The sequence below is a fragment of the Nisaea sp. genome, assembly GCF_040217065.1.
GTDB lineage: Bacteria > Pseudomonadota > Alphaproteobacteria > Thalassobaculales > Thalassobaculaceae > Nisaea.
The window spans coordinates 401,518-458,286 of the sequence record NZ_JAVJNX010000011.1; the positions used below are offsets into that span (position 1 = coordinate 401,518).

53 protein-coding genes and 1 pseudogene (2 of these 54 cut by a window edge) are annotated in these 56,769 nt (G+C 63.8%); 9 read left to right on the top strand and 45 right to left on the bottom strand.

Annotated features, from left to right (window positions below; translation table 11 throughout):
- The 3 genes in view from RH950_RS20115 to RH950_RS20125 are tightly spaced (at most 2 nt apart) and all read right to left on the bottom strand, a layout consistent with a single transcriptional unit that may run on beyond the window.
- Positions 1–967 carry the 5' portion of a CaiB/BaiF CoA transferase family protein gene (locus tag RH950_RS20115; protein WP_350059537.1) on the bottom strand. Its footprint begins 263 nt before the window's first position, so 967 of the gene's 1,230 nt are visible here — the first part of the coding sequence; it begins with the start codon at positions 965–967; its stop codon lies beyond the left edge, outside the window.
- The gene (locus RH950_RS20120) at positions 964–2,046 is read right to left on the bottom strand and encodes a threonine aldolase family protein (protein WP_350059538.1); all 1,083 of its coding nucleotides are present in this window, start codon (positions 2,044–2,046) and stop codon (positions 964–966) included. The genes RH950_RS20115 and RH950_RS20120 overlap by 4 nt, the downstream gene beginning before the upstream one ends.
- 2 nt (positions 2,047–2,048) lie before the next feature.
- Positions 2,049–2,450, bottom strand: coding sequence for a hypothetical protein (locus RH950_RS20125; protein ID WP_350059539.1), 402 nt, complete (start codon positions 2,448–2,450; stop codon positions 2,049–2,051).
- A gap of 34 nt (positions 2,451–2,484) precedes the next feature.
- Here RH950_RS20125 and RH950_RS20130 point away from each other — a divergent pair, with 34 nt between their 5' ends.
- Together RH950_RS20130 and rpoH are read left to right on the top strand one after the other, a co-directional pair.
- Entirely contained in the window at positions 2,485–3,441 is a 957-nt protein-coding gene (locus RH950_RS20130) for an RluA family pseudouridine synthase (protein WP_350059540.1), read from the top strand.
- A 162-nt stretch (positions 3,442–3,603) separates the two neighbouring features.
- Positions 3,604–4,491: an RNA polymerase sigma factor RpoH gene (gene rpoH / locus RH950_RS20135; RefSeq protein ID WP_350059541.1), complete on the top strand. Its 888-nt coding sequence runs from the start codon at positions 3,604–3,606 to the stop codon at positions 4,489–4,491.
- Positions 4,492–4,506: 15 nt separating this feature from the next.
- Here rpoH and RH950_RS20140 read toward each other — a convergent pair whose 3' ends face one another.
- The 18 genes from RH950_RS20140 to RH950_RS20225 all read right to left on the bottom strand — a co-directional run bounded on the left by RH950_RS20140 (position 4,507) and on the right by RH950_RS20225 (position 25,387).
- Complete coding sequence (locus RH950_RS20140; RefSeq protein ID WP_350059542.1) at positions 4,507–5,001, bottom strand: hypothetical protein; 495 nt, start codon at positions 4,999–5,001, stop codon at positions 4,507–4,509.
- A 64-nt stretch (positions 5,002–5,065) separates the two neighbouring features.
- The gene (locus tag RH950_RS20145) at positions 5,066–7,066 is read right to left on the bottom strand and encodes a protein kinase family protein (RefSeq protein ID WP_350059543.1); all 2,001 of its coding nucleotides are present in this window, start codon (positions 7,064–7,066) and stop codon (positions 5,066–5,068) included.
- Between the two features lie 229 nt (positions 7,067–7,295).
- A complete protein-coding gene (locus tag RH950_RS20150) occupies positions 7,296–8,588 on the bottom strand; it encodes an adenylosuccinate synthase (protein ID WP_350059544.1) in 1,293 nt (430 codons plus the stop codon).
- Between the two features lie 52 nt (positions 8,589–8,640).
- Positions 8,641–9,798, bottom strand: a complete 1,158-nt coding sequence (locus RH950_RS20155) for an ATP phosphoribosyltransferase regulatory subunit (protein ID WP_350059545.1) — start codon at positions 9,796–9,798, stop codon at positions 8,641–8,643.
- A 183-nt stretch (positions 9,799–9,981) separates the two neighbouring features.
- Positions 9,982–11,169, bottom strand: coding sequence for an MFS transporter (locus RH950_RS20160; RefSeq protein ID WP_350059546.1), 1,188 nt, complete (start codon positions 11,167–11,169; stop codon positions 9,982–9,984).
- A 221-nt stretch (positions 11,170–11,390) separates the two neighbouring features.
- Positions 11,391–12,767, bottom strand: a complete 1,377-nt coding sequence (locus tag RH950_RS20165) for an FAD-dependent oxidoreductase (RefSeq protein WP_350059547.1) — start codon at positions 12,765–12,767, stop codon at positions 11,391–11,393.
- Positions 12,764–13,372, bottom strand: a complete 609-nt coding sequence (locus RH950_RS20170) for a cysteine hydrolase family protein (protein ID WP_350059548.1) — start codon at positions 13,370–13,372, stop codon at positions 12,764–12,766. The genes RH950_RS20165 and RH950_RS20170 overlap by 4 nt, the downstream gene beginning before the upstream one ends.
- Entirely contained in the window at positions 13,372–15,441 is a 2,070-nt protein-coding gene (locus RH950_RS20175) for a hydantoinase/oxoprolinase family protein (protein WP_350059549.1), read from the bottom strand. Before RH950_RS20175 ends, RH950_RS20170 begins: the two co-directional genes overlap by 1 nt.
- Positions 15,438–17,174 (bottom strand): hydantoinase B/oxoprolinase family protein, encoded by a 1,737-nt coding sequence (locus RH950_RS20180; protein ID WP_350059550.1) that lies wholly within the window; start codon positions 17,172–17,174, stop codon positions 15,438–15,440. The genes RH950_RS20175 and RH950_RS20180 overlap by 4 nt, the downstream gene beginning before the upstream one ends.
- Complete coding sequence (locus RH950_RS20185; protein WP_350059551.1) at positions 17,174–18,052, bottom strand: isocitrate lyase/PEP mutase family protein; 879 nt, start codon at positions 18,050–18,052, stop codon at positions 17,174–17,176. The genes RH950_RS20180 and RH950_RS20185 overlap by 1 nt, the downstream gene beginning before the upstream one ends.
- Positions 18,049–18,537 carry a LeuD/DmdB family oxidoreductase small subunit gene (locus RH950_RS20190; RefSeq protein ID WP_350059552.1) on the bottom strand — a complete coding sequence of 163 codons (489 nt, stop codon included), beginning with the start codon at positions 18,535–18,537 and terminating at the stop codon, positions 18,049–18,051. The genes RH950_RS20185 and RH950_RS20190 overlap by 4 nt, the downstream gene beginning before the upstream one ends.
- Positions 18,534–19,811: a 3-isopropylmalate dehydratase large subunit gene (locus tag RH950_RS20195; protein ID WP_350059553.1), complete on the bottom strand. Its 1,278-nt coding sequence runs from the start codon at positions 19,809–19,811 to the stop codon at positions 18,534–18,536. Before RH950_RS20195 ends, RH950_RS20190 begins: the two co-directional genes overlap by 4 nt.
- A gap of 2 nt (positions 19,812–19,813) precedes the next feature.
- Positions 19,814–20,515, bottom strand: a complete 702-nt coding sequence (locus RH950_RS20200) for an ABC transporter ATP-binding protein (RefSeq protein WP_350059554.1) — start codon at positions 20,513–20,515, stop codon at positions 19,814–19,816.
- The gene (locus RH950_RS20205) at positions 20,508–21,254 is read right to left on the bottom strand and encodes an ABC transporter ATP-binding protein (RefSeq protein ID WP_350059555.1); all 747 of its coding nucleotides are present in this window, start codon (positions 21,252–21,254) and stop codon (positions 20,508–20,510) included. Before RH950_RS20205 ends, RH950_RS20200 begins: the two co-directional genes overlap by 8 nt.
- Complete coding sequence (locus RH950_RS20210; protein WP_350059556.1) at positions 21,247–22,290, bottom strand: branched-chain amino acid ABC transporter permease; 1,044 nt, start codon at positions 22,288–22,290, stop codon at positions 21,247–21,249. The genes RH950_RS20205 and RH950_RS20210 overlap by 8 nt, the downstream gene beginning before the upstream one ends.
- Positions 22,287–23,186: a branched-chain amino acid ABC transporter permease gene (locus tag RH950_RS20215; RefSeq protein ID WP_350059557.1), complete on the bottom strand. Its 900-nt coding sequence runs from the start codon at positions 23,184–23,186 to the stop codon at positions 22,287–22,289. The genes RH950_RS20210 and RH950_RS20215 overlap by 4 nt, the downstream gene beginning before the upstream one ends.
- Before the next feature lie 79 nt (positions 23,187–23,265).
- Entirely contained in the window at positions 23,266–24,507 is a 1,242-nt protein-coding gene (locus RH950_RS20220; RefSeq protein WP_350059558.1) for an ABC transporter substrate-binding protein, read from the bottom strand.
- Positions 24,508–24,565: 58 nt separating this feature from the next.
- The gene (locus tag RH950_RS20225; protein ID WP_350059559.1) at positions 24,566–25,387 is read right to left on the bottom strand and encodes a GntR family transcriptional regulator; all 822 of its coding nucleotides are present in this window, start codon (positions 25,385–25,387) and stop codon (positions 24,566–24,568) included.
- A gap of 270 nt (positions 25,388–25,657) precedes the next feature.
- On the opposite strand from RH950_RS20225, the gene RH950_RS20230 reads away from it, so the two are divergent.
- The 3 genes from RH950_RS20230 (at position 25,658) to RH950_RS20240 (ending at position 28,015) form a co-directional block, all read left to right on the top strand.
- Positions 25,658–26,068, top strand: a complete 411-nt coding sequence (locus RH950_RS20230; RefSeq protein WP_350059560.1) for a glycosyltransferase family 92 protein — start codon at positions 25,658–25,660, stop codon at positions 26,066–26,068.
- Between the two features lie 26 nt (positions 26,069–26,094).
- Positions 26,095–26,628, top strand: coding sequence for a hypothetical protein (locus RH950_RS20235; RefSeq protein ID WP_350059561.1), 534 nt, complete (start codon positions 26,095–26,097; stop codon positions 26,626–26,628).
- 166 nt (positions 26,629–26,794) lie between these two features.
- Positions 26,795–28,015 (top strand): aminopeptidase P family protein, encoded by a 1,221-nt coding sequence (locus RH950_RS20240; RefSeq protein ID WP_350059562.1) that lies wholly within the window; start codon positions 26,795–26,797, stop codon positions 28,013–28,015.
- Positions 28,016–28,033: 18 nt separating this feature from the next.
- Here RH950_RS20240 and RH950_RS20245 read toward each other — a convergent pair whose 3' ends face one another.
- The 5 genes and pseudogenes from RH950_RS20245 to RH950_RS20265 form a co-directional block, all read right to left on the bottom strand.
- Entirely contained in the window at positions 28,034–29,629 is a 1,596-nt protein-coding gene (locus tag RH950_RS20245; protein WP_350059563.1) for an ATP-binding protein, read from the bottom strand.
- Positions 29,626–30,210 carry a YfiR family protein gene (locus RH950_RS20250; protein ID WP_350059564.1) on the bottom strand — a complete coding sequence of 195 codons (585 nt, stop codon included), beginning with the start codon at positions 30,208–30,210 and terminating at the stop codon, positions 29,626–29,628. The genes RH950_RS20245 and RH950_RS20250 overlap by 4 nt, the downstream gene beginning before the upstream one ends.
- Positions 30,210–31,025, bottom strand: a pseudogene (locus RH950_RS20255) (TonB-dependent receptor plug domain-containing protein); the annotation flags it as partial. The gene RH950_RS20250 and the pseudogene RH950_RS20255, both read right to left, overlap by 1 nt.
- 18 nt (positions 31,026–31,043) lie before the next feature.
- Positions 31,044–32,192, bottom strand: coding sequence for a TonB-dependent receptor plug domain-containing protein (locus tag RH950_RS20260; RefSeq protein WP_350059565.1), 1,149 nt, complete (start codon positions 32,190–32,192; stop codon positions 31,044–31,046).
- A gap of 453 nt (positions 32,193–32,645) precedes the next feature.
- Positions 32,646–34,031: a diguanylate cyclase gene (locus RH950_RS20265; protein ID WP_350059566.1), complete on the bottom strand. Its 1,386-nt coding sequence runs from the start codon at positions 34,029–34,031 to the stop codon at positions 32,646–32,648.
- A gap of 188 nt (positions 34,032–34,219) precedes the next feature.
- On the opposite strand from RH950_RS20265, the gene RH950_RS20270 reads away from it, so the two are divergent.
- On the top strand, positions 34,220–35,503 hold the full coding sequence (locus tag RH950_RS20270; RefSeq protein WP_350059567.1) for an MFS transporter: 1,284 nt from the start codon (positions 34,220–34,222) through the stop codon (positions 35,501–35,503).
- 18 nt (positions 35,504–35,521) lie between these two features.
- On the opposite strand, the gene RH950_RS20275 is transcribed toward RH950_RS20270, so the two are convergent.
- Positions 35,522–36,136 (bottom strand): LysE family translocator, encoded by a 615-nt coding sequence (locus RH950_RS20275; protein ID WP_350059568.1) that lies wholly within the window; start codon positions 36,134–36,136, stop codon positions 35,522–35,524.
- Positions 36,137–36,395: 259 nt separating this feature from the next.
- Between RH950_RS20275 and RH950_RS20280 the strand changes: the two genes are divergently transcribed.
- Positions 36,396–37,526, top strand: a complete 1,131-nt coding sequence (locus tag RH950_RS20280) for a GNAT family N-acetyltransferase/peptidase C39 family protein (RefSeq protein WP_350059569.1) — start codon at positions 36,396–36,398, stop codon at positions 37,524–37,526.
- Positions 37,523–38,986 carry a RimK family ATP-grasp domain-containing protein gene (locus RH950_RS20285; RefSeq protein WP_350059570.1) on the top strand — a complete coding sequence of 488 codons (1,464 nt, stop codon included), beginning with the start codon at positions 37,523–37,525 and terminating at the stop codon, positions 38,984–38,986. Before RH950_RS20280 ends, RH950_RS20285 begins: the two co-directional genes overlap by 4 nt.
- Positions 38,987–39,012: 26 nt before the next feature.
- On the opposite strand, the gene RH950_RS20290 is transcribed toward RH950_RS20285, so the two are convergent.
- From RH950_RS20290 to RH950_RS20370, 16 genes are all read right to left on the bottom strand, one after another.
- Positions 39,013–41,157 (bottom strand): methyl-accepting chemotaxis protein, encoded by a 2,145-nt coding sequence (locus RH950_RS20290; RefSeq protein WP_350059571.1) that lies wholly within the window; start codon positions 41,155–41,157, stop codon positions 39,013–39,015.
- Positions 41,158–41,653: 496 nt separating this feature from the next.
- Positions 41,654–41,968: a heme-degrading protein HmuQ gene (hmuQ, locus tag RH950_RS20300; RefSeq protein WP_350059572.1), complete on the bottom strand. Its 315-nt coding sequence runs from the start codon at positions 41,966–41,968 to the stop codon at positions 41,654–41,656.
- Between the two features lie 34 nt (positions 41,969–42,002).
- A complete protein-coding gene (locus RH950_RS20305; RefSeq protein WP_350059573.1) occupies positions 42,003–42,803 on the bottom strand; it encodes a heme ABC transporter ATP-binding protein in 801 nt (266 codons plus the stop codon).
- The gene (locus RH950_RS20310) at positions 42,796–43,860 is read right to left on the bottom strand and encodes a FecCD family ABC transporter permease (RefSeq protein ID WP_350059574.1); all 1,065 of its coding nucleotides are present in this window, start codon (positions 43,858–43,860) and stop codon (positions 42,796–42,798) included. Before RH950_RS20310 ends, RH950_RS20305 begins: the two co-directional genes overlap by 8 nt.
- A 3-nt stretch (positions 43,861–43,863) precedes the next feature.
- On the bottom strand, positions 43,864–44,712 hold the full coding sequence (locus RH950_RS20315; protein WP_350059575.1) for a heme/hemin ABC transporter substrate-binding protein: 849 nt from the start codon (positions 44,710–44,712) through the stop codon (positions 43,864–43,866).
- The gene (locus tag RH950_RS20320; protein WP_350059576.1) at positions 44,709–45,776 is read right to left on the bottom strand and encodes a hemin-degrading factor; all 1,068 of its coding nucleotides are present in this window, start codon (positions 45,774–45,776) and stop codon (positions 44,709–44,711) included. The genes RH950_RS20315 and RH950_RS20320 overlap by 4 nt, the downstream gene beginning before the upstream one ends.
- 10 nt (positions 45,777–45,786) lie before the next feature.
- Positions 45,787–47,802, bottom strand: coding sequence for a TonB-dependent receptor domain-containing protein (locus tag RH950_RS20325; protein ID WP_350059577.1), 2,016 nt, complete (start codon positions 47,800–47,802; stop codon positions 45,787–45,789).
- A 102-nt stretch (positions 47,803–47,904) separates the two neighbouring features.
- Positions 47,905–48,096, bottom strand: coding sequence for a hemin uptake protein HemP (gene hemP, locus RH950_RS20330; RefSeq protein ID WP_350059578.1), 192 nt, complete (start codon positions 48,094–48,096; stop codon positions 47,905–47,907).
- 158 nt (positions 48,097–48,254) lie between these two features.
- Complete coding sequence (locus tag RH950_RS20335) at positions 48,255–49,283, bottom strand: energy transducer TonB (protein WP_350059579.1); 1,029 nt, start codon at positions 49,281–49,283, stop codon at positions 48,255–48,257.
- On the bottom strand, positions 49,280–49,681 hold the full coding sequence (locus RH950_RS20340; RefSeq protein WP_350059580.1) for an ExbD/TolR family protein: 402 nt from the start codon (positions 49,679–49,681) through the stop codon (positions 49,280–49,282). Before RH950_RS20340 ends, RH950_RS20335 begins: the two co-directional genes overlap by 4 nt.
- A 4-nt stretch (positions 49,682–49,685) precedes the next feature.
- Positions 49,686–50,093 (bottom strand): ExbD/TolR family protein, encoded by a 408-nt coding sequence (locus RH950_RS20345; protein ID WP_350059581.1) that lies wholly within the window; start codon positions 50,091–50,093, stop codon positions 49,686–49,688.
- A 7-nt stretch (positions 50,094–50,100) separates the two neighbouring features.
- Positions 50,101–50,793 carry a MotA/TolQ/ExbB proton channel family protein gene (locus RH950_RS20350; protein ID WP_350059582.1) on the bottom strand — a complete coding sequence of 231 codons (693 nt, stop codon included), beginning with the start codon at positions 50,791–50,793 and terminating at the stop codon, positions 50,101–50,103.
- A 33-nt stretch (positions 50,794–50,826) separates the two neighbouring features.
- Positions 50,827–51,270 carry a hypothetical protein gene (locus RH950_RS20355; RefSeq protein WP_350059583.1) on the bottom strand — a complete coding sequence of 148 codons (444 nt, stop codon included), beginning with the start codon at positions 51,268–51,270 and terminating at the stop codon, positions 50,827–50,829.
- A 127-nt stretch (positions 51,271–51,397) separates the two neighbouring features.
- Entirely contained in the window at positions 51,398–51,985 is a 588-nt protein-coding gene (locus RH950_RS20360) for a maleylpyruvate isomerase N-terminal domain-containing protein (RefSeq protein WP_350059584.1), read from the bottom strand.
- A gap of 26 nt (positions 51,986–52,011) precedes the next feature.
- Positions 52,012–53,118 carry a cupin domain-containing protein gene (locus RH950_RS20365; RefSeq protein ID WP_350059585.1) on the bottom strand — a complete coding sequence of 369 codons (1,107 nt, stop codon included), beginning with the start codon at positions 53,116–53,118 and terminating at the stop codon, positions 52,012–52,014.
- A gap of 38 nt (positions 53,119–53,156) precedes the next feature.
- Positions 53,157–54,341 (bottom strand): 3-hydroxybenzoate 6-monooxygenase, encoded by a 1,185-nt coding sequence (locus RH950_RS20370; protein ID WP_350059586.1) that lies wholly within the window; start codon positions 54,339–54,341, stop codon positions 53,157–53,159.
- A 150-nt stretch (positions 54,342–54,491) separates the two neighbouring features.
- On the opposite strand from RH950_RS20370, the gene RH950_RS20375 reads away from it, so the two are divergent.
- Positions 54,492–54,956 carry a MarR family winged helix-turn-helix transcriptional regulator gene (locus tag RH950_RS20375; RefSeq protein ID WP_350059587.1) on the top strand — a complete coding sequence of 155 codons (465 nt, stop codon included), beginning with the start codon at positions 54,492–54,494 and terminating at the stop codon, positions 54,954–54,956.
- A gap of 12 nt (positions 54,957–54,968) precedes the next feature.
- Here the strand turns inward: RH950_RS20375 and RH950_RS20380 are convergent, their stop codons facing one another.
- Together RH950_RS20380 and RH950_RS20385 are read right to left on the bottom strand one after the other, a co-directional pair.
- On the bottom strand, positions 54,969–56,276 hold the full coding sequence (locus RH950_RS20380) for a TRAP transporter large permease (protein WP_350059588.1): 1,308 nt from the start codon (positions 56,274–56,276) through the stop codon (positions 54,969–54,971).
- Positions 56,276–56,769: the 3' portion of a TRAP transporter small permease gene (locus RH950_RS20385; RefSeq protein WP_350059589.1), read on the bottom strand. Its footprint extends 31 nt past the window's final position; 494 of the gene's 525 nt are visible here — the last part of the coding sequence; its start codon lies off the right edge, out of view — the gene reads right to left on this strand; it ends in the stop codon at positions 56,276–56,278. Before RH950_RS20385 ends, RH950_RS20380 begins: the two co-directional genes overlap by 1 nt.

Genomic DNA, 56,769 nt, shown 5'->3' on the forward strand with positions numbered 1-56,769 from the left:
CTTCCTCGAAGATGGCGAGGCATTCGGCCTGGGTCCGCTCGCCCATATAGCCGGCGATGATCGGGTCCAGCACGTCGTTATGCTTCACCCGGTCGGAATTCGTCCTGAAGCGCGGGTCGTCGATCAGCTCCGGCCGGCCGATGGTGCGGAACAGCCGTTCCGCCATGGCCTGGATGGAGCCGGACAAGGCGACGTATTTGCCGTCCTTGCAGCGATAGGTATTGCGCGGTGCGGTCAGGTTGGACCGGCTGCCGGTGCGCTCCGGCACCTTGCCGCTGAGCGCGTAGTTCGCCGCTTCCGGGCCGAGAATGGCGTGGATCGGCTCGAACAGGGAGAGATCGATGCTCTGGCCCTTGCCGCCGGACACCTCGACATTCCTGAGCGCCACCATGACCGAGAAGGCGCCATAGAGGCCGGCGATCATGTCCGCCAGGGCCAGGGGCGGCAGCACCGGCGGCCGGTCGCCGAAGCCGTTCAGGGCGGCAAACCCGCTCATTGCTTCCACCAGAGAGCCGAAGCCCGGCTTGTGTTTCCACGGGCCGGTCTGGCCCCAGCCGGAGACCCGGACCAGCGTCAGTTTCGGGTTCAGTCCCTGCAGGACGTCAGGCCCCAGACCCCAGTCCTCCAGGGTGCCCGGCTTGAAGTTCTCCACGATGGCGTCGGCGGTTTCCACCAGCTTCAGGAACAGCGCCTTGCCCTCGGGCTTGCGCAGATCGAGGGTGATGCTCTTCTTGTTCCGGCAATAGACCTTCCAGTGCGTCGCCACACCCTCGGTCCGCCAGTTGCGCAGATCGTCGCCGAAGCCCGGCCGCTCGATCTTGATCACCTCGGCGCCGTAATCGGCCAGCACGTGCGTCACCATGTTCCCGGCGACGAGCCGGGAGAGATCGAGCACCCGCACGCCGTCCAGCGGCAGCTTGGCGTCGCTCCTGTAATCGCTTTCTGGATACCGTCCGGCCGTGCTCATGCCGCGGCCTCCCCGGCGCCGGCGCGGGCTGCAGCCAGGAAATGCCCGGTATCGGCCTCGGTCGTATTGAAGGCGGTAACGAGCCGGATGCCGACGCTGCCGTCCTCCGCTTCATCGAAAGCATAATACTGGCAGCCGGCAGAGCGCAGGGCCTGATGCACCGGCCCGGATATCCGGGCGAAGATCTCGTTGCCCTCGACCGCGTGCAGCAGCTCGACCCCGGGCAGAGCCGCGAGACCGTCCACGAGGCGGCGGGCGGCGCCATTGGCGTTCTTTGCGTAAGCCAGCCAGTTGTCATTCTCGAGATAGGCGGCGAGCTGGGCGGAGAGGAAGCGCATCTTGGAGAACAGATGGCCGCCGCGCTTGCGCCGGAACTCGAAATCCTGCGCCGCCTGCGGATCGAAGAAGATCACCGCTTCGGCCGCGAAGGCGCCGTTTTTGGTGGCCCCGAAGGACAGTGCATCCACCCCGGCCTTCCAGGTCGCCTCCGCAGGCGAGCAGCCGAGGCCGAGCATCGCGTTGGTGAACCGGGCACCGTCCATATGCAGCCTCAACCCGTGCGCATGGGCAACATCGGCAATGGCCCGGATCTCGTCCAGGCTGTAGGCCGTGCCCTTCTCCGTCAGCTGCGAGATGCTGACCGCCGCCGGCTTGGCGTGGTGCACCGCCGAGGCCGCGCTCGGGTCGCCGAGTTTTTTCGCCAGCGTGTCGGCGCTGAACTTGCCGTTCTCGCCCGCCAGCAGGGTGAGCTTACCGCTACCGATATAGAATTCCGGCGCCGTGCATTCGTCTTCTTCGATATGCGCGCCCTCATGACAGAACACCACGCCATAGGGCGGCGCCAGCACCGACAGGGCCAGGGAATTGGCGGCGGTCCCGGTGGCGACCGGATAGGCGGCAAGCTCCGTCTCGAAGGTCTCGGCCAGCCGGCGGCGGACGATCTCCGTCAGATCGTCATTGCCGTAGGGCATGGCGAAACCGGATGAGGCCTGCTGCAGCGCGGCCATGATTTCCGGTGCCGCGCCGGCAACGTTGTCGCTGGCGAAATTGACGTTCCAGGTATTGGGAGTGCTGCTCATTCTTACTTTTCCGGGGCAATATTGAAGACGCCGAGCTGTTTGCCGGTCGCCAGGTCGTAGACCAGGAGGCGGACCTTCCTGTTCTGAAGGTTCATCTGCAGGATCATCCGGCCGTCATGGAACTGGGCCGGGCCGAGTCGGCCGCCATTCGGGATCGCCACCTCGACGGTGCCGAACCCGGTCGCGATCTGGCGTGTGGCCTGCCCTTGCGGCGCAGCAGCGGATGCGACCGGAGCCGCTTTGCCACCGTCTCCGCCGAGCCGGGTCGCGACCGTATAGGCAATCACGCCGAGCCCGCCGAGGATCATCAGCCCCATCACCACAACCGCTATTTTTGCCGGCAGAAGCCAGCCCGGTTCAGGCCGCTTTTTGTTTTCATCGCTATCGGGTAGGTTCGCCGCCATGGATCCTGCTTCAGAAAATTTTCAGATAGAGATCGTGTCCGGCGACGCCGAGGCACGGGAAGAGAATATCGACCGCATTGACCGCTGGCTCGCCGGGCGTCTGGCCGGGATGCCTGACATTCCGAACCTGTCCCGGAGTCGGTTGAAAAATCTCATCCTGGAAGGCCGCGTCAGCTGCGGAGAGGCGACGATAACCGACCCCTCCGGCACGGTCAAACCGGGCCAGACCTACCGGGTCGAAATTCCGCCGCCGGAACCGGCGGCGCCGGAAGCCGAGACGATCGCGCTCGACGTGGTCTACGAGGATGCGGACCTGATCGTCGTGAACAAGCAGGCCGGCCTCGTGGTGCATCCGGCGCCCGGCAGCTGGGACGGCACCCTGGTCAACGCCCTGCTGGCCCATTGTGGCGGCAGCCTGTCCGGGATCGGCGGGGTGAAGCGGCCCGGCATCGTGCACCGGATCGACAAGGATACCAGTGGCCTGATGGTCGTGGCCAAGAGCGACGACGCCCATCAGGGTCTGGTCGTGCAGTTCGCCGCCCACACCATCGAGCGCCGCTACCACGCCGTGGTCCGCGGCATTCCGCCGAAAAACACCGACCGGATCGAGGGCGCCATCGGCCGGAGCCAGCGCAACCGGAAGAAAATGGCGGTCACGGCCACCGGCAAGCCCGCCGTCACCCATTACAAGATGCTGGAACGGTTCGGCATGAAGGCGGCGCTGCTCGAATGCCGTCTGGAAACCGGGCGGACCCACCAGATCCGCGTCCACCTTTCCAATATCGGCCATGCGCTGATCGGCGATCCGCTCTACGGGCGCGGCAACAAGGCGTCCGATCCGGAGCCGATCAGGACCTTCACACGGCAGGCCCTGCATGCCGCCGTGCTTGGTTTCGAACACCCGATAACCCGCGAAACCCTGCGATTCGAAAGCCCGTTGCCGGTGGATATGGAACTGCTTCTGGACGGATTACGCGACAATCCCGCATAAGATATTTTCCCAGCGTGGACAATTGAACCGCAAACAGGCCTTAAAAAACCCACATTCATTCCCCAGATTATAAGATGCGGGGGGAACAGAATGATGTGTTTGGGCGTTACCCCTGTAGCGACGGCGACCGAAACGGCCGTCGAGAAGAATTGAAGGGGAACCATGGCACAAGCGACACAGCTCCCGACAATGTCGGTCGAAGGCAACCTGACCCGTTACCTTCAGGAAATTCGCAAGTTTCCGATGCTGAAGCCGGAAGAGGAATACATGCTCGCCAAGAGCTGGCGGGAGCATGACGATTCCGAAGCCGCGCACAAGCTGGTCACCAGTCATCTCCGGCTCGTCGCCAAGATCGCCATGGGCTATCGCGGCTACGGGCTGCCGATCGCGGAGCTGATCTCCGAAGGCAATGTCGGCATGATGCAGGCAGTGAAGCGCTTCGATCCGGAGCGCGGCTTCCGTCTTGCCACCTACGCCATGTGGTGGATCCGGGCGGCCATTCAGGAATATATCCTGCACTCCTGGTCGCTGGTGAAAATCGGCACCACGGCGGCGCAGAAGAAGCTGTTCTTCAACCTGCGCAAGCTGAAAGGCCAGATGCAGGCCATTGAGGAAGGCGATCTCTCCCCGGAGCGGGTGACGGCGATCGCCACCAAGCTCGAGGTGCCGGAACAGGACGTCATCAACATGAACCGCCGGCTGTCCGCCCCGGACCATTCCCTGAACGCGCCCCTGCGTGTTGACGGGGAAGGCGAATGGCAGGACTGGCTTGTCGACGAAGAAGAAAGTCAGGAGAGCAAGCTCGCGGAAAGCGAAGAGCTCGGCCAGCGCCGGAAGCTGCTTTCCCTCGGCATGGAAACCCTGAACGAACGCGAGCGCTACATCCTGAACGAGCGGCGTCTGAAGGATAACCCGACGACGCTGGAAGATCTCAGCCAGGTTTATGGCATCAGCCGGGAACGGGTCCGGCAGATCGAGGTAAGGGCGTTTGAAAAGCTCCAGAAGGCGATGCGTAACGCGGCAATCGAACAGCGGCTCGAAAACGCATGATCTGAAGACCGGGACCTAACCGTCCCGGTCTTTTTCCCGTTCGGCCTTTTGCGAGTCCGTATCGTCGAGGGCGCCAGCGACGCCGGGGCCCCACTCCTCGACAAGTTCCCTCTGGCGGCGGCGCAGTCGGGCGATGCGCTGCTCGATGCGCATGGCGATGCCCATGGAGACAACGCCCGGCGCCAGCAGATAGATGCACCAGCCCAGTCCGGCAGCGCCAAGCATGCTCAGCCAGGCAAACGGATCCGCCATGATCTCGAATGCCTTGGCGTAGGAATGATCCTCGGACCAGAGCTGTGCGACGAACGGCAACACCCCGACGAAATTCATGCAGCCGACACAGAGCGTCGTGTATTTCTCGCGCCGCCGGTCCACCATCATGGCGGCGAATGTCGGCAGCATGCCGAGCCCCAGCAGCAGAAATGTCGGCAGCGTGAACAACATCAGGCCGCCGCCGATCGCGAAGATAATCACCTTCATCGATGCGGCGTTTGCTGAACTTGCTGCCATGTCAGTTTCCGACTTCCCGTTTCATCTCGTCCGCCCCCGGGAATCCGGAGGACCGTCCACCAGTCTAGATCAAATAGAGGATCACGATAGCAGTCGTTCCCACACTGCCGACCACTCCGGAAATGACCGCCGCCGCCTGCTCGCCGAGTTCCGCCGCCAGACTGTCCTTGTTCTGCAGGTCCAGATTCATCTGGGCGATCTGCACCGCGCATTGGCTGAATTCCTGCTGCGCCCGGGCAAAGCCCTGCTGGTCTCGCTGCTGGGCCTTCTGGTCATCAAATATCTTTAGGATTTCGGCAAGCTGGCCGCTTTCGGACGCCTTCATCACGTTGTTCTCGACCGCGGCCCGGGCCTTGAGGTTGTGAAAACCGTTCACGGCCGGCTTCATCAACTCGACGAACCATTGGCACAGGGCCGGCATCGGCCCATTGCGGGACAGGGTCTGGATCCGGGCAAGCAGGCGGATGACATTCAGGGCGTCGATGGCAGGGCGGGTGTCCGACGAATTGCCGAGCGGACGCAGCAGCCGATCCTCGATGTCCGGCGACCGGGCGCCGAGAAATGCCGCGAGATGCCGGTCCATCGGGATCGGCGGCCTGTTCTGCCCCTGGGCCACCGCCTCGAGCGACGGGATCACTTCAGCCGGGTCGGTGACGTAGAGATGCTCGATCATCGAGCTCATGCAATGAATGTCTTCATTGAGTTCGTAGAGCACACGCTCGATCCCGTAACCGGGACCCGTGCCGTTCATCAGGGTCGGCAGCTTGTCAAACTTCGAGAACAGTTCGAGCAAGTCCTGCTTGGAGCGGGTCTGCACGGACATCCACGGGCCGACCGAGCGGCTTGAGACAAAGGCGGCGACTTTCTGCCGCGTTGCGTCATCGTTGAAGTTCAGTGCGAGGGTCGGGCCGACACCGTCGATGTGACAGGAAAACCCCTTGTGCCGGATCGGCGCGCTCGGATCCAGGCCGATGGCGACGCGCGTGACAAGACGGGCATCCTCGTCCTTCGGAGCATTCTGAATCCCGTTTGCGCCGCCGGTCACCTTGTTGACCGCTTCGACCACGGCCTCGTCACCGAGAGAACGCCGGAGCCAGTTATCGAAATCCTGCCCCCGGATCATTTCCGCCGCGGTGCTCCAGTTCCTTCCGATCGCGTGGGCAACGGCCCGCACATTCTCATAGGTGCCACCACCGACCGTCAGCGGCCGCGCAGCCCGGGTCGGCAGTTTGACCTGCTTCGGGGTGAGACGCCGGCCGCCAAGCCAGAGTTCGAGATCGCGGATCGTCCAGCGTTCCCTGGAATCATCCGTCAGCAGGCCGCGCAACACCTCGACCATGTTCATCTGCAGTCTGGTGCCGCCGATCAGGCAGGCATAGGAGCCGAAATTGATCCGATCGAAAATCATCCGTTGCGGATCGGACGGTTCCGGCAGCATGCGGCCCGTGAGCAGCGAGAGCAGCGTCACCCCGACCGAGAACAGGTCATCCAGCACGCCACCGTCGCCGCGTGCCGTACGATCGGCCATGGCGCATTCCAGGCTTTCACAATTATCCGGCTGGAAATATCCGGGCGGGCCGCTGACACATTCGCCGAGCATGACCGACCGGCGCGAGACATCCGAATAGAACAGATTGTCCGGCCGGATGTTTCTATGCGTGACGCCGCGCTGGGACATTTCCCGCATGGCGGCCACAAGAGGTGTCAGAAATCCGCGCGCCAGCTGCTCGTCGGTAAAGGGTTCGATGATCTGTCCGGGATCGCTGAAGAGTCTCGCGCCCCGCGGCCGGTCCAAGATCAGCACCGGCATGCGCCGCCCGGTGATGGTCCAGTTCACGACACCATGGTCATGCACACGCATCAGATTGTGATGCGGGAATCCCTTGAGGCCGTTGATCGCTTCGACCCTGAGCGGCACCTTCGGATCGCCGACCAACGCGAAAAAATCGGCGCTCTTGCTGCTTTCAGAGCAGACATAGGCCTTCGCCGACGGGGAATCGAAGTCGGGCAACGGTTGGCCGGGATCGATCTCGAACCGCTCGTTGAGCGTGACTAAATCGGCCATGCGCTGGAGGCCTTTTCATTCTGAAACCGGTTCCGGATCAGGCATGTCTGATGCATCGGTCCCCGCATCGGGTCGAACTGACGAAAGCCGACCGGCCGCTTGGATCGACATAATCCCGGCGGATCAGGCTTCTTAACCTATCCGGTTTCCCAATCTTTTGCCCTAAATGCAAGAAAAAGCATTCACCGCAGAGGCGTTAGCGATCTGATTCTACGGTGTTCTGCCTCTGTCAGCCGCGGAACGGGTCATGTACCAGAATGGTGTCCTCACGCTCCGGACTGGTCGACAGCAGGGCCACCGGGGTTTCGATCAGCTCTTCGACATAGCGGATATATTTCACCGCATTTGCCGGCAGATCGGCCCAGGAGCGGGCTCCGAACGTACTTTCCGACCAGCCGGGAACCGTGGTGTAGACCGGCGTGACCCGGGCCTGCTTGCCGGCGCCGGCCGGGAAGTAATCAAGGGTTTCGCCGTCCAGCTCGTAGCCGACACAGATCTTCAGCTCGTCGAAACCGTCGAGCACGTCGAGCTTGGTCAGTGCGATGCCGTCGACGCCGGAGACCTTCAGAGCCTGCCGGACCATAACCGCGTCAAACCAGCCGCAACGGCGCTGCCGGCCTGTCACCGTACCGAATTCCTTGCCGCGCTCACCCAGCCGCTGACCGTTCTCGTCATGCAGTTCCGTCGGGAACGGGCCGGAGCCGACGCGGGTGGTGTAGGCCTTCACCAGGCCGAGCACATAGCCGATATCGCGCGGGCCGAGCCCGGAGCCGGCAGATGCCTGCCCCGCGACCGTGTTGGAGGAGGTGACGAACGGATAGGTGCCGTGATCGACATCGAGCATGACGCCCTGGGCGCCCTCGAACAGGATGCGCTTGTCGGCCGCGACCGCGGCTTCCAGCTCGCGCCAGACCGGCTTGACGAAGGGCAGCACCGTCCCGGCGATCTCCGCCAGCAGGTCCAGGGTTTCCTGCGGGTCGATCAGCTCTTCTTCGGCGCCTTTCAGGAACACGTTGTGGTGCGCGATCAGCGCACGCACGCGCACGGCCAGGGTTTCCGGATCGGCGAGATCGGAGACCTTCACCGCGCGGCGGGCGACCTTGTCTTCATAGGCCGGGCCGATGCCGCGTCCGGTGGTGCCGATCTTGCCCTCTGCCAGAACCGCTTCGCGGGCCTGGTCGATGCGGCGATGCACCGGCAGGATAAGAGAGGCATTGTCCGCGATAACCAGATTGTTCGTGGTGATCTTCACCCCGGCCTTGCGCAGCGTCTCGATCTCGCTGGCCAGGGCCCAGGGATCGACGACCACGCCGTTGCCGATGACCGACAGCTTGCCTTCGCGGACGACGCCGGACGGCAGCAGGCTCAGCTTATAGACCTGATCGCCGATAACGAGCGTATGGCCGGCATTGTGACCGCCCTGGAAGCGCACGATCACGTCGGCGCGTTCCGAGAGCCAGTCGACGATCTTGCCTTTGCCTTCGTCGCCCCACTGGGCGCCGATCACCGTGACATTTTTCATGTGTCGTCTCGTCTTTCTTGAATTCCGGCCGCGCGATGCGGCACCGGCACAATCAGAGCGCCACCGGCGCTCCGTCCTTCAGGATATGAGTACAGCCGAGGCGGGACGCTTCTAGCCCCGGATCGGGGTCCTTGTCCAATGCTGCGATGGTAACCCAGCCCTGCTGCCGCAATCCGCGCGCCTGATCGACGGCAGTACCGAAGGGCAGATAGAGCCGCTCGGGGCGGGTCGGCTCAGGCAGCGCCTGCAGCACGGTTTCCATATAGAGCGTGAAACCGGTCGAGCCGAGCCCGTCTCCGTCCACCTGGTAGCGTCCACCACGTCCCAGCTCGCCGCGTACCCCCCGCGCGAACAGGCTGAAGCCGAAACCGGTGTAATATTCGAAGCCGCGATTCTCCACCGGGTCTATGGTCATGGCCAGATCGGGGTCGATCGCCGCCACGCTCTCCGCGATGGCGGCGACACGATCGATTGCAGCACGGGCTGCTTCCGGCAACCCGATGCCCGACAGATCGCCGAGCGCGTCCCGCCAGGACCCGGCGGCATCCATGAGTTGGGTCAGCATCGGCGCCAGATCGCCTGCCAGACGGCGCACTTCCGCCGTGTGCTTGCGGTCGATTGCCATGCGCAGGGACCGCAGCCTATCCGCCGGCAGGTCGGAGCCCGCCAGCAGGAGCGGGATCACCCGCGGCGCCGTCAGATCGACGGAGAGATTGCTGACGCCAATGGCGCGCAGGGCTTCCACCGCCAGCAGCACCGGCTCGGCATCGGCCGCCACGCTGTCACCGCCGAGCAATTCGGCGCCAACCTGCACCAGCTGGCGCTCCGGGTTGAGCTGATTGGCCGAAACCCGCAGCACCTCGCCCGCGTAACAAAGACGCAGAGGCCGCGGTTCCTGCTTCAGGCGGGTCGTCGCGATCCGGGCGATCTGCACGGTCATGTCCGCGCGCACACCCATCATCTTCTGCGAGACCGGGTCCATCAGCCGGAAGGTGCTGTCGCTCATGGCCCCGCCCGGTCCGGCGAAGAGCGAGGTCTCGAACTCCACCAGCGGCGGCTTCACCCGGTCATAGCCATGCGACGCGCAACGGGCTATCAGGGCCTCGATGACGGCCGCTTCGTGCGCCGCATCAAGCGGCAGCACATCACGCAGGCCCGCAGGCAGCAGGGCACGCTTGGTCAGTTCGCTCTCGCTGTCGGGATGCGACACGCGGTCTCTCCGGATAAGAAGGCTTGGAAATCGCCTTGTCCTAGCCGTTTTGCGCCGCTGCCGCAACCGGATGGTGCCCCCGGCCCCGCTCCGCGCGAAAATGCCGCCGGACAAGAGGTCGTCATGCGTCTGGGCGATCGCCGGCAACCCCGCCCTGCTGCCCGCCCCGTGAGCACGGCCGTCTCAGCCATTCCGCAGTGACGCGACCCCGACCACCATCGTGACGATGACCATCAGCATCGCGACAACACCCAGCGCTATCGATATGGAGAACGCGGTCAGCACCCCGCTTGCGAAGATCACCCCGACGGCATTCGAGGTGCGCAACAGGGCGAACACTTCCGGGCGTTTATCCGGCGTTACAAGCGTATCGAGGACAAGGGAATAGTACGTTCCCAGGGGCGCGAGGACGCAGCCGATCATGACGGCTCCGACAATGGTCGCCGTGAGGGACAGCTGGAACGCGGCGAGCGCGGCCCCGGCGGCCATAAACGCGAGCAGGAGCACCACGGTCCGGCGGGCGAGGGTGCGATTGTATATGCTGATCAGGATGCCGCCCGTAACCGACGCCAGGCACAGCGGGACCGTGAACAGGATGGCGAGTGCGGGCTCGTACCCGAATTCCAGAGCGAGGGCGACAGCGCCGATTTCTATAGAGGCGACGGTGGCGCCGCCGGCGGCGCCACACATGAGCCACAAGGCGACCGCCGGGGTGAGCACCGAGGTCCTGGCCGCCTGCACCTTCCCGCCGTGGACCGACCGGATGTGCGGGACGAGAAGGACGGGGAGGGCGCCGAGAAGCGCCAGCGCCAGGATGGCGAAGACCGGCGAGATCGTCCCGAGCCCTGAGGCAAGCACCGGCGCAAGAACGAACGTGACCTCGTTGAGTGTCGCCGAGATTCCCAGTGCTCTCGGCAGTCCTGTCGTCGATGTCAGGCTGTTGAGGATGGAGCGCAGATATCCGAAAGCCGCGCCGTTCACCGATCCTGCAAGGGCCGCGAACACGAACAGCCAGACAAAGGGAACTCCCTGCGCGGCCATAGCGGCCATCAGGATCAGGGCGAGCGTCCGGACCACGATCAGGACTTGCAGGAACCTTGCCGCCGGGAAGGTCCGGCCCAGGCGCGTGATCGGAACCGCACCCAGCACCTGGGCCAGCGTCATGACGAGGATCAGCGCGGCGCCCCGGCTGGCATCGCCGGTGAGGCTCAGGGTCAGCAGAGAAAACGCGACGGGAGACGCCGCCTGCGGAACGTTCAGGGTGGCAGACGAAACGAGCCACCGCAGCAGCGCCCACCGGCCGGGAGGCAGATCGGAGAGAGAGGTTTCAGGGAGCGGGCCGCCGGACCGGATATCGGTATGGTCTGTCATGGCGGTACTAAGCGCTGGCCGGTTTCAGCCAGACAGGCCGACCCGTTTCAGGATTGCCTGCAAGAACGAGATTTAACCAAGCCATGGACGGCCCCTTCTTTCAAATGGGCCGGGCCGTTCCCGGACGTTTGTTCCCGTGCAGGGGTGAGGACGTTACCTCACGGTCCCGAACGTACCGCCCCCTTCCCCCATGTCAACGCTGGCTTCGGCAGCTCGAGCGCTTACCTGACGGCGGCCTCTCCCGCAATCCGGCCCAGCGCGACAGCGGTCAGCAGGCCATTGCCGGAGAGATAGCCCGAAATGTCCGGGCCGGAGACGCCGACGGCGGCACCGCCCGCGGCGAACAGGTTCGGAAACGGACTGCCGTCATCCCGCAACACGCGTGCCTCACCGTCGATGGCGAGGCCGCCCTGGGTGTGGAACAGCGCGCCGGTGACACGGACGGCAAAGAACGGATCCTCCAGGCCTGGCGTCTTGCCAAGGTCCCGGCCGAACCGGTCAATTTCATCCGTGTGGGTTGCGGCAATGGCAGCGTCCAGATTATCGAATGGCACGCCAATATGCTCGGCCAGTTCCTCGACGCTGTCGCATTGCCTGACCGCACCGGCATTGACCGCGTCCTTGTAGTCGGGAAATTCCAGCCCGAGCGCATGCAGCCGGGCGTCATAGATATCGAAGGCCACACCGCCCGGCTGCTTCAGCACGTCGACGGCCTGCTCGCTATAGCCCTGATGCTCGTTGGCGAACCGGTCGCCATTCTTGTTCACCTGGATACCGCCTTCCATCATCAGCGCCCAGGTGATCAGGATACGGTGCGGCATGGCCAGCGAGCCGTGCCCCTGACAGGCCGTCAGGTCGCGCACCTCGGCGCCGAGCGCCTCGCCCCAGACGACCGCGTCACCGGTATTGCCCGCATGGCCGTGATATTCCGCCCCCGCCATGGCGGGGATGTTCGCCGCCACCATCTCCGGGTTTCCGCCATAGCCGTTGCAGGCCAGAATCAGGCTGTCGCAGCCGATCAGCTCCGTCGTGCCATCGGGCCGGGTCACCTCGACACCGGAGATCAGGCCGTCCTCATCGGCGAACAGCGTCGTCACCCTTGCATCGGTCATCACCGGGATACCCGCCGCCATCACCGCCTGCAGAAGCCTCGTCAGCAGGGCTTCGCCGGTACGTTCCGACACGGCATGCATGCGGTGCCGGCTGTGACCGGGATAAAGAAAACCCTCCAGCACCTCGAACGGGATGCCATGCTCGTCCTCCAGCCATTCCAGCGCCGGGCCGATGGCCTCGACCACCTCCGCCGCCACCGTCGGATCGGAGCGATCGTGGGACTTGCGCTGAATGTCTTCCAGAAACAGGCCGGGATCGTCGTCGATCCCCTGCTCCTGCTGCCAGCGCGTTGCCGCCGCCGGGATGAAGCCCGAGGACATGGAGGTGGAGCCGAACGGGCTTTCGTCCCGCTCCAGCACCAGCACCTCGCCGCCCGCATCCTGTGCCGCCAGCGCCGCCGTCAGCCCGCAGGCCCCGGCACCGATGACGATGGTCTGGACCCAGGCCGGGAACGCGACATCTTCCGGGGATGCGATGCCGATCATGGCTGCAACCGCCCGGTCACGCTGGCGCAGGTGTCGATCCCGGCAACACTCTTCAGCGCGGCGATGTTGGTTTCGTGCACTTCCGGAGAGAAGGCCGCGCAGCCGTCGGACAGCACGGTGACATGGAAGTCGCGGACATGGGCGTCGCGCACGGTCGAGGCGACGCCGCCGTTGGTGACGATGCCGCCGACAATCAGATGCTCGATCCCGGCCCGGTTCAGCACCCATTCGAGGCGGCTCATATAGAAGGCGGAGAAAGCCACCTTCTCGACCCTGATATCGGCGGGCGCCAGCCCCTCGATCAGGTCCTGACCGAAACTGCCCGGAGCGAAATCGCCCTTGCGCAGGAACGGGCGGAGCTGCTTCAGGTGCGGCGAGATGAAGGGCTCGCCCTCCTTGCCCGGAACCAGCGTGAAATGGGTGGAGACAATCCAGCCGCCGACCTCCCGCATCCGGTCCGCCACCGGTTTCAGCGTCTCCGGCAAGGCCGCGATCTCAGCCGCGCCCGCACCACCACGCGCATAGGCTCCGGCCGGATGCAGGAAATCATTCTGCATGTCGACCAGCAGCAGCGCCGTCGTCTTTGGATCGAAATCTCCGCTCATCAGGCTTTCCTCGCGATCACGAAATTGCCGTAGCTGTCGACCGTGCCCGTGAGGTCCGGATCGACCAGGATGGTGGTGTCCGCCTGCTCCAGCACCGCCGGGCCCGGCACTTCCGCACCGACCGGCAATGACAGACGATCATAGACCGGGCTGTCCCACCATCTGCCGTCGAACCAGATCTGCCGTACGCCGGTACGCGAGGCCTCGACCGATCCGCCTTCGGACGGTGCCAGCAGCGCCAGATCGAATTTCGGGCGCGTGCCGATCACGGCGACCCGCAGGTTCATCACCCTTATGCCGATCCCGTCCAGCAGGCTGCCGAAGGTGGCTTTGTAAGCCGCCTCGAACGCCGCCCTGATCTTCACCGCATCAAGCGCCGATTTGTCGCCGCTCATCGCGTCGGCAACCGGGACGGACACCGTATGGGTCTGGCCGAGATAGAGCATGTCGAACTCCACCAGCCGCTCGACGCCCTCGAAGGCGACATTGGCGCCGTCCAGCAGCCCTTCGGCCTCGATCACGATCTCCTCGACCGCCTCGTTCAGGGCCGGGAGATCGAGCATGTCCAGCATGGTGTTCAGGGTCTGCACCCGGTCATGCCGCATGTCGGCGATGACGCAGCCCAGCGCACTGGTCACCCCCGGATAGCGGGGGACGAGCGCACGGGCGAGGCCGACTTCCTTGATCAGCGCCCCGGTATGCAGCGCGCCGCCACCGCCGAACGGCATTGCCGTAAAGGTCTTCGGGTCGTGCCCGCGCTCAATGGAAACCAGCCGGATGGCGCCCGCCATCTTGGCATTGGCGACCCGGACGATGGCTTCCGCCGCCTCCATCACGGCGATACCGAGCGGCTCGGCGACATGCACGCGAATGGCCTCTTTCGATGCCTCCACATCCAGCCGGTCCAGCTTGCCGCCGATCGGGCGCTCCGCATTGATCCGGCCCATCACGACATTCGCGTCGGTCACGGTCGGGCGCGTGTTGCCAAGCCCGTAGCAGACCGGCCCCGGATCGGAGCCAGCGCTTTCCGGGCCGACCTGCAGCAGCCCGCCCCGGTCCACGGAAGCGATGGAGCCGCCACCGGCACCGATGGTGGTGATCTCGATCATCGGGGTGCGGACGACCATGCCGAAATCGATGGAGGTCTGGGCGGTCAATGCGCTCTGCCCGTCGGCGACGAGGGAGACATCGAAGCTGGTGCCGCCCATGTCGCAGGTGATGATGTTCGGCTCGCCCGCCGCCTCGGCGATATAGGCCCCGGCAATGACACCGGCTGCCGGGCCGGACAGCGCCGTGCGCACCGGCAGCTCCCGCGCGACCTTGGCCGACATGACGCCGCCGTTCGACTGCACGATCAGCACCTGGCCGCCGAAGCCGCCCTCGCGCAACCCGTCTTCCAGCCGCTCGAGGTAGTTGCCCACCGGAGGCTGGAGATAGGCGTTGAGGGAGGCGGTCGAGCCGCGTTCGAACTCCCGAATTTCCGGCAGGATCACGCTGGAGGCGGTGATATGCGGGTTCGGCCAGACCGCGCGGACAGCCTCAAGCGCCACCTTCTCGTTCGCATCGTTGGCGTAGGAATTAACGAAGAAGACGCAGACGGATTCGGCGCCCCGCTCCAGCAAAACCTTCGCGGCCTGCTTCACCGCGTCCGGATCGACCGCGGTATGCACGGAGCCGTCCGCCAGCACCCGCTCATCCACCTCAAGGCGGAGGTCACGCGGCACGACAGGATCGAAGCTGCCCCAGAGGCCCCAGGTCTGCGGCCGATCGCGGCGGCGCATTTCCAGCACGTCGCGGAAACCGGTCGTGGTGATCACTCCGGTGCGGGCGCCGTTGCGTTCCAGCAGCGCGTTTGTGCCGACGGTGGTGCCGTGCACGATGGTGCCGATGGCGCCGAGTTCCACGCCGCCCTCGGCGATGCCGCCGCGAATGCCGACGGACTGGTCCGGCTTGGTCGAGGGGACCTTGGCAACGCCACATGTTCCGGCTGCTTCGTCGAGGAAGAACAGATCGGTAAACGTGCCACCGACATCAACGCCGACGACGGTCTTCCGGCTCAAATCATTCATTGCGCAGACTCCGCGCGCAGGACTTCGGTAGCCGCTGTATCGACGGATCCGTCGGCGGCGATGATTGTGCGATAGGTCTTGGCAGCCGCCTCGGCGCTGACATAGCCGAGCCGGACATCCTCCGCGACGGCGCCGGGCGCGCGCTCCAGCACGTCGCCGTACCCGCCGCCGCCCGGCGTCTCCAGTCGGACCTTCTGGCCCTGCGCCAGCTTGATGCCGACCATCTTCGAGGCCATTGGCGGTATATGATCACCATCCACCTGCTCATAGGTGAATGTGTTCAGGGCCGCATCGCCGCCACCGACCACACCATGCGGCGCGAACCGGCCGCGCTCACCAAAGAGGAAGACATCCGCCTTCTCTTCCAGCAGCTCGATTTCGTAGATCGCCCCGAGGCCGCCGCGATGGCGTCCGGCACCGCCGCTGTCCGGCCGCAGCGCCCATTGGGTGAAACGCACCGGATAGGCGGCTTCCAGGATTTCCATCGGCGGTATGGTCGCCGTCGAGATCGGCGCGTTGCCGTGGTTCAGCCCGTCGCCTTCCGGATTGCCGCCATGGCCGCCACCAAAGAAGGAGAACATCACCCAGCGCTGACCGTTCTTGCGGTGCCCCGCCAACGACAGCGCGTTGATGGTGCCATAAGCGCAGCCGTTCACCATCTCCGGCGCCGCGTCGCTGAGGGCAACGAACACGGTGTCGATGATGCGCAGGATGGTCTCGGTATAGCCGCCGACAGGTTTCGGCGCCTTGACGCTCAAAAGGCTGTCCTCTGGAATGACGAAGGTGATCGGCTCCAGCACGCCCGCATTGGCCGGCACGTCCTTGAAGACATGCTTCAGCGCCACGTAGCAGGAGGCAATCGCGGTCGAGCGGGAGATGTTCACCGGACCGGCGCAGGCCGGCGAGGTACGGGAGAAATCGAGAATCATGGTCTCGCCCTCGATGACGATATCCAGCGCGATGCGCAGCGGCTCGTCGACGATCCCGTCATTGTCGAGGAAATCATCCGCCGAATAGCGGCCGTCCGGCATCTCCGCGATCAAGCTGCGCATGAGCTGCCCGGCCCTGTCCCGCAGCTCTGTCATGGCGCCTGCGACGGTGTCCGCGCCATATTCCCCGAGCAATGCGCCCAGCCGGTCGTTGCCGAGACGCAGCGCGTTGATCTGGCCGTTCAGGTCACCATAAAGGCTGCCCGGCAGGCGGGAATTGGCCTGCATGATATCGATCACGTCCTGCCGCAGCTCTCCCTTGGAGAACAGCTTCACCGGCGGGATCATCATGCCTTCCTGAAAGCTCTCGGTCGCGACCGGGTTGTAGTTCCCCGGCACATTTCCGCCGACATCGTGCCAATGTCCGACGGAGGCAAGGAAGCAGAACAGTTTGCCGTCCCTATAGAAGGGCTGCACAAGCTTGAAGTCGGACAGGTGGGTGCCGCCTTCATAGGGATCGTTGAAGATGAAGACATCGCCTTCGCTGATCCCGCCCGTGGCGCCGAACTTGTCGATCACGGCTTTCACCGCGAAGGACATGGCCCCGACGAAGATCGGCAGGCCGGATTTGCCCTGCACCAGCGTCTCGCCGGTTGTCGCGTGATAGAGCCCGTGGGAGGCGTCATGCGCCTCGGCGATGATCGGATTGAAGGCGCTGCGGAACAGGGTCGCGTCCATCTCGTCCGCGATCTGTTCGAGCCGCCCTTTCAGAACCGCGAGGGTGACCGGATCGAGGGCCGCCATCAGGCGTCCTCCCCGTCATATTTCCGGCCGGCCTCGAGAATGCCCGGCGTGCCCAGCAGGTCGTTCAGCTGCTTGAAGTCCAGCATCCGGTCCTGGAACGGCTTGGTGCTGCCGTGCTCGTGCAGGCTCTGGAAATAGTCGGTGATGGTCACCGCCAGCGCCCGCATCAGGCCACCCGGGAAGATGACGATATCGAACCCGGCCGCCTGCAACTCCTCGGCGGACCTGGCCGGTGTCTTGCCGCCCTCGACCATGTTCGCCAGCAGCGGAATGTCCGCCCCGAAGCGGGAGATCACTTCGGCGATCTCGGCCTCGTCCCGCGGTGCCTCGACGAACAGCACGTCGGCACCGGCGTCCTTGTAGGCTTGGGCGCGTTCCAGGGCGGCCTCGAATCCTTCGACGCCGATGGCGTCGGTGCGGGCGATGATCTGGGTCGCCTCGTCCCGGCGGGCATCGACGGCGGCGCGGATCTTGCCCGCCATTTCCGACCTGGAGACCAGCGCCTTGCCGTCCAGATGGCCGCAGCGCTTCGGCATCGCCTGATCCTCGATCTGGATCCCGGCGGCGCCGGAACGCTCCAGCAGGCGGATTGTGCGCTGGACGTTCAGCGCATTGCCGAAGCCGGTATCGGCATCGACGATCAGTGGCAGGTCGACCCGCTCGGAGATATGCGAGACCACGTCCGCCACTTCCTCCAGCCCGAACAGGCCGATATCCGGGCGGCCGAGACGGGTATAGGCGATGGAGGCGCCGGAGACATAGAGCGCCTCGAAGCCGGCATTGGTCGCCGCCATGGCGCTGAAGGCGTCGAACACGCCCGGCGCCACAAGGATCTCGGGCTGTTTCAGCCGCTGTTTCAGGACGCTTGACGGCGTCATGAGTGTTTCTCCAGTTTCTGCTCGAGATAGGGAACGAGCCCGCCGGCCGCGACAATGCGGCGGAGATGCTCGGGAACGGGTTCGGCGGCGATCCGCGCGCCGGTGGTTGTGTTGGTGATGGTGCCGCTGGCCGGATCGAGGTCCAGTTCGTGCCCGGCCTCGATATCCGCCTCGGCGTCGGCGACCAGCGCCAGCAGGCCGAGATTGAAAGCGTTGCGGTAGAAGATACCGCCGAAGCTCTTGGCGATGACGGCCTTCACGCCGAGCAGGACAAGCACTTCGGCCGCCTGCTCCCGGCTGGAGCCAATGCCGAAATTGCGGCCCGCGACGATGACGTCGCCCGGCTGCACGTTCGGCGCGAACTCAAGATCGATGGCTTCGAGGCAATGCTTCGCCAGCTCCTCCACCGGGCCCTTCATGTAGGCGCCGGGGGCGAGCAGGTCGGTATCGACATTGTCGCCGTATTTCCAGGCTTTGCCGCTCATGGCCTGTTCTCCGCCAGGAAGGGGCGCGGGTCGGCGACACGCCCGCGCACGGCGGTCGCGGCAACGGTATAGGGCGAGCCGAGATAGACTTTCGAGGAGCGCGCTCCCATCCGGCCTTTGAAATTCCGCGCGGTGGAGGCCATGCAGGTCTCGCCCTCGGCCAGCACGCCCGCGCCATACCCGGCACAGGCGCCGCAGCCGGACGGCATCAGGATGGCGCCCGCTTCCGTCAGCTTCGCCAGCGTGCCGTCAGCGGCGGCCGCGGCGGTGACACGGGTCGAGGCCGGGGCCAGCAGCAGGCGTGTCCCGCTCGCGACCTTGCGGCCGCCGAGCACTTCGGCCGCCATATGCAGATCTTCCAGCTTCGCGCCGGTGCAGGCGCCGATATAGCACTGGTCGACCGGTGTATCGTCCGCATCCTCGACCGGCCCGGAATTGGCCGGGCTGTCCGGCGCCGCGACCTGCGGGCCGAGCGCGGTAGCATCGAACTTGTGGACCACGCGGTAAGCCGCATCCTCGTCACCGGCAAAGGCCGTGCCCTCGTCCGGATCGGCGCCGGCGGCGCGGATATAGTCCGCCGTCGTCCCGTCAGCCGCGATCAGTCCGGCCTGGGCGCCGAGCTCGGCCGCCATGTTCGACATGGTCATGCGTTCGGTCATGGACAGACCGGCAATCGTGCTGCCGGTATATTCCACCGCCTGATAATCGCCGCCATCCATGCCGAGCGTGGCACAGAGCTTCAGCATCATGTCCTTGGCCGACGAGCCGTGCGGCAGGGTGCCTGACCAGTCGATCCGGATGGTCTCCGGCACCCGGATCCAGGTCTCGCCCGTGACCAGCACGCCCGCCATGTCCGTCGCCCCGACGCCGAACATGTAGCAGCCGAAAGCCCCGCCCGTCGGCGAGTGGCTGTCGCCGCCGACCACGAACATGCCCGGCTTCAGATGCCCGCGTTCCGGCAGCACCACATGGCAGATGCCCTGCTGGTCATAGAAGCCCTCGATCTCCTGATCCTTCACCCAGTCCCGGGTCAGTTTCAGGATCGCGGCGCTCTGCTGGTCCACCGCCGGGACGTAATGGTCGGAGATCACGACCACCTTCTTCGCGTCCCAGACCTTCACGCCGAGGCGCTCCAGCACCGGTTTCACCCGGCGCGGCCCGCCACTGTCATGGATCATGGCAAGGTCGACGGCGCAGGTGACGATTTCCCCCGCCCGGACGCTCCCCTGCCCGGCCGCCTGCGCGATGATCTTTTCCGCCAGTGTCATGCTCATGTCTACATCCCCAGATAGGAGCGGCGCAGCTCCTCGTCATGCATCAGATCTTGCGCCGGTCCCTCGACCGTGATCAGGCCGTTCTCCATGACATAGGCCCGGTCTGCGATTTCCAGCGACTGGACGACATTCTGCTCCACCAGGAAGATCGCCAGCCCTTCGGCCCGCAGCTTCTGGATCAGCGCGAACATCTCCTCCACCAGCAGCGGCGACAGGCCCAGCGACGGCTCGTCCAGGATCAGCAGGCGCGGCTCGGCCATCAGGCCGCGTCCGATGGCCAGCATCTGCTGCTCGCCACCGGACAGCGTGCCGGCATACTGGTCAAACCGTTCCTTCAGGCGCGGGAAGATTTCGACCACCCGATCGATGTTCCGGGCCCGGTTCGGCGTGCCCCGGCGGTAGGAGCCAAGCTCCAGATTTTCCCGCACGCTCATGTTCGGAAACACCCGACGGCCTTCCGGGACCTGGATCAGGCCGCGATCCACGACTTCTTCGGCCCGGGCCCCGGCAATCTCGATCCCGTCGAACCGGATGCTGCCGGCGAACGGCTTGTAGATGCCGGAGATATTGTTGTTCAGGGTCGATTTGCCCGCACCGTTGCTGCCGAGCAGGGCGACCAGCTCGCCCTCGCGGACCTTCAGCGAGACGCCGTGCAGCACCTTGGCCTGACCGTATCCGGCTTTCAGATCCGTGACCTCAAGCATTGCTGACTCCTGCGGACTTCATCCGCTCGCTCGCCCCGTGCCCGAGATAGGCCTCGACCACTTTCGGATCATGCGCAATCTCGACCGGGCTGCCCTCGGCAATGATCTCGCCATAGTTCAGCACATAGGCCCGGTCGGAGAGCTTCATCACCGCCTGCATGACATGCTCGATCAGCAGGATGGTCACGCCGGCATCCCGGATCTGCTGGATGATGGTGACGATCTCCAGGATCTCCGTGGCGTTGAGCCCGGCCATGACCTCGTCCAGCAGCAGCAATTTCGGCTGTGTCGCCAGCGCCCGGGCCAGCTCGACCCGCTTGCGCCCGGCGACGGTAAGATCCCCTGCCGACTGGTCCAGCATGGCGCCGAGGCCGACCTGCCCGGCGATCTTGCCGGCAAAGGCGAGCGCATCCGCCCGGCCGGCGATCCTTGTATGGGCGCCGACGGCGATATTCTCCTGCACGCTCAACCCGGCGAAGGGCTTCACAACCTGGAAGGTGCGGACCATGCCGCGCCGGCAGATCTCGTGCGGCTTGCGCCCTGTGATGTTCCGCCCGTCGAGCACTACGCTGCCCTCGTTCGGCTTCAGGAAGCCGGCGATGCAGGCGAACAGCGTGGTCTTGCCCGCCCCGTTCGGGCCGATCAGGGAGACGATCTCGCCCTCGGCCACGGTCAGGCTGGCGCCGTTGACGGCGACGAGGCCGCCGAAGCGCTTGGTCAGGGAGGAAACCTCAAGCATTGCCGCCTCCCCGCTTTGCCATGAATTTCCGCCAGAGCACCTCCAGCAACCCGACAAGCCCGCGCGGCATATAGGCCAGTATCAGGACAAGGATGATGCCAAACAGGATCAGATCGACGCCCGGCCGGTCCCCCAGCATGGCGCCGATGGTCTCCTTGGCGAACTCGCCGACAAGATGGATGAAGGCGGAGCCGAGCAGCGGGCCGAGCACGGTGCCGACGCCGCCGATGATGGCCGCGAACAGCGCCTCGACCGACTTGCCCGGTCCGTAGGCGATGCCCGGATCGACAAACAGGAATTTCTGCACGTAATAGATCCCGGCGAGCGAGGTGACCGCGGCGGACAGGCAGATCGCGCCCATCTTCACCCGGAAGGGATCGATGCCAAGCGCCGAGGCCGCATCCTCGTCCTCGCGCACGGCCTGGAGCTGCGCGCCGAAACGGGAATGGTTCAGCCAGCCGGTCACGGCGAAGCCTATCAGCAGGAAGGCCAGGATTGTGTAGTAGTACCCGGCTTCCGACAGGAACGGCCCGGCGAAGGTGAACTGGAAGGTGGCCAGTGCCTGCTCCGGGTCCTGGTTCAGCGGCAGCTGCACGCCGCGCCCGCCCTCGGTGACCGTCACCAGCGAGCGGGACAGTACGTGGAACGCCTCTGCGAAGGCCAGCGTGACCAGCGCGAAGTAGGAACCGCGCAGGCCATAGCGGAAGCTGAGAAAGCCGACAAAGGCGCCGACCGCGACCGAGCCGCCGATGGCGATCCACAGGGTCAGCCACGGACTCCAGCCGAGCTTGTATTGCAGCAGGGCCTGCAGATAGGCCGCCGTACCGAAGAACAGGGCGTGGCCGAAGGAATACTGCCCGCCATAACCGCCGAGAATGTTCCAGCCCTGTCCCAGCAACGCGGCGAACAGGGTGATCTCGATGAAATCCATCCAGCGCCCGGAGCTGATGGCGAAGGGCGCCGCCAGCAGGGCGCCGATCAGCACGACCCAGCCGATCCGTTGCATGTTCCCGCTATCCATCATCGCGGCCCTCATGACTTCTGTCCGAACAGGCCGGTGGGTCGGAGCAGCAGGATCAGGATGAAGATCGCCGAGATGGTGATCAGCCCCAGGCTCTCGCCAAGATAGAGCCGGCCGATCTGCTCCGTCACGCCGATGATCAGGCCGCCGACAAGAGCGCCGACGAAGCTGCCCATGCCGCCGAGCACGACGACGGTGAAGGCGATCAGCACGAACAGATAGCCGACCTGCGGGAACACCGCATAGGTCGGCGCCAGCAGGCTGGCGGCCGCGGCGACGCAGGCCGTGCCGATGCCGAAGCTGACGGCGAAGATATGCTCGACATTGATGCCCATCAGGCGGGCGCCGTGCCGTTCCTTGGCGACGGCGCGGATGGCCTTGCCGGTATCGGTGAAGCGCATGAAGCCCCAGAGCGCGGCGGTGATCACCAGCGAGCCGACGAGCGCCGCGATCTGCGGCCAGACGACATAGACGACCCCGAGGTCGATGCCGTCGAAATCATAGGGCACCTGCACGTTCCGCTCGTTCGCCGAGAAGGCGAACAGGGCGACATTCTCCAGCACGATGGAAACCCCGAGGGTGGCCAGCAGGATGATCTCGTCCCGTCCGTGATTGGTCCGGCCGATCACGCTGCGCTGCAGGACGTAGCCGAAGAGATACCCCCCCGGCACCACGATCAGCATGGCGAGGTAGGGATCGATCCCGAACAGGCTCCACAGGAAGAAGACCGCATACATGGACAGCATCAGCAGCGTGCCATGGGCGAAATTGATGATGTGCAGGACGCCGTAGATCAGCGTCAGCCCGAGCGCGACCAGGGCATAGATCGCACCGAGGAAAACGCCGCTGATGGCGGAGCCGAAGACCGTCTCGAGCGAGTAGGACGGCAGGTTGAGGCCGAGAAAATCCATGAAAAACTATCGCGTTCGGGCCGCGTGGCACGGCGGGAGCGCTAAACGCTCCCGCCGCCAGTTCAAGTCAGGTCGAGCCTCAGGCCGGGCGCGGGAACACCGCGGCCTTGGTCGCGAATTCCTTCGGTGCGACAACCTCGATTTCCTTGTCCAGCACCTGCATGACCATGGCCTGTGCGCCCTGGTTCTGGCCGTTGACCATCTTGGTCGGGCCGTAGGGCATGAAATGGCCGGACCAGGTGCTGGAGGCCATCGCCTCGGTGATCTTGCCGCGATCGGCGGAACCGGCCCGCTCCATCGCGTCCACCGCGAACATCACCGCCTCGTAGGCCAGGAAGACCTCGTAGGAATAGGACAGGCCCGCCGCCTCGGTCTTCTGGCGCAGGGCCAGAGCCGCTTCCTTGCGCGGATCGAACCAGTGATTGCAGTCCATCACAAAGTCGGCCGCATCCGGGAACTCGTTCACGAAACGGTACTGCGAGGAGGCGCCGCCGAGCACGGAATAGATCGCCTTCGGCTTCACCCGCTGACGCTGCAGGGTGCGCAGGAACAGCACGCCGTCGCCGTAATAGTGCGACGGGATGACCAGATCCGGGTTCAGTTCCTTGATCTTCAGGGCGATGTTGTTGAAGTCCTTGTTGCCGGTCGGGTGCGGCAGGATTTCCTTCACCTCGAAACCGGCCGGGGTCAGGTTCTTCTCCAGGAGGCCGGCCATGCCGCTGCCGAAGGCGGTCGTGTTCTCATGCACGATGACGACGGATTTGGTCGGGCTGCCGGCATCCTTGTTGATGGCGATCAGGTGATCGACACCCTCCTTGGTGATGGTGCCGAAGCCCGGGCCGAAGCGGAAGGTGTTTTCCAGGCCGCGGGTGACGATCTTGTCGCTCACCCCGACATCGACGACATGCGGGATGCCGTATTTCGCGGCCGTCTGGGTGGTGGCGAGGCAGATACCGGAGGCATAGGCGCCAACGACTGCGGAGACGCCGGCCTCGTTGAACTTCTCGACCTCGGCCGCGCCGATTTCGGCTTTCGACTGGGCATCGCCCAGGATTGCATCAAGCATCGCACCGCCGAGCGCCTTGATGCCGCCGGCCTCGTTCACTTCCTCGACCGCGGCCAGCGCGCCGAAGCGGCACTGGGTGCCGGAGAACTGCAGGAAGCCGGTCACCGGATGCACGATTCCGATCTTCACCGCGTCGGCGGCCCGGGCGATATGCGGCATGCCGAGCGTTCCGGCAGCGGCAACGGCGCCGCCTGCAGCAACACCGGCCAGCACCTGGCGGCGCGAGAGATGATTGAATGTGTAGGTCTTTTTCATAGCCATTCCCCTGTTTTGACTGCTCGTCTGTTTTTGACTGCTCGTCTGTTTTGTTGGTTCATTCCGCCGCGGTCGTTGCCGCGTCCTGGCTCGCTGTCCAGGTATTGTGCGTCTCGCCCTGAACCCGCGAGAGCACCATCCGGTACTGGTATTGATCCGGGCGATAGAGGGCGGTGATGTACTCGACCGGACGCCCGTCCCGGTCGCGCACGATGCGGTTGATCTTCAGCAGGGCAGAACCCGCCTCGATGCTTAGATGTCCCGCCACCTCGGCATCGGCGAGGGTGGCGGAGATAGCCTGGCTGGCGGCATCCACCTGAATGCCGCCGCGCTCCAGCAGCGCCAGCAGCGGTTTGTTCGCCAGATCCTCGGCGCCGTAGCGGCGGCCGATATCGGCCGGAACGAATGTGGTGAGAAAGGAAAAGGGCTGGCCCTCGACGCTGCGCACCCGGACCGAGCGCTGCACTTCCTGGCCGATCGGGCAGGACAGGGCCGCCGCCACCTCTTCCGCCGCCGGGACATAACCGAAGGACAGAAGCTGCACTTCCGTCTCCAGCCCCATGGCGATGAGGTTTTCCAGCAACCCGTCCATCGAGGCCTTGTAGGCCCGGGCCTTCGGCCGGTAGCGCACTCTCGTTCCCCGGCCGCGCTCCCGGACCACGAGGCCTTCTGCGGCCAGCTCGTCCAGCGCCCGCTTGGCGGTGATGCGGGAGACGTCATAGGTCTCGGCAAGCTCCTGCTCGCCCTGGATCAGCGCGTCATATTCGTGCAGGCCATCCATGATCTGCTGCCGCAGGATCAGGAAGATCTGGTGGTAGAGCGGCATCCGCAATGCCCCGCTCGCCCCCTGCGCACTGATATTGACCACCCGGTCCGCCATGAAATCTCCCAAACGCTGAATGACATATTGATATGCGTTTAAGAGGCGGGCAAGCATATTTCATCACCACTGCTCAGCTGTCGCGTCACGAAACCGAGAAACCACCAATCTCCGCCTGGCATGAGTTTTCGGTCAGACAAATGCAGACCACACTCCGCTGAAATCAGTCCATTGGAGAGGGCAGCGAGGAGCGGTACTATGTTCAATCAACGTTCAGAGACACTTTCAGCGATATCGCGTGGGCATTGAGGTTGGGAGAAAAACCACGCCATGCACTACCTTGCAGTCTGTGCAATCTTCCGGGACGAAGCTCGCTATCTGGCAGAATGGTTGACCCACTACGAGCTTCAAGGGGTTGAGCATTTCTACCTCTATGACGATCAGAGCACCGACCACCCCGAAAAAGTTCTCGCGCCATGGGTTGCGCGCGGCATGGTCACACTGGAACCGGTCCGGTGGGCGAGCCGACGCCAGGCACATGCCTACAGCCATTGCATCCGCATGCGCCGCAAAGAGGCTCATTGGATCGGTTTCTTCGACATCGACGAATTGCCTTCGCCCGCGCTCGGACCGAAACCCTGGCCGAAATCATGCCGCGGTATGAGCGCTTTCCCGGACTTGGAATCAACTGGGTTTGCTACGGATCATCAGGTTTCGAGCAAGCTCCCGGCCCATTGGTGACAACAAGCTATCAACTCTGTGGCGCAATGGACTTCCGCACTAACGAACCTGCCTTCCTGAAGGAAGGGCATCCGACAGACAAGGTTACGAGCTATTACCCCTACAACGCCCATATCAAGAGCATCGTGCAGCCAAACGAGGTAGAGCGGATGATCTCACCACACAGCTTCCTCTACAGAAACGATGCACGCGCCGTTGGTCCCAGCGGACAGCCACTCGAAGATTCGACTCTGAACGCCTTCAACGAACGGCTCGAAACAAGTGTCCTTCGGGTCAACCATTACTGGTCAAAATCGCTCTCAGAGTTCCGTGCCAAGCTCGACCGTCCGCGCGCCGACAATGATGAGCACTACGGCGACAACATCGCCTTTATTCGTGAAGCCGGGATGAACTTGAAGCATGACCCAGCGATTCTGCCATGGAGCAAGGCCCTGGCTGATCGCCTTGATCTAACTTTCACCCCGGGAAGCGAGACTGAATGGCGACGACGTGAAGCCTTTCAACAGGCCCGCGACATAAACGAGGAAGCCCGCATACGACGTCGCGATACTTACCGTTGACCAAAGCGGATTGCCGGAACTACTCTCCCCCCGCATGCGCGGCGATGGCGTCGCCGCGAACCTGGTTCACGCATGCGGCCCCCGGGAGAAATCGGGGGTGATCCAGCATCCTGCACGCCCGGATGGATTACCGGGCGCGCCCGCGTCCGTCGGACAGGAGATCAGGATGCTGACGCCACAACAACGCCCCACCCATTTCACCCGGCATAACGGAGAGAAGGCGCCCCTGCCCTTTTCGACGGCGGAATATGAGCGCCGGCTCCGCGACCTGCGCGTGATCATGGCCGAGCACGGCCTGCCCGCCGTGCTGTTCACCTCGATGCACAACATCGCCTATTATTCCGGCTTCCTCTATTGCAGCTTCGGCCGGCCCTTCGGCTGCGTCGTCACTGCGGATGCCTGCACCACCGTCTCCGCCAATATCGACGGCGGCCAGCCCTGGCGCCGCAGCGTCGCCGACAACGTCATCTACACCGACTGGCAGCGGGACAATTTCTGGCGCGCGGTCCGCGAACTGGTCGGCAAGGCTGACCGGATCGGCATCGAGGGCGACCACCTCACCCTGCAGGCGCGCGCGGCGCTGGAAGGGGTCGCCGGCATCAGACAGACCGTCGACATTGCCCCCGCGGCCATGCGCCAGCGCATGGTGAAGTCGGCGGAGGAGATCGCGCTGATCCGCGAAGGCGCGCGTATCGCCGATATCGGCGGTGCCGCGATCCGGGATGCGATCCGTCCGGGCACACGGGAAATCGACGTCGCCATGGCCGGGCGGGACGCCATGGAACTGGCCATCGCGGAGGCCTTTCCGGACAACGAGATGCGGGACACATGGGTCTGGTTCCAGGCCGGGCTGAACACGGACGGCGCCCACAACCCGGTGACCATGCGCACGCTGGAAGCGGGCGACCTGCTCAGCCTCAACACCTTCCCGATGATTTCCGGCTATTACACCGCGCTGGAACGCACCCTGACGCTGGGCGAGCCCGACACGGAAACCCGCCGGCTCTGGGAAGCCAATGTGGCGGCGCATGAACTGGGTCTCTCGCTGATCAAGCCCGGCGCCCGCTGCGACGAGATCTGTGCCGGGATCAACAGCTTCTTCCACGAGGAAGGCCTGCTCGACTACCGCTCCTTCGGCTACGGGCATTCCTTCGGGATCCTGTCGCACTATTACGGCCGCGAGGCCGGGCTGGAGCTGCGCGAGGATATCGAGACGGTGCTGCAGCCCGGCATGGTGGTCTCCATGGAACCGATGCTGTGGGTGCCGGAAGGCACACCCGGCGCCGGCGGGTACCGGGAGCACGACATTCTGGTGATCGGCGAGGATGGTGCGGAAAACATCACCGGCTTTCCCTACGGCCCGGCGCACAATATCGTCGCCGCATGAAGACAAGGAAACGGGCCCTCAGCAGGCCCGTTTCCTCGTGTCTTCGGGATTGCCGCTGACATCCTTCGGCAGGAGTCTGGTGCGGGGGAAATTGATGGTTACCGTCGTCCCGATGCCTTGCGTGCTGCTGATCGACAGCGTACCGCCATGCTGTTCCACCAATCCCTTGCTCAGCGACAGCCCCAGACCGGCTCCATGGTGCTCACGTGCATAGGCCTTCTCAACCTGCGAAAACGGTGTCAGCACGCGTTCAAGATTTTCCTCGGCAATGCCGATTCCGGTGTCTGCTATCCGGATGAACAGGTCATCCAGCAGTTCGACCGACACGCTGACACGCCCGTCCCCCTCGGTAAACTTTGCTGCATTGGAAAGCAGATTGATGATCACCTGCCTGACCCGCACCGGATCGCAATCAAGAAGCGGCAACGGGTCCGAAGGATAATTCATGACAAGCGAAATGTTCTTCTCGTGGAGCATGGGACCGGCGATCATCAGGGCCTGATCGAGTATCTCCTTGAGCGCGGCCGGCTCACACTCGATATCCATCTTGCCCGCCTCAAGCTTCGTCATATCAAGGATTTGGTTGATGATGCCGAGGAGGTGCCTGCCACTATTGGTGATGTCGTGTGAATAGATCTCGTAGCGCTCGCTCCCGAGAGGGCCGAATATCTTCTGGGACATGACCTCGGAAAACCCGATGATGGCATTCAGGGGCGTCCGCAATTCGTGGCTCATGTTGGCCATGAAAGTCGTCTTTTCTTGGTTCGCCGCTTCGAGCTCATCACGCGACTGCCGCAAGGCATCCACCGTTCCCTGCAACGCCGTGTTTGTGTCTTCCAGTTGCTCCGTCCGTTCGTGCACCAGCTGTTTCAGGTGAGCCCTGTAGACGGACAGCTCCTTGTGCTGGGTTTCGACCCGCGCGAGCATGTCGTTGAAGCCCGAAATCAACTCTCCCAACTCGTCATTGGTTTCACGGACAGCGCGCTGGCCGTAGGCACGCTCCGTTTTGATATGGCTCATGACCTCCGCGAGATGCGTAATCGGCCTCACCAGCAGACGCTGCAACGCGGCGGACAAGCCGAGCGCAATCAGCGCCGAAATGATCGTGATCACGCCGGCAATTCCAAGCAGCGCGTTCCGTGCGCCGCGCAGCTCATCCAGTCCCGCGACCAGTTCGACGGTTCCGACCAGATCTCCGCTCAGCATGACCGGTTCGACGATCACCAGATAATCATCCAGAAATGCGTGATCACCAATTGCCGGCAGGCTGGCCAGCAGATCATCACCAAGCGGTATCCCGAATTCCGAGAAAGATGTTCCGTCCTGGCGATGCACCCGCACACCGTGAATTTCCGGGCGGGCTTTGAGTGCCGCTAGCACCTGGGCTGCCGCACCCGGATCTTGGAAGACCAGAGCCGCGCCCATGTTCTCCGCGGTGATCCGCCCGAGCGCGGTCATCTCCCGGACGAGGGCATCCCGGCTGGCGGTGTTTGCATAGAAGAGAAAGGCTGCCGTCGCAAAGAGAGTCGCGGTCAGTCCGACGAAGGTTGTGACGGTCGTGAATTTCGCCCGGAGCGAGAGATCGCCGAACCAGTTGAGCAGGGTTCTTCTCATGGCTCGCTCGTCGTGACGATGTCCGCCAACTGCAGAAGTTTCGAGCTGAGTTTCAGCCCGCAGTCGATAGTGGATTCAAGGTTGATCTTGAAACGGAACCGGTTTTTTTCAGTGACAAGGGCGATATGCCCGCCGCGCTCGGCGAATCCCGGCATGTCGGATATCAGGAGCACATTTTCCTGCTTCGATTGCTCCACCAGAGTGCCGGTCTCGGCTCTTGATAAGCTGAGACTCAGGAATAGCAGGTGGCAGCCCCTGATATCGGATTCCGTTTCAAGAATCCGGACTGTGACGGAACGTTTGTCTATTTTTTGACGTTCCAGGTCTTTAGCGGCCCGATGGTCGAGATCCTCCCGGTGCAGACAGAAGACGATCGCGGCTTCGGCATCCTGCAGACGGTGCTCGGGCCACATTGTGAATTTCGCGAAATTGAAGACGAAAGCCGCCTTGACCGCATCAATCTGGACACTGTCTTTCGTTGTCGCCACGGCAGTCGCGCTGACACCGAGGAGCACGACCAGAAACGCGCAAAAAAAGCGCGAAGCCGTTCTCACATCGAGGAATGTACGGTGTGGCAGCATCAAAACCTCAGCGTCACGGAACCGTAGATAGATTGTTCTATTCGTGTGGATTGAGTGCCTGTCAGGGTATCGGAGCTGAATTCGAGATGGTCGTTCCGCAGAAGGTTCTGGCCGACTAGGGCAAGTTCAAGACCTGGGGACGGGAACCACGCGAGACGCGCGCCGGCTTCCGTGTAGGAACTCACGGCACCGTCGCCCAGCTCACTCACATGGCGCCCGAAACCATCGATGATCACAGAATCGGAGATGTCGTAGGAGATTCGCAGCGATGCCTGATGCTGCGGATCACCGGCGGTATCCTCGGAATGCTCAAGCGCGGCATACCACGCCTGCAGTCGCAGGCTGTCCATCGGGCGCCAGTTTGCGAGAAGCTCGAAACCGTAAGTATCTGCTTCGCCGTTGTTATTGATGATAATTGGAACCACCAGACTGTTCACGCCATTGCGACTGACGGTATAGCTCTGGCCCGTTTCGGCCGATACCCGGTGGTCATACATATTGTAGAAGGCGGCAAGGTCAAAAGAGAGACTGTCGCTGTATTGCCAGCGGTGTCCCGCCTCGAAAGCGAGGAGTTCCTCGGCCCTGAGCGCTGTGTTTCCAACCAGCCTGGACTCGGTAAGCAAAGGGAAACTGCCTGAAGGCGGAATTGCGGCAAGCAGCAAATCGACGTCATCCTCCGCGCGCGACGGTATTCTCACTGCACGGGAAACGGCGCCCCATACGGTGTGTTCGTCATTTACATGCCAGAGAGCGCGCGCGCTTGGCTGAACCTCCATCCCCGTATAACTATTGTATTCAAATTTGCTGCCGACGGTGACATCAACCGCGTCACCCTAGAAACTCATCGTGTCCTGGAAGAAGCCGTTGACCAGATACTGGCTGTCATCCGCGTCGCCGAAACGGTATATGTCCGTCTCTCGGATATTGTCATTGCTATAGCGAGCGCCGATCCCCCAGACGATCTGGTGCCTGTCCGCGACAGTCAGATTTTGATCCGCTTCCAGATCAATGATGTTGCGCTCTTCACGGAGCCGGTCATCCTCGAACGTGGTGCGCTGCACATAGCCCCGAACCTCGATCTTGTTTGTCTCTGAAAGCTCGCGCGACCAGGAAGCGAGCGCATACTGGCCGTAAACATCAGTCTCCAGCTCCTGTGTTGAGCTATAGGGTGCCGAGAGGGACGGCAAAATGCCGGCGCTGCCGACTTCACTGCCGAAACTTGCCCCCTGCAGCTGCCAGACATCTCCTTCCGGACCGGTCGCATCGACACGAAAGCCGCCACGCGCCGAGAGCCAGTCGTCCGCCCCGTCACCGCCGTCAATCGCCTGCTCTGCGCCTTCATACAAGGCCTTGCCATACACGCGGTAATGCCCGTTCCTGCCGGCCGTACCGCCGTATCGTGCACTGCCCTGGACTTCGTCGCCGGTTCCGTAGCCAGCGGACAGATAGGTTCCCTGCGTGTCTTTGGCATTCTTGGTGATGACATTGATGACGCCGTTCACCGCATTCGCTCCCCAAAGCGATGCACCCGGCCCGCGAATAATCTCTATACGCTCGATGTCTTCAAGCAGGGTGTCGTGCCGGTCCCAGAACACACCGGAGAAGAGCGGTGTGTAGATCGAGCGTCCGTCAATCATGACCTGGAGTTTGTTGGCGAACGAACTGTTGTCGCCACGTGCCGAGATTGCCCAGCCACTTGAACTCGTTCGCGCAACATTCAACCCGGGCACAAAGCGTAACGCCTCGGGAATGGATCGTGCTCCCGATCGCCGGATGTCCTCATTTGTAAGGACATAGACCGCGGCCGGCGAATCAAGGACGGAGGCGGGACGTTTCGCAACGGAGGTAATCTCGACCTGCATCAGTTGCTCAAGGGAAAGCTCTGTATAATCGAGCGCTCTAGCGGAAGCATGGGCCGGAGATATTCCCAGTACGGAGGCAGCTGCGAACAGACTGGCTACCGCAATATAGTAACGCATCATTGACTGACCTTACTGGACGGTCGTCAGGATACAGGCCTGTCACCACAACCCCGTATATTCTCCCTCCGACCGTTCCCCCCAACTTCCTCAAACCATGGTTTTGGCTAAGAATATTCGCCCCGAACGCTGGCACTCCCTGATTTCACCTGAAACAGATCGTGCGGCCTCAGCTAACGACACACAAGGTAAACAACCACTTAACCTGACCGTCAGAATTGCAATTCACCTGTCATTTTCCATGATTTTTCTGGGCCAGAAAGTATGCCTCCCATTTCACACAGTATACGGCGACAAAAAATGCCCATCGCGTCGACCAAAACCTCCTCGACTTAAGGCGGGCAACGTTTTATTTTCGAAAATGCACTATGAAGACGTTGTAGATCTGATTTCTTCCGTCCGAATACTATTCTCTCGCCACGTCTCTACTGTATCGTAACCGGCCCGGAGAGGGCCTCATAGCGTTTGCGAGACAATCCGGTTTCGACCGTCGTCTTTGGCCGTATAGAGCGCTTCGTCAGCGACTTTCAGACACCGATCCAGACTGGCAGCGTCCAGGCCGTCGACAAGGCAGAGTCCGATGCTGGCGGTTATCCGCAATTCGTCGTCTTTCACCGAAAAAGAGCGCGCCGCGATCGCTTTCAGGACCCGCCTGGCCGCATTCTCAACCGAAGCTGCCTCTTTGAGAAGCAGGGCAAAGGCAAATTCCTCGCCACCGACCCGGCCGAACACGTCCTCATCCCGAAACTCGGCCTTGAGGATGTCGGCAATCATCTTGAGGACGGCATCGCCGGCATCATGCCCGAACGTGTCATTGACCTTCTTGAAGTGATCCAGGTCGAGTACCCCGACGACAAATGTGAAGCCATGCCGGCGGGCAAGACTACGCATCTTTTTGGCCTGGTCCATGAAACTGCGGCGGTTCGGAATGCCGGTCAGGTCGTCGTAATGCGCCATCTTGTGAAGCTCGAAATTGGCGGACCGCAGCTCCTTCGTTCGCTCCTCGACCAATAGCTCCAGGCTGGCTTTCAGCGCCTTCAGGTCTTCGTTCCGCTTTTCCAGCTGGTCGGCGTGGAACGTCTTCTCGGTCACGTCGCGCTCGATGGCCGCGAAATGCGTGACCTTCCCGAACCGGTTGCGGAGAGGGAAAATCTCCAGGTCGAGCCAGTACGGCTTGCCGGACTTTGAATAATTCAGGACCGTTTCACGGATCGCAACGCGCCGGACCAGGGCATCGCGGATTCTATCGAGACTGGCCCGGTCGGTCCCTTTTCCCTGCAGGATACGGGGCGTTTCCCCTATGGCTTCAGCAGCGCTGTAGCCGGTGAGCTCCTCGAATGCCCGATTGACAAAGACGATTTGCGGGCCGAACGGCTCGGCCACCTGTTCTGCGGAGGTGACGATGATGACATCCTGCGTGTTCTCGACAATGTCACGATAAGAGAAGAGATGTCTTTGATCGGAAATCTCGTTGAACGTGACGACGATAAAGCGACTCTCGTTCTCGGTCTCCGGATAGGCATTGACGAGGTACCAGACAACCTCCTGGGTCTTGATGTCGAAGCGGCCGATAATCTCGTTGAAAAGAGGCTGGCTTGCGCTGCTCACCTTGTTGACCGGGTATGCGCAGGGGGGAAGCTTGTTTGAAAACTCGTCAATGAAATACCAGCCGGGATCTTCGGCGTCCCGCCCCAGGATCTGATCGTATTCGAGGCCCAGAAGCCGCAAAGCCGTCGGATTTGCATAGACGATGGATGTGTCGAATTTGTGTATAACGACGCCGATATGCGCGTGTTCGAGGAGACTGCTGAGCTTCAGGCCACTGATATCGCTGATACCCACAAGCGCGCCTCACTTCCTGTATGTCAGCAGATGGTGAGTGTTCCCATATGCACTTTTTTGTATCACTTTTTCGATAAACTGAAAACTTCTGCGCTGATCCGCCCGCGAATCGTTCCGGGTCTTGCCGCTCTGTCCTCTCGCAGGCCGGCCTTGAGTTGACGCCGCCTCCCGCCTATAGTCCCGCCCCGATGGCCTCTATATCCCCTTTCTTTCCGCTGCTTCTCAGCGTCGCGATTCTCCTGATGGGGAACGGCCTGCAGGGCACCCTGCTGCCGGTCCGCGCCGGGATGGAATCCTTCGGCTCGTTCGATATCGGTATCCTGGGCTCGGCCTATTTCCTGGGTTTCCTGGCTGGGTGTGTATACGGCCCGCGGGTGATCCGGGTCGCCGGGCATATCCGCACCTTCGCCGGCATGGTCGCCGTCGCCTCCTCTGTCGTGCTGATCCATGCGCTGATTGTGGAGCCGGTCGTCTGGTGGCTGCTGCGGGCAACGACCGGTTTCTGCTTCGCCGTGCTCTACATGGTGATCGAGAGCTGGCTGAACGAAAAATCGACGAACGAGACACGGGGTCTGGTCTTCTCCGTCTACACCATCATCAATCTGACCGTGATCACGGCCGGCCAGATGCTGCTGATGACAGCCGATCCCGCCAGTTTTCCGCTGTTTGCCTTCGCCTCGATCCTGGTCTCCATCGCCGCGGTTCCGATCGCGCTGACCCGGATCGAACAGCCGGCGCCGCTCGACATGGTGCAGCTGCGGCTGAAACGGCTGTTCCGGATTTCCCCGGTCGGCGTTGTCGGCTGCGTCGCGGTCGGCCTCGCCAACGGCGCCTTCTGGACCCTCGCCCCGGTTTACGCCCTGACCTCGATGGGTACGGCCTCGGTGTCCAATGTCGCCTGGTTCATGAGCATCGTGGTGATTGCCGGAGCGATCGGCCAGTGGCCGATCGGCAGCCTGTCCGACCGGATGGACCGGCGTAAGGTGATCATCGGCGCCTGCCTCGGCGCGGCGGCGTCCGCCATCTGCATGGTGCTGTTCGCGAACCAGGTGCCTTACGGCCTCTATATCTTCGGGTTCTGCTTCGGAGTCTTCGCCTTCCCGGTCTATTCCCTCAGCGTCGCCCACCTGAACGACTTCATCACCGAGCCGTCCGACTATGTCGAGGCGGCAAGCGGGCTGCTGCTGGTTTTCGCTGTCGGCGCCATCGCCGGACCGCTGACAGCGTCGGCGCTGATCGATCTGGTCGGAATCAAGTATCTGTTCGCCTATACCGCGGCCATCCACATCCTTGCCGCCGGCTTCTGCGCCTACCGCATGCGGGTCCGCAGCCCGGCGCCTCTGGAGGAACACATTCCCTTCAGCGACGCCGTGGTGCTGGCACAGACGCTTTCCACCGTGGATCCGCTGCCCCCGGCCGACGGAAATGCGGGCAAAGACCCGTCCACCGGACAGGACAAGCCGGCCGTCTGAAGCAGCGCTATCCCGGTGCTACTGCCGAACGGCAATGGCGATCGCGGCCCCGCCCATCACCGTCGCACTGGTGCGGTTTGCGATGCGCACCGCGCGCGGGCTCCGCATCAGGGTCCGGGCGCCCGCCGCCATCACCACATAAATCAGATCGATCGCCGCCAGCACGCAGACCAGCGTGACCGAGATCGACGCCCAGTCGGCAAAGGAGACGGAGCCGAGATCGATCAGGGTGGGCAGCAGGGCGAGATAGAACAGCATGATCTTCGGATTGCCGAGGGTGACCGACATGCCGGAGAGAAACATCTTCAGACCGCTGCGCGGCTCCGGCAGGCGCCCGCCATCCGTCTCCACGGGCGCGGTCCACATCTTCCAGGCCAGGAAGGCGAGATAGCCGACACCAAGCCACTTGATCACGAGGAAGGCTGTGTGGAAGACCTCGGCGACCGCGGCCAGCCCGACCACCGCCATGGTCAGCCAGACAAGCTCGCCCAGCCACATCGCCACCAGGAAGGGCATCACGGCCTGCCAGCCGCGCGCCAGCACCTGGGCCACCAGCGCAGCCAGACTCGGCCCCGGTGAGCCTGCGGCAAGCGCTAGGGCGACAGCGAAAACCAGAAGAGATGAGACGTCCATGATCCGTTTCCTTCATCGGTCGGAAAAGCATTCTGATGGGCGCAACCGGCTGCGGCAAGCGTCTGCCAATCATGCAATGCTGAGCCCTGTTTTTTGCGGGCCGCGCCATACGGATAAGCAAGACAGCGCCCATGACAATCGCTACTCTCCAGCACGGAAAACGGGAGACGGCGGGGGCTCGGCCCGACCCTGCATTCCCCAATCAATGACATTGCAGGAGTGTGGCTGAGTGATCTCGTCAATGGGTGAGAGGCAGGACATGACCGATCCGTCCAGGACCCGGGCGGACATCCGGATTCGTGAATCCTCTCTGGCCGACCTTGATGCCCTTGTCGACATCGAAAACGCCTGTTTTGACAGCGACCGGCTCAGCCGCCGCAGCTTCCGCGACTTCATCCGCCACGGCCGCAGCACGCTGCTGGTGTCCGAGGGCGAGGCCGGTATCAACGGCTATGTGCTAATCCTGTACCGGCGGGGCACGGCGCTGGCCCGGCTGTACTCCATTGCCCTCGCCCCCTCGGCACGCGGCGGCGGCCTTGCGGCAGCGCTGATGGGCGCCGGCGAGGACATCGCCCGCGACCATGACTGCCTCTCGCTCCGACTCGAGGTCCGGCCGGACAATGCGGCGGCCATCGCCCTCTATACCCGTCTCGGATACAGGCAGTTCGGAAAATATCTCGACTATTACGAGGATCACGCGGACGCCCTGCGGTTCGAGAAGCCGCTTGTCCGCTCGGTGCTGACGGCGAATGCACCCTCCTATTACTCCCAAACCTCCGAATTCACCTGCGGGCCCGCCTGCATGATGATGGCCCTGAAAGCGTTCGATCCGGCCGTCGGTTTCAGCCGGGTCGAGGAGTTCCGCCTGTGGCGGGAATCCACGACGGTCTTCATGCAGAGCGGGCATGGCGGCTGCGAGCCGGTCGGCATGGCTGTCGCTCTCGCCCGCAAGGGGCTGTCGGTCGAGGTGTTCCTCAACCGGGAACCGCCGCTCTTCATCGACAGTGTCCGCCTCAAGGACCAGCGCGAGGCGCTGACCCTGATCCAGGAGGACTACCGGCGCGAGGCGGATGAACTGGGTATCGCGGTTCATATCGAACCGCTGGACAATAACGCCCTGAGTGCCGCACTCGAGGAGGGCGCCTACGCGATCGTGCTGGTCAGCCTGTACCAGATGCTGGGCAGCCGGACGCCGCACTGGGTGCTGGTCTATGGCGAGGAAAACGGACGCTTCCTGATCCACGACCCGTGGGTCGAGAAAGATGCTTTGGAAACCGAAAGCGCGGCCGCGGCCCTGCCCATCCCCAGGGAGGCCTTCGAGCGGATGGCCCGCTGGGGACGCGGCCGGTTGCGGGCCGCGGTCATTGTTCGAAAGGAACAGGCGGAATGACGGATTGGCTGGTTCTGACCGAAAGCCGGAAGGATATCGACCAGACAGACACGCTGCACAAGGTGATGTCGGTTCGGGATTATCTCGCCGCACCGGCGCTGTTCGAGCGCTCGCGCCCGATCGTCATCAACATGGCCCGCAGCTACGCCTACCAGAGCGCCGGCTATTACGCCTCGCTGCTGGCCGAGGCGCGCGGACACCGGGTCATGCCGAGCGTCCAGACCATGCTGGAGCTGTCGCGCAAGAGCCTTTATGCCTCCGCCCTGCCCGAGCTTGAGGAGGCGCTGAACAAGGACCGCGCCCGCGTCGGGGACACCGGTGCGGAAGGTTTCGAGTTCATCGTCGCCTTCGGCCGCCCGGCCCGGCCCGGCTACGAGAAATTCGCCCGCCTGCTGTTCGACTGGTATCGCTGCCCCGGCATCGCCGTGAAAGTGGATGCCGGCGACTGGGCCCGTATCCGGCATCTGAAACCGCTCTCCCTGAAGCGGGTCAATGCGGACAACAAGGCCTTCCTGATCGAGGCCATGGACGTCCATTGCCGGCGCGCCTGGTCCGGCCCGAAATCCAAAACCCCGCTGCGCTGGAGCCTTGCCGTCCTGCATAACCCGAAGGAAGCGCTGCCGCCCTCGCAGCTCAAATCCCTGAAACGCATGGCGGCGGTCGGGGAGAAAATGGGCATCCAGGTCGAGCCGATCCAGAAAAAGGACCTGCCGCGCCTGGCCGAGTTCGACGCCCTGTTCATCCGGGAGACCACCTCGGTCAACGACCACACCTTCCGGTTCGCCCGGCGGGCGGAGCAGGAAGGCATGCCGGTGATCGACGACACCATGTCGATGATCCGCTGCACCAACAAGGTGTTCCTGAAGGAGAAACTGGAAGCCGCCAAGCTGCCGATCCCGAAGACCATCGTGCTCTCCCCCACCAGCGAACTCTCGAAGGCGACCAGCGCCATCGACTTTCCCATGGTGGTGAAGATCCCGGACGGGTCCTTCAGCCGGGGCGTGCACAAGGTCACGGACGAGGCACAGCTGAAGGCGCTCAGCACCGAACTGTTCCGCGATACGGACCTGCTGCTGGTGCAGGAATTCATGCCGACGGATTTCGACTGGCGCGTCGGCGTGCTGGCGGGCGAACCGCTCTTCGTCAGCAAGTACCTGATGGCCCGCAAGCACTGGCAAATCGTGCATCACCGCCCGGACGGCCAGGTCCGCGAGGGCGGGTTCGAGACCATGCCGATTGACCAGGCGCCGGCAGAGGTCATCGATGTCGCCGTGAAGGCCGCCGCCCTGATGGGCGACGGACTCTACGGGGTTGATTTGAAGCAGAACGCGAACGGGGTTTTCGTGATCGAGATCAACGACAACCCGAACCTGGATTCCGGTGTCGAAGGCGCTGTCCTCGGCGACGAGCTGTGGCGCCGCCTGCTTGGCTGGTTCCGGGTCCGGCTGGAACCCAGATAGGCGCGGCAGGCAGCACCTGAGCCCCGTCAGGCGTTGCGGACATCTTCAAGGAACCGGCGCACGGTGTCGTTCAGCGTGTTCGACTGCAGGGCGACCTCGCGCGCCGTCTCCAGTACCTGGCTGGCCGCCGCGCCGGTATCCTGCGCCCCTTCGGTCATGGAGGCGATATTGGCGGAGACCATCTGGGTGCCCTGCGCCGCTTCCTGAACATTGCGGCTGATTTCGCTGGTCGCGGAGTTCTGCTCCTCGACAGCCGACGCAATCCCGGTGGCAATCTCGCTGACCCGGGCCACCGTTTCCGAAATCGTCCGGATCGCACTCACTGCGCTGGTCGTCTCGGATTGCATGGCGGAGATCTGCGCGGTGATCTCCTCGGTCGCCTTCGCCGTCTGGGTCGCCAGGTTCTTCACCTCACTGGCCACCACGGCAAAACCCTTGCCCGCCTCGCCGGCGCGCGCCGCCTCGATGGTCGCGTTCAGGGCCAGCAGGTTGGTCTGCTCGGCAATGTCGTTGATCAGCCCGACAATCTCGCCCACCTTCTGGGCCGCCTGATCCAGCCCGACCACGGACTCGCGGGTGTGATCGGCCTGCTGCGAGGCTTCGGCACTGATTCTCGTGGATTCGTCAACCTGCTGACCGATCTCCCGGATCGAGGAGGCCAGCTGCTCGGCCGCAGACGCGACCATCTCCACGTTGGAAGAGGCCTCGCCGGACGCCGCCGCGACCGAATCCGCCTGGGTCTGGGTATTCTCGGCAATGTTGGCCATGGATTGCGCGGTGGAGTCGAGCTCGGTGGTCGCGCTGGCGACGCTGCGCAGGGCTTCGCTCACGGCATTGTCGAAAGATTCGGTGATCTCCTCGATGCGCTTGCCCCGGGCTTCGCGGCGCTCGCGGGAGCGTTCCTGCTCGGCCTGCATTTCCTCGTTCTTGATCATGTTTGCGCGGAAGACTTCGACGGATTCGGCCATCTGCCCGATCTCGTCGCCGCGCCCCGTGCCCGGAATATCGACGCTGAGATCGCCTTCGGAGAGCGAGCGCATGACGCCGGTCATCTGCACCACCGGCCGCAATGCCGTGCGCGCCGTGGTGTAGCCGATCCCGGCCAGCAGCAGGAACATGACCACACCGACCGCGGCCAGGATGTTGCGCATATCCTGCACCGGGCCGAGGATTTCGGCCTCGCTCATCTCGCCGAGCACCGCCCAGCGCACGCCCTCGAATTCCAGGGGCTTGAAGACGGCATAGACCGGCTCGCCGAGATAATTGGTTTCCTGCACCATGCCTTCCTCGCCCGCCAGGGCCCTGCCGGCCGCATCGGTATTGGCTTCGGCTGTCAGGATGGCGTCCGTACCGGACACACGGGAACTGCTGCGCAAGAGATTGTCCGCGCCGACCAGGATGGTCTCGCCGGTCTCACCCATGCCGGAGGTATCGCGCATCAGTCGGTCGATCATCTCGGCCGGGATATGGATCACCAGACCGCCGGAGAACTCCCCGCGGACGAAGAGCGGCGTCGCGATAAAGGCGGTCGGGGCACCGCCGCGCGGCGCATAGCCATGGAAATCGGTCATCACGACCTGCCCGGGCTCGGGGGCTTCCGCCAGCCGGGCAAAGACCGTTGCCAGCTCCGTATCCTTCGCCGGGCCTTCGGCCAGGCTGGTCGCGTAATCCGCAGCCTTCAGAACGCTGTAAACAATATTGCCGTCGGAATCGATCAGCATCACGTCGGCATAGCCGCGGCTGTCCTGCAGCTTGCGGAACCACGGGTGGTTCTCGCCGTGATATTTGGAATATCCGGAGCCGTCTTCCGCCAGATCCAGCAGCTGCTTGCTGCCGTCCGGATTGGGATTGTCCTCGATATAGAGTTTCTGCAGCGTCTCGGTCGGGTTGCCTTTCCGGGCGAACAGCCGGAAACCGAACTTGAAACCGTTCAGCGCTTTCTCCGTGCCGCTGTTCTCGGCCACGATCAGCATATCGTCGCGGATGGTGTCCAGCAGGGTCTTCAGGGCATGGACGCGCGCCACCGACAGGGCCTCCAGCTGATCGACCGCGCGCTTTTCCAACTGGTGCGCGGACTGGAAATAGCTGAAGGACGCGACCACCAGAATGGACAAAGCGGTAGCGATCCCGACCAGCGCCGGAATTTTTGTCGATAGATTGATATTCTTCACGTACCCCAACCCCACAGACTTGATCTGATTTTTTTCGATCTAGAAGGTTTTTCAAAGGAATTTCAACGAAAACCTTTGCTTTCCCCCCTGCAAGAACACCCACAACAGGAAGAAAAGCACTAAAGATTTGAGAAACGGTGAACAAGACATCGAATTTGTTTCAATATTTATTTAATTACTTGAACAAAAGAGCAAATAGAAAGAAAACGCACGCCGGCTGCATTCAGGCGCGGGGCGCCGGGGATTTGATGCGCTCCCGTCATCGTGCGTTCAGCCGGGGAAGTGCGGCCTACCTGCAGAAAAGCTGGGCCGCGGAGACGCGGTCATTGTTTTTTACACTGTGCCCGGCCCAGCTCCGCGCCGGGTTGACGAGTGACCGGCACGCGGTGACCGGTCCTGACACCGTGTGTGTTTGCTTCACCGCGCTGCGGCGCGAGGGAGCCCGGACGGGCCGGCCCCAATCCGGGACCGGCGTTCGTTTCATCTCGCAACCAGATCAGAGCTTCTGCACCGTCTCGAACCCCTCGAACTGCGGGTGGCCCTGATAGAGCGGTTTCCGGTCGGCATTGCCGGCATTGGCGTGGGCCTTGCGGAAATGCTCTGATTTCGTCCAGGCAACAAAGGCATCGTGATCCTGCCAGAGCGTGTGCGAGGCATAGAGCGTGTGGTCTTCGGCCTCGGGGCCCTTGAGCAGGCGGAACTCGACGAAGCCGGGCACCTGGTCGAGCTGGGACTCCCGGGTCTTCCAGACGGTCTCGAAATCCGCTTCCGCGCCCTTGGTGACCTTGAAGCGGTTCATGGCGATATACATTCTGTCTCTCCTGGTTTCTCTGGTTTCAGGGTTTCTAAAGGTCCGGCCCTGCATGCGCGTCCGGGCTGTAGACCGGGAGGATGCGCGGCGTCCGGCTGTCCGCATGTTCCACGGCTATCTCGGTTTCATAGATGGCACTCAGCCGGCCGGCTGTGAAGACCTCGGCGCCCGCGCCCTCCGCGACCATGCGTCCGGCATGCATCAGCGCCACCCGGTCGGCAAAGGCGGCGGCGAGGTTCAGGTCGTGCAGCACCACCAGCACCCCCGCCCCCTCGCGGGCCGCCCTGCGGGCAATGCGCATGGTGGTGATCTGGTGGGCGATGTCGAGGCTCGAGGTCGGCTCGTCCAGCATCAGGTAGCCGGTGCCGGGAGTGTCCGCGGCGGCGAGCTGCACCAGCACGCGGGCCAGATGGGCCCGGTGGCGCTGGCCGCCGGACAGGATCTGGCACGTGTCGTGGATCCGGTCGGCGAGGCCGACGGCATGCAGTTTCTGCGCGATCAGCGCGGCGGCCCGGTCCGGCGGCACGGTGCGCGGGATGGACAGGCTCAAAAGTTCCCCCACGCTGAACCCTGCGGAAAGCGACGGCGATTGCTCGAGCACCGCGCGGCGGCGGGCCAGTTCGGCCGGCGCCAGGGTGCTGATGACGGCGCCGTCGATGAAGATCTGGCCGCGCGCGGGCGGAAAGTCTCCGGCCATGGCGGCGAGCAGGGTCGATTTGCCGGCCCCGTTCGGCCCGCACAAAGCGACCAGTTCCCCCGGCCGCACCTGCAGGCTGACATCCCGCAGAACAGTGGTCCTGCCGAAGCTGACGGTAATGTCCCGGGCGTCAAGCATTGCCGCCTGCCTTTCTCATCCGGCGCATCAGCAGCCAGAGGAAGAATGGGCCGCCGATCATGCTGGTGGCGAGCCCGATGGGCGGCTCGGTCGGCGGTATGGCGAGCCGGACCATCAGGTCGGCGCCGAGAATGAGGGCGCCGCCGATCAGGGCGGCCGCCGGCAGCACGTGCCGGTGCGCCGGGCCGACAATCAGCCGGGCCATATGCGGCGCCACCAGCCCGATGAAGCCGATCGGCCCGGCCGCCGCCGTCACGGCCCCGACCGAAAGCGCGGTCAGCAGCGCGATGCGGCGCTTTTCCCGCTCGATATCGACCCCGGCATGAAACGCCGCCCTCTCGCCAAGCTGGAACAGATCGAGAATCCGGCCCATGCGGGCGAGGAACAGCCCGGAGGCTACGGCAACCACCGAGGTCACCGTCACCGTCATCCAGTTGCCCGAGGCGATGGAGCCCATCGACCAGAAGGTCAGGTCCCGCAGCTGCTGATCGTTGCTGATGAAGACCATGGCGCCGATCAGCGCCCCGGCGATGGCGTTCACGGCCACCCCGGCCAGGATCAGCATGGCGATATTGGTGCCGCCGCCCCGGCTGGAGAAACTGAAGACGAACCCGGTGACAAGTGTGCTGCCGATAAAGGCGCCGAGCGGCAGGGCATAGGGCCGCACGACGGCCGGCAGATCGCCGACGAAGAAATTGCCGAGCACAATGACCCCGACGGCGCCGACCGCGGCCCCCGCCGTGACGCCGATCAGGCCGGGATCGGCCAGCGGATTGCGCAGCACGCCCTGCAGGGCGCAGCCGGACAGCGCCAGGCCGATGCCGACGGCAAGGCCGAGCACCATGCGGGGCAGCCGGATCTGCAGCAGGATTGCCGTCGGGCCGCGCTCCCCCTCGCCGATCAGAACTTTGAGCAGATCGGACGGCCCGAGCCGCACCGGGCCCAGAGCCACTTCGGCAAAGGCCATCAGCACAAGCAGTGCCACCAGGGCGCCGAACAGCGGGCGGCGTCCGAGAATGCCCGCCGCCCGTCCCTGCAGGGTCGTCGTCACAGCCACCCGTCAGCCGTCCTTCTGCTGCAATGCCGTGGCCAGTTCCCGGACGGCTTGCGGCAGGCGCGGGCCGAAGCTGAACAGCAGGATGCCTTCCATGGCGACATGGCGCCGGTTCCTGCCGGCCGGCGTGAGCTGGAACTCCGGACGCGAGAGCATGACGTCGATACTGCCGAGCCGGTCCACCGTCTGGCTCATCATCAGCAGCACATCGGGCGCGGCGGTGATGATCGCTTCCTGGGACATCGGCTTGTAGCCCTCGAAACCCGCGGCCGCGTTCACGCCTCCGGCCAGCGCGATGATGGCGTCCGCGGAGGTCTCCGTGCCGCCGACAAGCGGCGCCCCGTCGGCCGTGTTCAGAACGAAGATGACGCGCGGACGCTCCGTGTTTGCCTCGGCGATCTCGAGGGAGGCCTTCATGTCCTCTTCGAGTTTGAGTGCGAGCGCTTCCGCCTGTTCCGGCAGCTCCAGAACCGTGCCGACGAAGCGGATCTTCTCCTGCACCCCGGCCACGGAATCGCCTTTCGGCGCGATCTCGACCCGCAGACCGGCGGCCCGGAGCTGCTCGACCGCGGGCGGCGGGCCGGCATCATGCGCGGCGATCAGCAGATCGGGCTGCAGCGAGAGAATGCCTTCGGCTGCGAGGTTCCGGATATAGCCGATCTGCGCCTTTTCGGACGCGTCGGCCGGGAAATTGGATGTGCTGTCGAGCCCGATCACCCGGTCGCCGGCACCAAGCTGATAGATGATCTCGGTGATGTCGCCGCCGGCGGAGACGATGCGCTGCGGCCCCGCCGCGCGGGCATCGCCGGATGCGAGCAGAACGGCCGAGAGCAGTAACGCCGTCAGAAACCTCATGCCGCCACTCCCTCGACAAAGGTGTTGATCAGCGAGAGCCAGGCTTCAGGCTCCGCCTCGCCCTCTCCCCGGACCGGGAAGAACTGGCAGATCACCGTGCCGTCGGCCGCGAAACAGTCGAGCGAGGTGATGTTCAGGCCCTTTTCGGTCGAGGTCTTGCAGACCGCGTAGCAGGCATCAATCGCCTCGTCCTTCAGATGCAGGTTGAAGCGCGGATCAAGGATGTTCAGCCAGCCGGCGGCGCGCTTGATGCGCTGGACCGAGCCGGAATGCACCTGGATGCAGCCGGGGCCGCGCACGAAGCACATGATCGGCAAGCCGCTCTCGGCCACCCTGTGCAGCATGGTCTCGACGGCGCTGGGCGGAACGGGATTGGCGAAATCGCGGCCCGCCAGCCGCAAGGCTTGATGGCGGCCGATGCCGAGCTCGGCCAGCATGCGGGTGAACTGGTGCCCGTTGCCGAGGCGGCTCCAGCGCCCGCGCAGATCCTCGACATCGATCTGGTCGTCGGGACGGTCCGCCTTTGGCGCCTCGGGCCGCTCGAACTGCAGCGGCTCAGGCGTCAGGTTCGTGAAATCCCGCGCCAGTGCGACGAACGCGTCCATGTCGGTGCCGCCCACCGCATAGATCTTGAAAGCGGCGGCGCCCGTCTTGTCGAAGAATTGCAGCGAGTGGCGTGTGAGCTTCGGCGACTCGTCGGTGACGTAGAAGCCGGTCTTCCACTGCCCGAGGAACATCCGGAGGTCGATTTCCCTGCCGAAGGCCGAGCCCATATGGGTGCTGAACCGCATGTTCTCGAAGGTTCCGGTCTTCTCGTGCACGCAATATTCGTTGCGGGTGAGGACCATGACGTCGCCGACCTCGGGCATGCGCTCGATAAGGCCGGCGACGTCCATGCCGGTGACTGCCAGTCGGCGGACGCTGCCGTCACGCTCCCTCGCTTCCAGAAGGGCAGCCTCGGGAACGCCGAGCGCATCGGCCGCTGCCCGCGCACGGACAAATCCCTGCTCTTCCTTCATGCGATTGAGTTCACTCAGCAATTCTTCCGCCGATCTGGTCGTCATTGTCGTCTCCCTAGAATTGATGCGCGAGCGTGATACGGAAGGTCCGGCCGGCGCCATTGTCGCCGGACAGATGCTCGCGATAGGTCTTGTCGAGAAGGTTCTCGATGCCGAAGCGGAATTCGGAATCCTGCAGCAGGCCCTCATCCGGCTTCCAGCTGGCAAACAGGTTGTGCACCGTGTAGCCGGAGGTCGGCAGCGTGGTGCCGGAGACCTTGTCCTGGCCCGCCGCCATGACACCGCGCCAGCCGAAATCGACATTGTAGTCCGGCATCCGGCCGCCGACGGTCAGGACGAGTTCGTCCGCCGGGATGGAATTGAGGTCTGTATCGTCCTCCTTGTTCTCGCCCCGGATCGCCGTGTAGGCGGCACGGGTGAAGAAATAGGTGGACTGGTAGGAGGCCTCGAACTCGACACCGACAATTTCCGCCTCGCCGACATTGTAGTAGGTGGAGCGGGTGTCCGCGCGTTCGATCAGATCCTTGACATCGTTGTGGAAGACCGTCGTCTTCGCGGTGAAGGCATCGTCCGCAAGCGCGACATCGCGGAAGGACGCTGCGATACCACCCTCAACGTTGAAGGACTTTTCCGGGTCGAGATTAAGATTGCCGCTTGTGCTGTCAAAGACCTCGTCGAGGACCGGCATGCGCTCCGTATAGGAGGCTGAGCCGAAAACACCCCAGTTCCGCGTCAGCTGATAGTGGGCCGCGAGTTTCGGCGAGAAAGCCGTGTTCTCGACACTCTCGCTCACGCTCAGATTGCCCGCCGGCGTGAGCTCGGTGTAGTCGACGCGCATCCCCGGAATCAGGGTCAGCTTGTCCCAGAGAACGAGTTCGTTCTGGACATAGGCGCCGTATTGCGCGCTTTCGCCGCCCGGATGGAAGCTGATGCTGCCGGAGGCGTTCGTGCTGGAGGTCGGCTGATCCGCTGTCCGGGTCTGGAAGGCGTAGCCGACACCGGTGATGAGGTAGTTTTCGTAATTGTCGCCGGTGAATGCCGCTGTGTTCTCGGCCCGCGCCTGCCATGTCTCATAGGCGTAGAACGTGTCCTGGAAAAGCGCGGACGTGCTGATATCCTTGAGTGTGGAATTATACTGGTCGACTTCGGTATTCGAGTAGGAACCGAAAAGTTCCAGATCGATCAGCGGATTGCCGCCCGGCTGGTAATTGTAACTCAGCACGCCCGTCTGGTCGGTCACGTCCCGGTCGATATTGCCGAACTGGACCGATGTATTGGTCTGCGCGTAATTGTCGTTCTTGTCCTCGGTCATCCAGTGCTGGTAGGACGCCCGGAGCTTGTGCTCCCTATCGGGGCCGAACTGATAGGTGCCTTTGAGCAGGCCGGACGGTGCCTCGAAATCGGAGCCGGTCACCGCATTGCCGTCTCCGTCCTCATATTCACCCGCCCGCCGGTAATTGAAGGCGCCGAGCAGGTCGAGGCCTTCGACAGGCCGCGCGGCGGCAATACTGGATGTCAGGAATCCGGACTCGTTGCTCTGGAATTCGAGCTTCTGGCGAAAGCCGTATTTATCGTCGCCTTTCAGGTAATCGGCCGCGTCCTTGGTGGTCACATCGATGACCCCGCCAAGCGCACCGGCACCGTAAAGGGTCGAGGATGCCGGTCCACGCAGCACTTCGATGCCCTTGAAGAGCTCCGGATCGGCAAAGAAGGAGCCCATCCGGTACTGTTCATGGAACTTGGTGGCGCCGTCGACCCGGACAATCAGGCGGTTCTCGTCCGAGGCCCCAAGCGCGCCGATGCCGCGGATATTGAAGCTTTCACCGAGCACCCGTTCCGATCCGATGGCCTTGACGCCCGGCAGGTCGGTCAGCACATCGCCGATTGTCGTCGGCTGTGCCGCATCCAGGTCTTCCTGATCCACGACAGACACGGATTGCGGCGTCTCGATTGCCACTTTCTCCTTACCCGCGGAAATTACGATCCGGTCAAGTTGGGTGGCCTCGCCGGCATGGGCGGACGACACCATAGCGGTGGCGATGGTCGCCGCCGCAGCAATAGCTACACGCATTCAAAAACCTCTTCGTCTCAGGACGCTGCTGATTTGCTGCCTAGCGAAGTGGCTGGGTGGCTATTGACTGTCGAAGCCGGAGAAACCCTCCGGCAGGCTGGTTCATTTCGTGAGGATCAACTTGTTGTTGTTGGTCACACGCAATCTGTATTCGGCACCGTTGAACAGGAGGAAGACTTCCCGTTCATCCCCCATGAGCTCGCTGACATGAATGCGGTTCCGTTCATTCGAATTGGGTGATTCAGTACCGGCCGATGGTACGTCGCCCGGCTCGTCCGAAGATATCCCCGCCAACAATTCGGCTCCTCCATGTGCAATGTCACGAACGCGAAGCGGATCCCCCCGCCAGATTTGATGCTGTTGTCATAAACGATCAATTTTACAAATGCAAATCATTCTCATTAGTAAAAATGCATGTCGATATTGACCCACAGAACAGCGCGGGAAGCGGCCTACCGAAGAACGTAAACCATGGCGGTGCTGAAATCGAAGGTCGGTCCCGGCACTTCGGCCGGCGTCGGCGGTAACGGATCGGCCCGCTTCAGAAGCGCCAGGAGCGCCTCATCCAGAACTTTCCTGCCGGAACTCTTCACGATGGCGCTTCTGAGGATCTTTCCGGAGCGGTCGATCGTAAAACTGAAGGATACCGTTCCTTCATACCGCCTGAGCCGGGCCGCTCGCGGGTATCTCTTATGCCGTTCCAGCCAGCTGAGGACCGACGCGTTGTAGGACTGACGCGCTCCGGCGGCAGCGCCACCGCCAGAGGACGCCTGGGTCTGCCCCGGGCCTGCGGCACGGTTCGGCGCCGAGGAGGCCGCGTCGATCACGCCACTCCCCCTCTTCGTCTGCGCTTGCGATACCGCGTCGGCCGTTTTCGCCTCGGAGACCTGCGGCGGCGGTGCGGCCTCCGCCGGCTTCGCCGCAACAAGCTTGGTCTCAACGGGCTTGACCCACGTGGCCGCCCGGGTCGGCGTGGGACGTGTTACCGGCAGGGGTGGAGGCTCGACAGCCGCGGTCTCGGTTTCCACCGGCACACTCTCGACAGCTTCGGCGACGACGGCTTCCTGCGGAACGGGCTCGGCCACGGGCTCGGCGGCTTCCACGGTTTCAGCCTCAACGGGGTCAGCTTCCACCATCTCGACCGGAACGGTCGGCGCCGGCGCAATATCCGAGACTTCCGTCACCGGCGTTTCCGGCGGCGGCACCGCAACCGCCTGTTCCGGTGTTGCCTCCACCGCTTCTCCGTCGGGCGAACCGCTTGCCGCGGCGGCAGAAACGGTCTCCGCCACGGTCTGTGCCGTGATCCCGCCGGCATCCCCCATCATCACGACAAGGCCGCCCTCGCCGGTATCCGCGCTGCTGGTCGCGGGCGGCTCGAACGCCGCGAAGGACAGAACCGCCAGACCATGCACTGCCAGCGCGGCGGCAAAACCGGCGATCATCGAGGGACCAGTGCCGCGCCGGTCCAGGATCGCGTTCATGAGGCCCCCGTCGCCAGCAGACCGAGCTCCTTGAGCCCGACCGCGCGCAACTCCTCGATCAGGGCGATAACCATCGCCGCATCGCTCTGCGCATCGGCCTTCAGCTTCAGGCGCCCGTCCGGATGCGCCGCAAAGTAGGCTTTCAGACGGCCGACGACATCGGCCCGCGCAAGGATTTCATCCCGGAAGGAGAGACGCCCGTCTGCCGCGATCAGCAGGAGTGCCGTGGTGTCGTCCGGCTGCCCTGAGCTTGCTGTTTCCGGCGGTGTGATCTCCAGCAGCTCGGCCTTCTCAAGGGCGCCCGCCAGCATGAAGAAGATCAGCAGCAGGAAGACGACGTTGATCAGCGGCAGGACATTCTCGGCCGCAGATTTCTTCCCGGGTTTGAGAAGCCGCATGGCGTCAGGGCTCCGACCGGCTCGCCAGGGTCACATCGGTCAGCCCCTGTTCGGCCGCCATGTCCACGGTCCTGACCAAGGCCTGTACCGGCACGCCCGTCTCCGCCTCGACCACGATCCGGGGTTTGGGCGCGCGCCCGGCCAGGGCTTGCAGACGGTCGGCGAAACCCGCCCGGCTCATCCGCTCGCCGGAGACCAGGTAATCGCCATCCGCGCGCAGTTTCACCAGCACCGAGCCTTCGGACGCCGCTCCCGCCATGTTCCCCAGCTTGGCTGTCTTCAGGCCGATGGCCCGCCAGTCGAGGAAGCTGGAAGCCAGCATGAAAAAGATGAGCAGTATGAAGACGACGTCGATCAGCGGCGTGAGACTGATCTCCGCCGTGGGGCGCCTGCGCCCGGCACTGAACCGCATGATGGCCTCACTCCGCGCCCTGAAGCGCCGCGTCGGCAATCGCGTTGGCCGTCTCGATCCGGCGCGCCGGTCCGGGCGCGGCGGCGAAGACCTGCGTCGCCGCATCCTCCATCGCCCGTCCCGCGTGTTCGACGATGCCGTCGACCAGCTGGTGCGCCGCCGTCGCCGGGATCGCGACCACCAGACCGGCAGCCGTGGTCAGCAGGGCCACCCAGATGCCGCCGGAAAGGATCGAGGGATCGACCTTGCTGCCCGCATCCTCAAGCGCCCGGAAGGCGTCGATCATGCCGATCACGGTACCGAGCAGGCCGATCAGCGGGCTCAGCATGGCAATGGCCGACAGCAGACGCAGCCCCGAAGAGAGCCTGTCCATGAACAGCGCGGCGACCCGTTCCACTTCCTCCCGCGCCGCCGGTTCGGAGATATCCCGGTTGCGCCGGAGCTGCATGGCATAGCGGGCAATCGCCGCCGCCGGATGCGTGCCGTCCTCGAGCAGGTCGAGGGCGGCCCTGCCGTGGCCGGAACGCCACATGGCCAGGGCCTCGTCCCGCTCCCGGCCGTTCCACAGGCGCAGCATCAGGAACTGCACCATCTTCGACGCGAATACGGTCGTCGCCGCCACGGACATGACCGCGAGCAGATACATGATCGGCCCGCCCGCATCCATGAACTCCCTGATCTGCTCGATCGCTGCCGTCATTGATCTTCTCCTGCCGCCACCAGGGCGATCCGGTTATTGCGTGAAGGGCACAATGGCCCGCGATGCCGTCTGCAGGCTGTCGGCGCAGAGCCCCGGCGTCACGGATGCGCCTCCGCCCTGACAGGCGGTCACGCCGTTCATCAGCACCCGGCCGACCTTGCCGCACTGGATGTTCTTCAGATCGAACAGTTTGACCCGCGTGTGCCCGGTATGGACCGGTCCCATGTCGGCGATCACGCGCCGGACCACGATGCCATCCAGATCGAAGGCGACGAAATCGAGCTTCACCGTTTCAAGACCTGTTCCCGTGGTGTTGTTCACGACCCAGGTGGTGCGGCAGTCCGCCCCCACGCTCTCGAGCTTGTTCAGCTCAAGAAGCAGCCGCTTTTCCGGCATGTCCGCGGCCAGGACGGGGAGCGAAACCGCCATTGCAGCAAGCGCGGCGAGACCAGTTCTGAAAAAACGCGCGAAGCCCATGAGCCTGCCTTCAAGAACAAATATTAATGCGAGTCATTCTCATTATTGTCTTGAGGATTTGGTACAGGAACGACATGCCGATTGCAACCACTGTCGTGGCGCGCTTCGGCACCGAAGCCGGCCGGATTCAGTTTTCCGTCGGAATGCCCGTTTCAGGGTCGCGCACCGGCGCGGGCAGGTCACGCGCGGCGCCGCCATTTCCGAGCGCCAGCGCCCGGTGCCAGATCTCGCGGGCCCGCAGCATCGGGAGGTCACGCAGTTCCATCACACTTCCGTCCAGCGTCCGGACAGGCGCGTCCCAGTGCGTATCTTCCAGATCGCGCCAGACCACGTTCAGATGCACGGCCGAATGGGTGAACAGATGGCGCAGCGCCTGGGCCGGCAATGTCGCGCCAAGCCCGATCTCGGCATCCCGCTCCTCTGCCGAGGCATGCATCGGCGTCTCGATACCGGTCCGGCCCCAATCGGCAAGCCGGGTCAGTGCCCGGGCGTGATAGCCGATATGGGCGACCAGATGCCGCCGGGTCCAGCCGGACACAAGCGACGGCGCGTCGAGATCACGGTCGGTCAGCTCGTTCAGCTTGCGGGCGAAATAGGCCGTGCCCCGGCGGGCAAGGATCAGGTCCTCCGCCGGGGCCGCCGGGGAATCATAACGGGCGCCACTGCCGAGCCGGGCCCGCAATGCGGCGCGTTCCGCCTCCAGAGAGTCGCTCATTCCCACCCCCCGGGCTCCAGAACAGATCAGTCCTGCACGCCTTCGATCCTGGTGCGGGCGAAATTCAGCCGCTCCATGATCGGGGCATCGGAGAAGCGGAACAGATCGAAGCGGGATTCCGCCTGCAAGGACCACTGGATCCAGGACGGCACGACGAACATGTCCCCCTTCTCCAGCCTGTGCTCCACCCCGTTCATCACCACCGCGCCGGTGCCCTCGAACACCTGGAAGACGGAGGAGCCGACCTCCTGCCGGGGCCGCGTCTCCGTGCCTGCGCGCAACCGGTGGAATTCCGTGCGGATGGTCGGCATCACGTCGCCGCCCGTGGTCGGATTGACATAGCGGACGGCCGCATGGCCCGGCTCGACCGTCGCCGGCTGGCCCTCGTCCTCCAGCAGCAGCTGCTCTGTCAGGGCCCGGTCGGTGAATTCCCAGCGATAGGCGCCGATCGGCGTGCTCACCGTGTCCTGCAGGCCGGAGAGCGGGCGGAGCCCCGGATGGCACCAGAGCCGCTCGCCCTGGGAGAAATCCGGCGTCGCGTAATCCGTCACCGTGTCGGAGCCGAACTCGAAGAAGCCGACATCGTTGTGCTGGGAGAACGGGATATCCAGCCCGTCGATCCAGGTCATCGGCTTGTCGGTGACATTGTGGTGGCCATGGAAATGCCAGCCCGGTGTCATAAGCAAATCGCCCCGGCTCATCCGCACCGGGTCGCCATTCACCACCGTCCAGACTCCCTCGCCCTCGACGACGAAGCGGAAGGCGTTCTGGGCATGCCGGTGCTCCGGCGCGGTTTCCTTCGGGCCGAGATACTGCACCGCGGCCCAGAGCGTCGGGCTGACATAGGCATTGCCGCCGAGCCCCGGATTGGCGAGGCCGATGGCCCGGCGCTCCCCGCCCCGTCCGACCGGCACCAACTCACCCGATTTTTCCGCCAGCGGCAGAAGCTTCGACCATTTCCAGACATGCGGCACGGCCTTCGGCTTCGGATGCATCGGCATCAGATCGCCAAGCTGGGTCCAGAGTGGCATCAGATGCTCGTCCTCGAACCCCTTGTAGAGCGCGCGCAGCTCCGGGCTGTCGTCCGGCTGCATGGCATGTGCGACGTTCGAATGATCCTGTTCCGTGCTCATCTCTTCCTCCGTTATTCGTGTCGCGGCAGCTGCCGCGCTCAATTCTGCAATCCGTTCGAGCCATAGAGCCAGTGCAGCCGGTCATACCATTCGGCCGGCGTCCGGCTGGACAGCACCTGATTGCGTGCCGCCGCCAGCGCCCCGTCCGGGTGATAGACATAATCGCCGATCAGCCGGCTGCCGACCTGCACCCGGGCGGTGCGGGCGATGCGTTGCTGCTGATAGCTGTTCAGTACGGCTTCGATATCGCCGTCCCCGCGTCTCATGGTCTCCGCCAGGCAGACCGCGTCTTCCATCGCCATGCAGGCGCCCTGGGCGAAATATTGCAGCATCGGATGCGCGGCATCGCCGAGCAGGGCCACGCGGCCATCGACCCAATTATCCACCGGGTCCCGGTCGCACAGCACCCAGAGCTTCCAGTTATCGCCATGCTCGATGATCTGCCGGGCGCGCGGGTGGATATGCTCGAAACCCTGCGCCACCTCTTCCTTCGACACAGGGCGGCCGGATATCGCTTCCTGCAGGTCCCGGTGATAGGTCACCACCAGATTGAAGACCTTCCAGCCTTTCAGCGGGTAATGGACGATATGGCATTTCGGCCCGGCCCAGAGCGTCGCCGCGTTCCAGCGCAGATCTTCCGGCATCTGTTCGGTCGGGATGACGGAGCGGTAGGTGGTGTGTCCGGAAATGCGCGGCGCCCCGTCGCCGACAAGCTGAGACCGCACAGGTGAATGCAGCCCTTCGGCGCCGATCAGCGCGCTGCCGGTAATTGGATCGCGGCCATCCAGCAACAGCGTGACGCTGTTTCCATCCTGCTCGTATCCGGTCGCCTTGTGGCTGGTCCGCAACTCGACCAATGGGCTGGCAACGCAGTAATCCAATAGCGCCTTGTGCAGGTCTGCCCGGTGAACCACGGCATAGGGGTTGCCCATATGGCGGCGGAAATCCTCCCCCAGCGGCACCTGGGCGATCTCCTCGGCGGTCTGCGCATCCATCAGCCGCAGCGCGTCGATATAGACCGCCTGCGCCCGGGCCGCGTCGCCGATGCCGAGATAGTCGAAGGAATGAAAGCCGTTCGGGCCGATCTGGATACCGGCCCCGATCTCGCCCAGTTCGGCCGCCTGCTCAAGCACGAGCGATGGAAAACCGTTCCGGGCAAGCCCGGCGGCAGCCGCAAGGCCGCCAATGCCGCCCCCGGCAATGAGTATGGGTCGGTCCGCCATCTATCCTCCCTGCCCGGGCCGTCTTGCGCGGCCATTCGGTTAAAGGCGTTATTCCACCGCCAACAGAATACCTGTTGCATCCAAAGGTCAAGTTGATAAGCATACTTACTATAATGTCGATGATGGACCCGACCGGGCCACTGGAGCGCCGTGAGTCTGACGATACATGCCATGGCCGGGCACCTGATCCGGCGGCTGAACCAGATTTCGGTCTCGGTCTTTCAGGATCATCTGAAGGCCAATGGCCACGATCTGACGCCGGTGCAATATGCCTGCCTCGCCACGCTGGAGCAGAAGCCCGGCATCGACCAGGCAACCCTCGCCGGGCTGATCGCCTATGACCGGGCGACAATCGGCACGGTTCTCGACAAGCTGGAGACAAAAGGGCTGGTGATCCGCAAGATCAGCCCGCGCGACCGGCGCGCCCGGGAGATGCATCTCACCGAGGCCGGCCACGGCCTCTACCGGGCGGTAACGCCGCTGGTGCAGGAAATCCAGAGAGCGATGACCGACGGGCTTGAGCCCGCAGAGCGCACGGAATTCCTCCGGCTTGCGGCAAAACTCGCCAGTGCCGGAAACGCCATGAGCCGGGCGCCCCTGATCGAGCCGGAGTGACGTCGTCGCCGATCAGTTCTTCCGGATCATGTACTCGACCGGCCAGGTCACCAGTTCCGGTACGACCGAGATGATTAGGATGCCGAGCAGCATCAGGAAGAAGAACGGCATCGAGGCCCGCGTCACCTGAATCAGGTCGCGCCCGGTCATGCCCTGCAGCACGAACAGGTTGAAGCCGACCGGCGGGGTGATCTGCGCCATCTCGACCACGATCACGGTGAAGATGCCGAACCAGATCAGGTCGATCCCGGCGCTTTCCACCATCGGCAGGACCACGGCGGCGGTCAGCACCATCATGGAGACGCCGTCGAGGAAGCAGCCGAGGAAGATGTAGAGCACGGTCAGCAGCACCAGCAGCATGCCCGGCGAGAGGTTCCAGGCATCGACATAGCCGGCCAGCACCCGCGGCACGCCGGTGAAGCCCATGGCGATGGAGAGGAAAGCCGCCCCCGCCAGGATGAAGGCGATCATGCAGGAAGTGCGGACGGCGCCCATCAGGCTGTCCATGAAGGAGGCCCAGGTCAGCGACTTCGACAACCAAGCCAGGACCAGCGCGCCGAGCACGCCGATGGTCGCGGCTTCCGTCGGCGTGGCGAAACCGCCATAGATCGAGCCGATGACGCAGAAGATCAGCAGCACCACCGGGAACAGCAGGCGCGAGGCTTTCACCTTGTCCATGAAGGACAGACGCTCTTCCTGCGGCGGGGCCAGTTCCGGATTCAGCAGGGCGCGGATGGCGACATAGGCCATGAAGATCGAGATGATCATGATGCCCGGCACGACACCGGCGATGAACATGCGCGAGATCGATTGCTGGGCGATGACGCCATAGACGATCAGCATGATCGAGGGCGGGATCAGCAGCCCGAGCGTGCCCGATCCGGCCAGCGTGCCGATGGACAGCCTCTCGTCATAGCCACGCTTCTTCAGCTCGGGAATGCTCATCCGGCCGACCGTGGCGCAGGTCACCGCGCTGGAACCCGCCACCGCCGCCATGACGCCGCAGCCGACGATATTGACATGCAGCAACCCGCCCGGCAGGCGGGAAAGCCAGGGCGCGAGGCCATTGAACATGTCCGACGAGAGCCGGGTCCGGAACAGGATCTCGCCCATCCAGACGAACAGCGGCAATGCGGTCAGGGCCCAGTTCCAGCTGGCGTCCCAGACCGTGCTGGCCAGCAGGGAGCCGGCCGGCGCCGGGGAGAAGAATTCGAGGGCGAAGTAGCCGACCGCAAGCAGGGTCGGCGCGACCCAGATGCCCGAGGCCAGCAGGCCGAGCATCAGGATGAAGAGAATGGCGGAGATCGTTCCGGCATCCATCAGTCGTCCTCCCTTTGGAACAGGGCGGTCGAGTTCTCGACATAGCTTGGCGTCTTGCCGCTCACGATACCGATGAATTCATCCACCAGGGCGATGGTCAGGATCAGCGAGCCGAGCGCCATGGCCGAACGCGGGATCCAGAACGGGATGGCGAGCAGCCCCGGGCTGATATCGCCGAACATGTAGGAGAAATACACAAGGTCGCAGGCCCAGTAGGTCATGTAGCCCATGGCGGCGATGCAGAATCCGACACCCCAGAGTTCTGTCGCCCTGGCCATCGGTCCCTTGGCCAGGCGGATCAGCAGGGTGACCCGGATGTGACCGTCATACCGGAAGGTATAGGCCAGCCCCAGGAAGGTCGAGGCCGCCAGGCTGAAGCCGGCGCTCTCGGTTGAATCGATTGCAACACCGAAGAACCGGCCGATGATCTGGGCCACGATGGTCAGCGCAATCGCGACAAGAAAAAGTGCCGCCAGATAGCCGCTCCAGAGAT

Excerpts from the sequence above, each read along its gene's own strand:
- RH950_RS20145 (WP_350059543.1), bottom strand. The coding sequence starts at position 7,066 with ATGGCCGATTTAGTCACGCTCAACGAGCGGTTCGAGATCGATCCCGGC.
- RH950_RS20185 (WP_350059551.1), bottom strand. The coding sequence starts at position 18,052 with ATGACGCCGTCAAGCGTCCTGAAACAGCGGCTGAAACAGCCCGAGATC.
- RH950_RS20260 (WP_350059565.1), bottom strand. The coding sequence starts at position 32,192 with ATGATGCGTTACTATATTGCGGTAGCCAGTCTGTTCGCAGCTGCCTCC.
- RH950_RS20320 (WP_350059576.1), bottom strand. The coding sequence starts at position 45,776 with ATGACGACCAGATCGGCGGAAGAATTGCTGAGTGAACTCAATCGCATG.
- RH950_RS20325 (WP_350059577.1), bottom strand. The coding sequence starts at position 47,802 with ATGCGTGTAGCTATTGCTGCGGCGGCGACCATCGCCACCGCTATGGTG.
- RH950_RS20160 (WP_350059546.1), bottom strand. The coding sequence starts at position 11,169 with ATGACAGACCATACCGATATCCGGTCCGGCGGCCCGCTCCCTGAAACC.
- RH950_RS20230 (WP_350059560.1), top strand. The coding sequence starts at position 25,658 with ATGCACTACCTTGCAGTCTGTGCAATCTTCCGGGACGAAGCTCGCTAT.
- RH950_RS20285 (WP_350059570.1), top strand. The coding sequence starts at position 37,523 with ATGACGGATTGGCTGGTTCTGACCGAAAGCCGGAAGGATATCGACCAG.
- RH950_RS20165 (WP_350059547.1), bottom strand. The coding sequence starts at position 12,767 with ATGATCGGCATCGCATCCCCGGAAGATGTCGCGTTCCCGGCCTGGGTC.
- RH950_RS20210 (WP_350059556.1), bottom strand. The coding sequence starts at position 22,290 with ATGAGGGCCGCGATGATGGATAGCGGGAACATGCAACGGATCGGCTGG.
- RH950_RS20350 (WP_350059582.1), bottom strand. The coding sequence starts at position 50,793 with ATGACGGCAGCGATCGAGCAGATCAGGGAGTTCATGGATGCGGGCGGG.
- RH950_RS20195 (WP_350059553.1), bottom strand. The coding sequence starts at position 19,811 with ATGAGCATGACACTGGCGGAAAAGATCATCGCGCAGGCGGCCGGGCAG.
- RH950_RS20175 (WP_350059549.1), bottom strand. The coding sequence starts at position 15,441 with ATGAATGATTTGAGCCGGAAGACCGTCGTCGGCGTTGATGTCGGTGGC.
- RH950_RS20140 (WP_350059542.1), bottom strand. The coding sequence starts at position 5,001 with ATGGCAGCAAGTTCAGCAAACGCCGCATCGATGAAGGTGATTATCTTC.
- RH950_RS20170 (WP_350059548.1), bottom strand. The coding sequence starts at position 13,372 with ATGAGCGGAGATTTCGATCCAAAGACGACGGCGCTGCTGCTGGTCGAC.
- RH950_RS20280 (WP_350059569.1), top strand. The coding sequence starts at position 36,396 with ATGACCGATCCGTCCAGGACCCGGGCGGACATCCGGATTCGTGAATCC.
- RH950_RS20235 (WP_350059561.1), top strand. The coding sequence starts at position 26,095 with ATGGACTTCCGCACTAACGAACCTGCCTTCCTGAAGGAAGGGCATCCG.
- RH950_RS20190 (WP_350059552.1), bottom strand. The coding sequence starts at position 18,537 with ATGAGCGGCAAAGCCTGGAAATACGGCGACAATGTCGATACCGACCTG.
- RH950_RS20225 (WP_350059559.1), bottom strand. The coding sequence starts at position 25,387 with ATGGCGGACCGGGTGGTCAATATCAGTGCGCAGGGGGCGAGCGGGGCA.
- RH950_RS20240 (WP_350059562.1), top strand. The coding sequence starts at position 26,795 with ATGCTGACGCCACAACAACGCCCCACCCATTTCACCCGGCATAACGGA.
- RH950_RS20270 (WP_350059567.1), top strand. The coding sequence starts at position 34,220 with ATGGCCTCTATATCCCCTTTCTTTCCGCTGCTTCTCAGCGTCGCGATT.
- RH950_RS20180 (WP_350059550.1), bottom strand. The coding sequence starts at position 17,174 with ATGGCGGCCCTCGATCCGGTCACCCTCGCGGTTCTGAAAGGGCGGCTC.
- RH950_RS20200 (WP_350059554.1), bottom strand. The coding sequence starts at position 20,515 with ATGCTTGAGGTCACGGATCTGAAAGCCGGATACGGTCAGGCCAAGGTG.
- RH950_RS20370 (WP_350059586.1), bottom strand. The coding sequence starts at position 54,341 with ATGGCGGACCGACCCATACTCATTGCCGGGGGCGGCATTGGCGGCCTT.
- RH950_RS20120 (WP_350059538.1), bottom strand. The coding sequence starts at position 2,046 with ATGAGCAGCACTCCCAATACCTGGAACGTCAATTTCGCCAGCGACAAC.
- RH950_RS20220 (WP_350059558.1), bottom strand. The coding sequence starts at position 24,507 with ATGAAAAAGACCTACACATTCAATCATCTCTCGCGCCGCCAGGTGCTG.
- RH950_RS20335 (WP_350059579.1), bottom strand. The coding sequence starts at position 49,283 with ATGAACGCGATCCTGGACCGGCGCGGCACTGGTCCCTCGATGATCGCC.
- RH950_RS20205 (WP_350059555.1), bottom strand. The coding sequence starts at position 21,254 with ATGCTTGAGGTTTCCTCCCTGACCAAGCGCTTCGGCGGCCTCGTCGCC.
- RH950_RS20315 (WP_350059575.1), bottom strand. The coding sequence starts at position 44,712 with ATGAGGTTTCTGACGGCGTTACTGCTCTCGGCCGTTCTGCTCGCATCC.
- RH950_RS20250 (WP_350059564.1), bottom strand. The coding sequence starts at position 30,210 with ATGCTGCCACACCGTACATTCCTCGATGTGAGAACGGCTTCGCGCTTT.
- RH950_RS20380 (WP_350059588.1), bottom strand. The coding sequence starts at position 56,276 with ATGGATGCCGGAACGATCTCCGCCATTCTCTTCATCCTGATGCTCGGC.
- RH950_RS20365 (WP_350059585.1), bottom strand. The coding sequence starts at position 53,118 with ATGAGCACGGAACAGGATCATTCGAACGTCGCACATGCCATGCAGCCG.
- hmuQ (WP_350059572.1), bottom strand. The coding sequence starts at position 41,968 with ATGTATATCGCCATGAACCGCTTCAAGGTCACCAAGGGCGCGGAAGCG.
- RH950_RS20360 (WP_350059584.1), bottom strand. The coding sequence starts at position 51,985 with ATGAGCGACTCTCTGGAGGCGGAACGCGCCGCATTGCGGGCCCGGCTC.
- RH950_RS20340 (WP_350059580.1), bottom strand. The coding sequence starts at position 49,681 with ATGCGGCTTCTCAAACCCGGGAAGAAATCTGCGGCCGAGAATGTCCTG.
- RH950_RS20150 (WP_350059544.1), bottom strand. The coding sequence starts at position 8,588 with ATGAAAAATGTCACGGTGATCGGCGCCCAGTGGGGCGACGAAGGCAAA.
- rpoH (WP_350059541.1), top strand. The coding sequence starts at position 3,604 with ATGGCACAAGCGACACAGCTCCCGACAATGTCGGTCGAAGGCAACCTG.
- RH950_RS20215 (WP_350059557.1), bottom strand. The coding sequence starts at position 23,186 with ATGGATTTTCTCGGCCTCAACCTGCCGTCCTACTCGCTCGAGACGGTC.
- RH950_RS20275 (WP_350059568.1), bottom strand. The coding sequence starts at position 36,136 with ATGGACGTCTCATCTCTTCTGGTTTTCGCTGTCGCCCTAGCGCTTGCC.
- RH950_RS20125 (WP_350059539.1), bottom strand. The coding sequence starts at position 2,450 with ATGGCGGCGAACCTACCCGATAGCGATGAAAACAAAAAGCGGCCTGAA.
- RH950_RS20245 (WP_350059563.1), bottom strand. The coding sequence starts at position 29,629 with ATGAGAAGAACCCTGCTCAACTGGTTCGGCGATCTCTCGCTCCGGGCG.
- RH950_RS20355 (WP_350059583.1), bottom strand. The coding sequence starts at position 51,270 with ATGGGCTTCGCGCGTTTTTTCAGAACTGGTCTCGCCGCGCTTGCTGCA.
- RH950_RS20305 (WP_350059573.1), bottom strand. The coding sequence starts at position 42,803 with ATGCTTGACGCCCGGGACATTACCGTCAGCTTCGGCAGGACCACTGTT.
- RH950_RS20345 (WP_350059581.1), bottom strand. The coding sequence starts at position 50,093 with ATGCGGTTCAGTGCCGGGCGCAGGCGCCCCACGGCGGAGATCAGTCTC.